The organism is Pseudomonas akapageensis (assembly GCF_011355085.1).
Taxonomy (GTDB): Bacteria; Pseudomonadota; Gammaproteobacteria; order Pseudomonadales; family Pseudomonadaceae; genus Aquipseudomonas; species Aquipseudomonas akapageensis.
On sequence record NZ_VXCP01000032.1, the window covers coordinates 1 to 51264 of the forward strand.

Sequence of the window (51264 nt, forward strand, 5' to 3'; positions counted from 1 at the left end):
CCCGTCCGTGCCAGTGGGTGTGCTGGAAGGTGCCTGGCGGTGCGCGGGTTACAACCCGAAGCGAGCGCTCAAGGTGTTGGGTGCCTCTCAAATGCGGGGCCTGATGAGCTGAGAGGCTCTGCTTTTTTTATCGCGAGGCCAAAAAACAAACGCCCCGGCAAGCCGGGGCGTTTGTTTGTGCCTTTGCAGACTGCGTTTTCACACAGTCTGCCTTGGGCGCCTTTTTCATGTGCGGAACAATCAGGCCAGGGCTTTGGACGCCAGCCAGAACAGGCCTGCTGCCAGGGCCATGGAAGCCGGCAGGGTCAGGATCCAGGCCAGCAGGATGGTCTTGATGGTACCGCCCTGCAAACCGGTCTTGTTCGCCACCATGGTGCCGGCCACGCCGGACGACAGTACGTGAGTCGTGGAAACCGGCAGGCTGAACACGTTGGCCAGGCCAATGGCGAAGGCGGCAGTGATTTGCGCCGACATGCCCTGGGCGTAGGTCATGCCCTGCTTGCCGATCTTCTCGCCGATGGTCAGGACTACACGCTTCCAGCCGACCATGGTACCGATACCCAGGGCCAGGGCCACGGCGAGGATCACCCAGAATGGGGCGTATTCGGTCGTCGCGGTGAGGTCCTTGCGCAGTTTTTCCAGGTCTGCCTTTTCACGTGCCTGCAGGGAAGGCAACTTGCCCACCTTCTTGGCGGTGTCATCGAGGCAGAGCAGGTAACGGCGCACTTCAATACGTTTTTCCGCCGGCAGCGAATGGTAGTCCGCAACCCCGGCGAGGGTGCCTTGCAGGGCAGCGATGGTTGGCTCGGTCTGCTTCGGGTTGCAGCTGAACTGTTCCGGCAGATCAGTATCCTGGGCCTTGCCCAGTGCCAGGAACTCCCCCAGCGTTTCGTTATTGCGCTGATAGAACTGGCTCAGGTGCACGGTCGCGTCTCGGGTCCGTTCGATCTGATAGGTCGTGCTGTTCAGGTCCAGTACGAACTGGGCCGGAACGATACCGATCAACACCAGCATGATCAGGCCGATGCCTTTCTGGCCGTCGTTGGAGCCATGCACGAAGCTGACGGCCATGGCCGAGATGACCAGCACCAGGCGGTTCCAGAATGGCGGGTGCTTTTTATCGTCGATCTTGCGACGTTGCTCCGGTGTCTTGTGCATCTTCGACAGCGGGCGCCACCATTTAAGTCCGATCAGGACCAGTGCGGCCACGGCAAAGCCTGCCATGGGCGAAACCACCAGCGAAGCGGCAATATCGATCGCTTTCTGCCAGTTGACGCCATCACTCAGCGGTATGTCATTGAGCAGGGCATTTGCCAGGCCGACGCCCAGGATCGAGCCGATCAAGGTATGCGAACTGGAGGCAGGAATACCGAAATACCAGGTTCCGAGGTTCCAGGTAATGGCCGCTGCGAGCAACGAGAAGACCATGGCCAGGCCATGGCCGGTGTTCACATTGATCAACAGTTCGACGGGCAGCAGGTGCACGATGGCATAAGCCACACCCACCCCACCGAGCAGCACCCCGAGAAAGTTGAACAGACCCGAAAAGAACACGGCCAGATGCGGCGGCATGGCTTTGGTATAGATGACTGTGGCAACCGCGTTAGCGGTGTCATGAAAGCCATTGATGAACTCGAAGGTGAGGACAAAGGCCAGGGCGAGCAGCAAGCTCACCAGCACCCAAGCATCAAGTCCGCTGAATAAATCGATCATGAAGGTTTTCTGACCCGGTCATAAGGGGGCGCGATTATGCCAGAAATCCCCAGTAATCGATGCACTTGCTGCTGATCGGTAATACCGGGCAATCGCGGGCTGACAGAATGGGTCGCCACGAGCCGGGTGGTAGAAAAGCATCAAAATTGCATGATTTCGGAGGTAATGGCCGCAAAAATCCCGCACTAAACAATGCAGGAAATGTTTCAAACGCTTGTTTGAAATTTGTGAGAATCAGTAACTGAACTTTTCGGCAGGCATTATTTATCCGCCTTTTCCCCGAAAAAGCAGCACCGTGCTCGCCCGCGAAAGACGGGCAATGCGTTGGCACGATTCGATCGGAACGTTTCTGTCAGATGCAAGCAGGTTGCTTAAGGCTGATCTGCCTTGAGTTCCTGTTCCATTTTCTGGAGTTCCTGGGTATACACCTGATCTTGGACGGTGGCTCTTTTACGCCACGGTTTGCGTTCCGGATCGGGTTGTGCGGCGTAGGTGGTGACTTCCCCGCCGTAGACTTCCTTGTAACGTTGCTCCTGGCGCTCAAGTTCCGCGCGCAGTTCATCTTTTGTCACGATGTTACCTAATAAAAAGTAGTGATGGATTATCGGTGATAGAGGCGATGCCTGTCTGTTCTGACAGGTATAGCCCGTGTGACGGGATCCGCTCTTGTCTGAAGCGTGTCGGTCACTCGTTTTGATTATAGCAATTGAATGCAATAAAACTATCGCCCGACTCTTACGTCCGGTCAATATTGTCTGTGAGTTTTGTTGCATGGGCAGGTCGGCAGGTTGAGACATACGTGTGCGTATACGGGGCTGTCTCATCTTGGCGCGGGGTGGGAAAGTTCACTCCACTGCGCGGGGCTAAAAAAAACGGCCTCACTTCGTGGGTAAGGCCGTGCCTGGGACTTCTTCGGTGGGTACCTGACCAAGATCTCCAAGAAGCCACATTGTGGCGGGGGAAAGGTATAAGCAACGAGGCTAATGGTCAATTGCGATTATCGATCGTTGGTTCGATAATCGGACACGTTAGCCGTGTTTCCCGAGAGGGCAGTTTGAGCCATGAGCGAAGATCTACCGCATAAAGGACCAGGAATGAACGACCAGTTGCGCAATTCATTCACCTCGCTGGCCCCCCCCATCGTGGCGTCGCCGGCCAAGCGAATCCAGGCATTCACGGGTGACCCGGACTTCATGACCTCGCTGGCCCGCGGCCTGGCGGTGGTACAGGCGTTTCAGGAGCGCAAGCGTCACCTGACCATTGCCCAGATCAGCCATCGCACCGAAATTCCGCGGGCTGCGGTACGCCGTTGCCTGCATACGCTGATCAAGCTGGGCTATGCCACGACCGATGGCCGCACCTACTCGCTGCTGCCAAAGGTGCTGACCCTGGGGCATGCCTACTTGTCCTCCACACCCTTGGCAGTCTCGGCCCAGCCCTATCTGGACCGCATGAGCGAACAACTGCACGAAGCCTGCAACATGGCCACCCTGGAGGGCGACGACATTCTGTATATCGCCCGTTCGGCGACGACTCAACGGTTGATCTCGGTCGACCTGTCGGTGGGCGGGCGGCTTCCCGCCTATTGCACCTCGATGGGCCGGATTCTGCTGGCAGCGCTGGACGATGCCACTTTGCACGAGTACCTCGAGCATGCCGACTTGCAGCCCAAGACCAGTCGAACCATCACTGAGCCCCAGGCATTGCTCGAGTGCCTGCAGCAAGTTCGGCAACAGGGTTGGTGCATCGTCGACCAGGAACTCGAGCAGGGTTTGCGCTCTATCGCAGTACCGGTTTATGACGCATCGGGCCAGGTGCTTGCGGCGCTTAATGTCAGTACCCATGCCGGACGGGTCAGCCGCAGCGAACTGGAACAGCGTTTTCTACCCATCATGCTCAGTGCCAGTGGCGATCTCAGCGCCCAATTATTCGCCTGACGCTAGTGGACGGGTGTCGTTCGATAAACGCACAGTTCCGCGTTTATCGAATTGACGCTGTTTCCCTCGGCTTATTAATGTTCCTCACATCGGTCGGCTTCGCTTGACCCTCAATAAGAAGAGCGAGAAACACCTCTGTGACTGACATTCTCCCAGTGCGCTGGCCGCAGCTTTTTTATTCTCGGTTCTGCGCAACCTGATCCCGTTTCCGCAGTTTTTACATATTCGTGCCGAAGCTGTATTGGCACTCGCGTACCTGTGTCTTTTTTCTGGATAAAAATAATGAATCGTCCGCAAACAGCTGTCGGAAACTGCCTGGATGTGCAGTCTTTCATTAATGCTCAACCCTTGTCGCGCTACCAATGGCGTGTGGTTGTGCTGTGTTTTCTTATTGTTTTTCTCGACGGCCTGGACACCGCTGCCATGGGCTTCATCGCGCCGGCCTTGTCCCAGGACTGGGGCATCGATCGCGCCAGCCTCGGCCCGGTCATGAGCGCCGCACTGATCGGAATGGTGTTTGGAGCCCTGGGTTCTGGCCCGCTGGCCGATCGCTTCGGGCGCAAAGTGGTATTGGTGGGCGCGGTTTTGCTGTTTGGTGCGTTCAGCCTGGCTTCGGCCTATGCCACCAACGTCGATCAACTGGTGGTGCTGCGCTTGCTGACCGGACTGGGTTTGGGTGCGGGCATGCCCAATGCCACCACGCTGCTTTCCGAATACACCCCGGAACGACACAAATCACTGCTGGTCACGAGCATGTTCTGCGGCTTCAACCTGGGCATGGCCGGTGGCGGCTTCATTTCAGCCAAGTTGATTCCGACATTCGGCTGGCACAGCCTGTTGCTGATCGGTGGCTTGCTGCCGTTGGTGCTGGCCGTGGTGCTGTTTGTCTGGCTGCCGGAGTCGGCGCGCTACCTGGTGGTGCGCAATCGTGGCACGGACAAGGTCCGCAAGACCCTGGCGCCGATCCAGCCCGACATCGTCAATCAGGCAGGCAGTTTCAGCGTGCCGGAGCAGCGCACCGTCAAGGCGCGCAACGTTTTCGCAGTGATTTTCTCCGGGACTTACAGCGTAGGTACCTTGCTGTTGTGGCTGACGTACTTCATGGGCCTGGTCATCGTCTATCTGCTGACCAGCTGGTTGCCGACCCTGATGCGTGACAGCGGTGCCAGCATGGAGCAGGCCGCCTTTATCGGTGCCTTGTTCCAGTTTGGCGGTGTGATGAGTGCGGTGGCCGTTGGTTGGGCCATGGACCGGTTCAATCCGCACAAGGTCATCGGCATCTTCTATCTGCTGGCTGGGGTCTTTGCCTACGCCGTCGGCCAGAGCCTGGGCAGCATCACCTTGCTGGCGACTCTGGTGCTGATTGCCGGCATGTGCGTCAACGGCGCGCAGTCGGCAATGCCGTCACTGGCCGCGCGCTTCTACCCGACCCAGGGGCGAGCCACCGGCGTGTCGTGGATGCTTGGCATTGGTCGCTTCGGCGCGATCCTGGGTGCCTGGATGGGAGCGACCTTGCTGGGCCAGGGCTGGAATTTCGAGCAGGTCCTGACCGCGCTGGTCATTCCGGCAGCACTGGCGACAGTCGGGGTGCTGATCAAGGGGTGGGTCAGTCACGCGGATGCGACCTGAAACCGGTTAACGCAATAAAAAGGCTCTGCCTCTCTCGAGACAGGGCCTTTTTATTGACACCGCAAATTCCTGTAGCCGCTGCCGCAGGCTGCGCTGGAGTCCCGTCGGGGCTCCCCGGCGATTCCGAAATCCTGCGTCCGCTCCGCGGCCGAGCGCAGCCGTGCGGCAGCGGCTACATGCGCGAATGGTTTCAGATTCCGGGTTTTTTCATGGCTGGGAATAACGGTTAGCAGCGCAACAATTTGTTCGATAATCGAACGGATACTCGATTATCGGATTGTACGCGAAGGTCGCCAAGCTTAATCTTCAACCATTCCTGGGCAACAAAAGCGCCCTTATCTCCGACCACCGGCTCAGTGAATCAAGGAGTCTCCCATGGCTGAAATTCTCTCGCTCCACGAAGCTGTGAAGCAATTCGTCCAAGATGGCGATGCCGTTGCACTCGAAGGCTTCACGCACTTGATCCCCACGGCTGCGGGTCATGAAATCATTCGTCAGGGCAAAAAGAATCTGACGCTGGTGCGCATGACGCCTGACCTGATCTATGACCAATTGATCGGTGCCGGTTGCGCCAGCAAGTTGATCTTCTCCTGGGGCGGCAACCCGGGCGTGGGTTCGTTGCACCGTCTGCGCGACGCAGTCGAGAAGCAATGGCCGCACGCGATGGAAATCGAAGAGCACAGCCATGCCGACCTCGCCAACGCCTATGTGGCGGGTGCCTCGGGCCTGCCATTCGCCGTGCTGCGTGCTTACGCCGGTTCCGACCTGCCGAAGGTCAACCCGCTGATCAAGACCGTTACTTGCCCATTTACCGGCGAAGTGCTGGCGGCAGTGCCGTCGGTGCGTCCGGATGTGACTGTGATTCACGCACAGAAGGCCGACCGCAAGGGCAACGTATTGCTCTGGGGCATCCTCGGTGTCCAGAAGGAAGCAGCATTGGCGGCCAAGCGCTGCATCGTCACGGTCGAAGAAATCGTCGATGACTTGCAGGCGCCAATGAACGCCTGCGTGCTGCCGACCTGGGCCTTGACCGCGGTCTGCCTGGTGCCAGGTGGTGCCCACCCATCCTACGCCCACGGTTACTCCGAGCGTGACAACCGTTTCTACCAGGCATGGGATCCGATCGCCCGCAACCGTGAAACCTTCACCGCGTGGATCGACGAATACATCCGCGGCACCGCTGATTTCAACGCATTCAAGGCAAAATTGGCCAGCGCATCGGAGGCTCAATAATGAATTACTCCACCAATGAAATGATGACCGTGGCTGCGGCCCGTCGCCTGAAAAACGGTTCGGTCTGCTTCGTCGGCATCGGTTTGCCTTCCAAGGCAGCCAACCTTGCCCGCCTGACTTCCTCGCCAGACGTCGTGCTGATCTACGAGTCCGGCCCGATCGGCGCCAAACCGAGCGTACTGCCGCTGTCGATCGGTGACGGTGAGCTGGCGGAAACCGCCGACACCGTGGTGCCGACCGGCGAGATCTTCCGCTACTGGCTGCAAGGTGGCCGCATCGACGTGGGCTTCCTCGGCGCTGCCCAGGTCGACCGTTTCGGCAACATCAACACCACCGTGGTCGGCGACTACCACAATCCGAAAGTTCGTCTGCCAGGTGCAGGCGGGGCGCCGGAAATCGCCGGTTCCGCAAAAACCGTGCTGATCATCCTCAAGCAGTCCAACCGTGCCTTTGTCGACAAGCTGGATTTCATCACCTCGGTCGGCCACGGCGAAGGTGGCGATTCGCGCAAGCGCCTTGGATTGCCAGGTGCAGGCCCGGTGGGGATCATCACCGATCTGTGCATCATGGAGCCGGAAGCCGGTACCAATGAATTCGTGGTCACCGCCATTCACCCGGGCGTGACCCGCGAGCAGATCATCGCCGCCACCGGCTGGGCCATCCGCTTCGCCGACAACGTAACCGAAACTGCCGAACCCACCGAAGCCGAACTGACCGCCCTGCGCGATCTGGAAGCGCGTACTGCTGCTGCCCATGGCCAAGCACCAGGAGAAGCATGATGCGTGACGTCTTTATCTGCGATGCGATCCGCACCCCGATTGGCCGCTTTGGTGGCGGCCTGTCCGGCGTTCGTGCCGATGATCTGGCTGCCGCGCCGATCAAGGCACTGATCGAGCGCAACCCTTCCGTGCATTGGGACCAGGTGGACGAGGTGTTCTTCGGCTGTGCCAATCAGGCTGGCGAAGACAACCGTAACGTGGCACGCATGGCACTGCTGCTGTCCGGTTTGCCGGAGAGCATTCCGGGCGTCACCCTGAACCGCCTTTGCGCCTCAGGCATGGACGCTGTCGGTACTGCCTTCCGCGCCATTGCCAGCGGCGAGATGGAACTGGCAATTGCCGGTGGCGTCGAGTCGATGTCCCGTGCGCCCTTTGTGATGGGCAAGGCTGATGCAGCGTTTTCGCGCAATATGAAGCTGGAAGACACCACTATCGGCTGGCGTTTCATCAACCCCTTGATGAAAGCCCAGTATGGCGTCGATGCCATGCCGCAGACCGGCGACAATGTCGCCGACGACTACAGGATCTCGCGCGCCGACCAGGACGCGTTCGCCCTGCGCAGCCAGCAGCGCACGGCAGCGGCCCAGGCCGCCGGCTTCTTCGCCGAAGAAATCGTGCCGGTACGCATTGCCCACAAGAAGGGCGAGACCGTGGTCGAGCAGGACGAACATCCACGGGCTGATACCAGCCTGGAAGTCCTGGGCAAGCTCAAACCGGTCAACGGCCCGGACAAGACCGTGACCGCCGGTAATTCCTCGGGTGTCAACGACGGCGCAGCGGCGATGATCCTGGCCTCGGCCGAAGCGGTAAAAAAACATGGCCTGACCCCCCGTGCCCGCGTGCTGGGCATGGCCAGTGCCGGTGTAGCGCCCCGCGTCATGGGCATCGGCCCGGTCCCGGCGGTGCGCAAGCTGACCGAGCGCCTGGGCCTGGCGGTGGCCGATTTCGACGTGATCGAACTCAATGAGGCCTTCGCCAGCCAGGGTCTGGCCGTATTGCGCGAACTGGGCCTGGCCGACGATGCACCGCAGGTCAACCCCAACGGCGGTGCCATCGCCCTGGGGCACCCGCTGGGCATGACCGGCACTCGCCTGATCCTGACGGCGTTGCATCAGCTGGAAAAATCCGGTGGCAAGAAAGGCCTGGCGACCATGTGCGTCGGCGTAGGTCAGGGCCTGGCACTGGCGATCGAGCGCGTTTGAGGAAAGTGGCACCGTGAAGGGTGCCACCTGTTTGAAGCACATACCCGGAACATGGCTGCCCTCCACGCAAGGTCTTCAATGTTTTGGGTATTTGTTTTGCGGAACGGGATTATTTCTGGGTGTGTCTAGACTCTAATGATCTCAACGGGGAACAGACCATGACGACAACAAGTGACTACTACACAGGTGAAGAGCGCAGCAAACGCATATTCGCCATTGTCGGCGCCTCCTCCGGTAATCTGGTGGAATGGTTCGACTTCTATGTCTATGCCTTCAGTGCCATCTACTTCGCTTCTGCCTTTTTCCCTTCAGATGACCCCACCGTGCAGCTGCTTAATACCGCGGGGGTCTTTGCTGCCGGTTTCCTGATGCGTCCTATCGGTGGCTGGCTGTTTGGCCGGGTTGCCGACAGGCATGGCCGCAAGAATTCATTGATGATTTCGGTGCTGATGATGTGCGCCGGTTCCCTGGTCATCGCCTGTCTGCCCACCTATGCCTCGATCGGCGCCTGGGCGCCGGCGCTGCTATTGATGGCGCGATTGTTCCAGGGCTTGTCGGTAGGCGGTGAGTACGGCACGACGGCCACCTACATGAGCGAAGTGGCAATGCGCGGCCAGCGCGGCTTCTTCGCCTCGTTCCAGTACGTGACCCTGATCGGCGGTCAGCTGTTGGCTGTGCTGGTCATCGTGGTTCTGCAACAGTTCCTCTCTGAAGACGAACTGCGTGCCTGGGGTTGGCGCATTCCCTTTGTGATCGGCGCCATCGCTGCGTTGGTCTCGTTGTATCTGCGTCGTTCGCTGGAAGAAACCACCAGTGCCGAAGACCGTAACGACAAGGAAGCCGGCAGCATCGCCGGCCTGTTCAAGCACCACACGGCAGCGTTTATCACCGTGCTGGGCTACACCGCCGGTGGCTCGCTGATTTTCTACACCTTCACGACTTACATGCAGAAGTACCTGGTGAACACCGCCCATATGCCGGCCAAGACCGCCAGTTACATCATGACCGGTGCGCTGTTCCTGTACATGTGCATGCAGCCGTTGTTCGGCATGCTTTCCGACAGGATCAGCCGGCGCAATTCGATGCTCCTGTTCGGCGCGCTGGGCACCATTTTCACCGTGCCCATCATGCTGACGCTGAAAACCGTGACCAATCCGTTCCTGGCATTTGTGCTGATCACGCTGGCACTGGCTATCGTCAGCTTCTACACCTCGATCAGTGGCCTGGTCAAAGCCGAGATGTTCCCGACTCAAGTGCGTGCCCTGGGGGTCGGCCTGGCCTATGCCGTGGCCAATGCCCTGTTCGGTGGTACGGCTGAGTACGTGGCCCTGGGGCTGAAGACCATGGGCATGGAAAATACTTTCTACTGGTACGTGACTGTCATGATGGCGATTGCCTTCCTGTTCAGCCTGCGCCTGCCCAGGCAGGCCGCCTATCTGCATACCGATCATTGATCTGTTCGCGCGCGCCGGTCGCGGCGCGCGCCTTAAGGATTTCCTATGAGCCAACGACCGGGCAATCAGTTGTTCGATGCCTACTTCACTGCCCGCAACATGCGCGATGTGTTCTCCGACAAGGGGCGGGTGCAGGGCATGCTCGATTTCGAGGCCGCGCTGGCGCGTGCCGAAGCCAGTGTCGGCGTGATCCCGCAAGCGGCGGTCAGTTCGATCGAAGCGGCCTGCCAGGCTGAGCGCTATGACTTTCAGGCGCTCGGCGAAGCCATTGCGATAGCCGGCAACTCGGCGATCCCGCTGGTCAAGGCATTGGGCAAGCAGATCGCCCTGGGCGATGCAGACGCTGAACGTTATGTGCATCTGGGGGCTACCAGCCAGGATGTGATGGACACGGGGCTGGTCCTGCAATTGCGCGATGCACTGGACTTGATCGAAGGTGATCTGGCCCGTCTCGGTGCAACATTGGCCCGTCAGGCCACGCTGCACCAGGCCACGCCGCTGGCGGGGCGCACCTGGTTGCAGCATGCGACGCCGGTCACCCTCGGGATGAAAATCGCCGGCTGGCTGGGCGCGGTCAGCCGCAGCCGCCAACGCCTGCATGAACTCAAGCCGCGCTTGCTGAGCCTTCAATTTGGCGGTGCCTCCGGAACCCTGGCGGCCCTGGGCGACAAAGCCTGGCCAGTGACCCAGGCGCTGGCGAATGAATTGCAACTGGTGCTGCCCGAGCAGCCCTGGCACACCCAGCGTGATCGCCTGGTCGAGTTCGCAGCGGTGCTGGGCCTGGTGGCCGGTAGCCTGGGCAAGCTGGGGCGTGACATCAGCCTGTTGATGCAAACCGAGGCGGCGGAAGTGTTCGAGCCAGCGGCGCCGGGCAAGGGCGGATCCTCCACCATGCCGCACAAGCGCAACCCGGTGGGCGCCGCCGTGCTGATCGGTGCTGCTACTCGCGTGCCCGGTTTGCTGGCGACGATGTACAGCGCCATGCCGCAAGAGCATGAACGCAGCCTCGGCCTGTGGCACGCCGAATGGGAAACATTGCCGGAAATCTGCTGCCTGGTGTCCGGGGCCTTGCAACAAGCGCTGCTGTTGGCCGAGGGCATGGAGGTAGACGCGACACGCATGGGCCGCAACCTCGACCTGACCCAGGGGCTGGTCATGGCCGAAGCCGTCAGTATTGTGCTGGCGCAACGCTTGGGGCGTGATGCCGCGCACCATTTGCTCGAGCACTGCTGCAAGCGTGCCGTGGCCGAACAACGTCATTTGCGCGCGGTGTTGGGCGATGAGCCCAGGGTCACCGCCGAACTCTCGGCAGACGAACTCGATCGTCTGCTCGATCCTGCCCATTACCTCGGCCAGGCCCAGCGCTGGGTCGAGCGTGCCGTGGCCGAACATAACGAATTGAGTGCCTGAAGGAGGCTGCTGTGGGAAGCGTACAACTGGTCGATGGCGTACTGAATTATCAACTCGATGGCCCGGCCGATGCGCCGGTGCTGGTGTTGTCCAACTCGCTGGGTACCGACCTGCACATGTGGGACACCCAGATCGAAGCCTTTACCCAACACTTTCGCGTGCTGCGCTACGACACTCGGGGCCACGGCAAGTCGCTGGTGACCGAAGGGCCGTACAGCATCGAGCAACTGGGCCGTGATGTGCTGGCATTACTGGACGCCTTGCACATCGAGCGCGCGCACTTCTGTGGTCTGTCCATGGGTGGCCTGATCGGCCAGTGGCTGGGCATCAATGCGGGCGATCGTCTGAACAGGCTGATCGTGTGCAACACCGCGGCCAAGATCGGCAACCCGGACATGTGGAATCCACGCATTGAAATGGTCCTGCGCGACGGCCAGGCCGCCATGGTCGGTTTGCGCGATGCCTCGATTGCACGCTGGTTCACGCCGGCTTACGCCGAAGCGAACCCGGCCCAGGCCAAGCGCATCACCGACATGCTGGCCGCCACTTCGCCACAAGGTTATGCCGCCAACTGCGGGGCTGTACGCGATGCCGATTTCCGTGATCAGTTGGGTGAGGTCAAGGCACCGACCCTGGTGATTTCCGGCAGCGAGGATGCGGTTACGCCACCGGCTGGCGGTCTGTTCATCCAGGAACACATCAAGGGCGCCGAGTACGCCGAGTTTCACGCGGCGCATTTGTCCAACGTAGAAGTGGGCGAACCCTTCAGCCGTCGCGTGATCGACTTTTTGCTGGCCCGTTGAGGAATTGTTCGTGGACGAGAAAGAGCGTTACGCCGAAGGCATGAAGGTGCGTCGGGCGGTACTGGGCGACGCCCATGTCGACCGCAGCCTGAACAATCTCACTGAGTTCAACAGTGAGTTCCAGGAAATGATCACCCGGCACGCCTGGGGCGATATCTGGACCCGCCCCGGTTTGCCGCGCCATACCCGCAGCCTGATTACCATCGCCATGCTGATCGGCATGAACCGCAATGATGAGCTGAAACTGCACCTGCGTGCGGCGGCCAACAATGGGGTGACCCGCGAGGAGATCAAGGAAGTGCTGATGCAGAGTGCGATTTACTGCGGGATTCCGGCGGCCAATGCGACGTTCCACCTGGCAGAGTCGGTGTGGGATGAGTTGGGGGTTGAGTCGCGTAGCTGATGTTTTTTGGCGGGGAGCGCGTTGCGCTCCAATCGCTGCGGTCTGGCGACCCGGCAAGCCAGCTCCCACAGTGTTTTGTGTCAAACCAGATATTTGTGGTTTGCAGTGGTTCCTGTGGGAGCGGGTTTGCCCGCGAAAGCGTCAGCCGGGTTTCAAAGAATCCCGATCGGGTAACTGATGATCAGCCGATTCTCATCAAACTCATTGTTGCTGAAGTCCCGGCGCATGGTCGAGTTCCGCCATTTGACATTGAGGTTCTTCAAGGTGCCGCTCTGAACGGTGTAGGCCAGCTCCGTCTCACGCGCCCACTCCTTGCCGTCGGTGATCACGCCTGTATGCACCTCATCCCCGCTGATGTAGCGGTTCATCAAGGTCAGCCCGGGAATGCCGACGCCGGCGAAATTGAAGTCGTGACGCACTTGCCACGAGCGCTCCCTGGCATTGTCGAAGCTTGAGTTGTAGCTGTCGTTGGCCAGGGTGCCACCGCTGGTGCCGTTGACGCGCATCCATGCATCGTCGCCGCTGACTTTTTGCAGGCCGACGAAGAAAGTGTTGCTGCCGTACTTGGCCGAAAGCAGGGCCGAGGCGGTTTTGTTGTCCAGATCGCCGGCCAGGGCGCTGCCGTCTTCCTTGCCCCAGAAGTAGCCGAGGTTGGCACCCAGCGTCCAGGCGCCGAGCGGCTGGCTGTGGACGATCTGCAGGTATTGCTGTTGATAGATATCCTTGAGTTCGGCATCCCACAGGCCAATCAGGGTGCGCTTTTCGTTGAAGCTGTATTCACCGCCAACGAAGTTGAAACGATCCGAGGTGAAGGCCGCCTTACCCTGCATGAACATGTCTTCCATGCTGGCGTCGTTGCGCGGACTGTTCTGGCGGAACTGGCCGCCGTAGAGCGTCAGGCCATCGATCTCCTGGGAAGTGACCTGGCCACCACGGAAGGTCTGTGGCAAAGAGCGGCCGTCGTCGGAGCGCAGGATGGGCAGCACCGGCATCCACTCGCCGACCTTCAATTCGGTTTTCGAGATTTTCCCCTTGAGCGCGACGCCTAGGCGGCCGAAGTCGTCGGCCGGGCGGCCATCAGCATGCACTGGCAGCAATTGGGTATTGGTGGTTCCGCGTCCACCGTCAAGCTTGAGCGAGTACAAGCCCAATACATCCACGCCGAATCCTACGAAGCCCTGGGTGAAGCCAGACTTGGCATCGAGGATGAAGTTCTGCGTCCATTCCTCGGCTTTGCCTTGAGGGTAGGTCGGGTTGACGAAGTTGCGGTTGATGTAGAAGTTTCGCAGGTTGAGGTTGACCTTGGCGTCTTCGACGAAGCCCGATTCGGCGGCGAAAGCGGGGAGGGTAGCGCCAGCCAATGCCAACGCCGCGAGGGGACTCAGGGTGATTTTTTTCATTATTGTTGTGGTCTCTGATCGTTTTCAGGCAGCAGCAAACCGCTGCGACGGTGAGAGGAGTCGCAGTAAGGATGCTGGGTTTCTGTGAGGGCGATGGTGCTTGCTGGCGGCTGGGTGAATCAATTCGCGCGGGACGGTATTGGGCGATAAACGAACACTAACTGGTTAGTACATTCCGTTGCACGATGTTTTAACGACGCGGACCTGGCATTGACCTGCGATGAACCAAAAAAAGCCCACCATAAAGGTGGGCTCTGGACTTCTGCCGACGCGATCAGCCTTTTGGCTGTTCGGCTGTAGCCTGTTTTGCCTGCGCCGTCTGCTCGTACCAGCCGCCACCCAGCGCCTTGTACAAATTGACCTCGCTGACCAGTTGCGAAAGTCGGTCAGTGATCAACGTCTGCTGAGAACTGAACAGCTGACGCTGGGCATCGAGGAAGGTCAGGTTGCTGTCGACGCCGATCCGGTAGCGACGCTCGGCCAGGCGGTAGTAATCCTGGTTGGCACTGACCAGATCACGCTGCGCCTGCAGCTGCTCGTTGAATGTCAGACGCGCCGCCAGGCCATCGGAAACTTCCTGGAAAGCCGTCTGGATTGCCTTCTCGTACTTGGCGATGTTGATGTCTTTCTGGATCTTCGAGTAATCCAGGCTCGCCTTCAGCGCGCCGGCATTGAAAATCGGCAGGCTGATCTGCGGCTGGAACAACCAGGTACCCGAGCCGCCCTTGAACAGGCCGTCCAGGTCCGAACTCAGCGACCCGGCGTTGGCCGTCAGGCTGATGCTGGGGAAGAATGCAGCGCGGGCGGCACCGATATTGGCATTCTGGGCCTTGAGCAGGTGCTCGGCTTCGAGAATGTCCGGGCGCCGTGTCAGCAGGTCCGACGGCAGGCCGGCGGGTACGTCGCTGAGCAGGTCGGCGTCGAGCGGCTGGCCTGCGGGCAGGTCCGGCAGGCCGGTGCCGACCAGCAGGACCAGGAAGTTCTGGTCCTGGGCGACCAGGCGCTTGTATTTGGCCACCTGGGCCTTGGCGTTCTCGACTGACGTGCGCGACTGGCTCAGGTCCAGCGCCGAAGCCACGCCGACTTCACTGCTGCGTGCGGTCAGCTTGTAGCTTTCTTCGAAGGTCTTCAGGGTTTCCTGGGCCAGCTTGTACTGGGCCTGGTCGGCCTGCCAGGTGAAGTAGGCATTGGCGACGCTGGCCACCAGACTGATCTGCGTGGAGCGACGGGCTTCTTCGCTGGAGAAGTAGGTTTCCAACGCCTGCTCGCTCAGGCTGCGAACGCGACCGAACAGGTCCAGTTCGTAGGCACTGACGCCCAGGGTCGCCGAATACTGGCTGCTGATTGTCGAGCCACTGCCCCCGGTCTGCGAAAGTCCCGCCGGGATCCGCTGACGAGTGCCGCCGACATCGGCCGATACGGCCGGGTACAGGTCCGCACGCTGGATGCGGTACTGCGCCTGGAAGGCATCGATGTTCAGCGCCGCGACCCGCAGGTCGCGGTTGTTGACCAGGGATGTCTCGATCAGTTTTTGCAGGGCCGGGTCATGGAAGAACTCGCGCCAGCCTTGCTCGGCCGCCGCTACACCGGCGGCCTGGGCCGGCTCGTAGGCAGGCCCCGTCGGCCATTGCGAGGCTACCGGCGCTTCCGGCCGCTGGTAGTCAGGTATCAGCGAGCAGCCGCCCAGTACAAACGCGGCTACCGCCAGGGACAACAAGGACTTACTCATTTCCCAGCCTCATAGCTTGGAGTTTCAGGAGTGTCAGTGGCTTCGTCAGTCTCGACTTTTTTGCTGCCGAACAGCGACGACACGCTCACAAAGAACAGGGGTACCCAGAAGATCGCCAGCACCGTGGCGGTCAGCATACCGCCGATCACGCCGGTACCGATGGCATGCTGGCTGCCGGAACCTGCGCCCGTGGAAATCGCCAGGGGCACCACGCCGAGAATGAACGCCAGCGAGGTCATGATGATCGGGCGCAGACGCATGCGGCAAGCCTCGATGGCCGCGTCGATCAGGCTACGACCCTGTTCGTGCAGTTCCTTGGCGAATTCCACGATCAGAATGGCGTTCTTTGCCGCCAGACCGATGGTGGTCAACAGACCGACCTGGAAGTACACGTCGTTGGACAAGCCGCGCAGGCTGGTGGCCAACAGCGCACCGATGATCCCCAGCGGCACAACCAGCATTACCGCGATCGGGATCGACCAGCTCTCGTACAGCGCTGCCAGACAGAGGAAAACCATCAGCAACGACAGCGCATACAAGGCAGGCGCCTGGGAGCCGGACAGGCGTTCTTCATACGACAGGCCGGTCCAGGAGAAACCGACGCCGGCCGGCAGTTTCGCGGCAATGGCCTCGACTTCCGCCATGGCTTCACCGGTACTGTAGCCAGGGGCTGGAGAACCGAGGATCTCCATGGCTTCGACACCGTTGTAACGCGACAGTTTCGGTGCACCGTAGATCCACTGGCCGGTTGCGAAGGAGGCGAACGGGACCATCTGGCCGGCGCTGTTGCGTACATACCACTGTTTCAGGTCTTCAGGGTTCATCCGTGAGCCGGGCTGGCCCTGGATGTAGACCTTCTTCACGCGGCCGCGGTCGATGAAGTCGTTGACGTAGCTCGCACCCAAGGCAATCGACAGGGTGGCGTTGACGTCGGCGATGGTCACGCCCAGGGCGCTGGCACGTTCGTCGTCGACGGTCAGTTGGTATTGCGGTTCATCGTTCAGGCCGTTCGGACGTACGGCGCTGAGGACCTTGCTCTGGGCAGCCATGCCGAGGAACTGGTTGCGCGCTTCCATCAGCTTGTCGTGGCCGATCCCGGCGCGGTCCTGCAGGAATACGTCGAAACCTGTAGCGTTACCCAACTCCAGTACGGCCGGTGGCGCGAAGGCGAAGACCATGGCGTCGCGGAAGGAGGAGAAGTGCTGCTGGGCGCGGTGGGCCAGGTTGAACACGTTGTTCTCTGCCGAACGCTGGTCCCATGGCTTGAGCATGATGAACGCAAGGCCCGAGCTCTGGCCGCGGCCGGCGAAGTTGAAGCCGTTTACGGTGAACACGGACGCAACGGTGTCGCCTTCCTGTTCGAGCAGGTAGCTGCGCATTTCGTCGACCACGACCTGAGTGCGCTCGGCGGTGGAGCCGGCCGGCGTCTGTACCTGGGCAAAGAGTACGCCCTGGTCTTCCTCAGGCAGGAACGCCGTAGGAATGCGCGCGAACAGCCAGACCATGCCAACCACGATGATGACGTAGGCCAGCAGATACGGAGCCTTGTTGCGCAGGATGGTACCGACGGACCGCTCGTAGCTTTTCACGCTGCGATCGAAGCTGCGGTTGAACCAGCCGAAGAAGCCGCGCTTGGGCGTGTGGTGTTCACCCTTGGGAATGGCCTTGAGCATGGTCGCGCACAGGGCCGGGGTGAAGATCAGAGCAACCAGTACCGACAGGGCCATGGCCGAGACGATGGTGATCGAGAACTGCTTGTAGATCACACCCGTCGAGCCGCCGAAGAACGCCATGGGCAGCAGTACCGCCGACAGCACCAGCGCGATACCGACCAGTGCGCCCTGGATCTGGCCCATGGATTTCTTGGTTGCTTCCTTCGGTGGCAGACCTTCTTCGGCCATGACCCGCTCGACGTTTTCCACCACAACGATGGCGTCGTCCACCAGCAAGCCGATTGCCAGCACCATGCCGAACATGGTCAGGGTGTTGATGCTGAAGCCGAAGGCCGCAAGGATGCCGAAGGTCCCGAGCAATACCACCGGCACGGTCATGGTGGTAATCACCGTGGCGCGAAAGTTCTGCAGGAACAGGTACATCACCAGGAACACCAGCACGATGGCTTCGACCAGCGTATGGATCACGCCGGAAATCGATTCGCTCACCACGGGGGTGGTGTCGTACGGGAAGACCGCTTTCATGCCTGGCGGGAAGAAGGGTTCCAGGTCGGAAATGGTTTTACGCAGCGCCTTGGCGGTGTCCAGGGCGTTGGCGCCGGTTGCCAGCTTGATCGCCAGGCCCGAGGCCGGCTTGCCGTTGAACTGCGCGGTAATGCTGTAGTTCTCGCCACCCAGGGCAACCTTGGCGACATCCTTGAGACGAACCTGCGAGCCGTCGCGGTTGACCTTGAGCAGAATCTTCTCGAATTGCTCGGCAGTCTGCAGGCGGGTCTTGCCGATGATGGTGGCGTTCAGTTGCTGGCCGGGCAGGGCGGGCAGGCCACCCAACTGGCCGGAAGAAACCTGGACGTTCTGCGCCGCCACGGCGGCTCGCACATCGACCGGGGTCAACTGGTACTTGTTCAACTGTGCCGGGTCGAGCCAGATACGCATGGCGTACTGGGCGCCGAACACCTGGAAGTCACCGACGCCGGCAGTTCGCGAAATCGGGTCCTGCATGTTCGAAACGATGTAGTTGGCCAGGTCGTCCCGGTTCATGCTGCCGTCTTCGGACACCAGGCCGATCACCATCAGGAAGTTCTTTACTGCCTTGGTGACGCGGATGCCCTGCTGCTGCACTTCCTGTGGCAGCAGCGGGGTGGCCAGGTTTAGCTTGTTCTGCACCTGGACCTGGGCGGTGTCAGGGTTGGTGCCCTGTTCGAAGGTTGCGGTAATGGTCATGCTGCCATCGGAGTTGCTTTCCGAAGACACATAACGCAGGTTGTCGATACCGTTGAGCTGCTGCTCGATGACCTGCACCACGGTGTCCTGCACCGTCTGCGCGGAGGCGCCCGGGTAGGTCACGGCAATGGCGATGGCCGGCGGGGCGATGCTCGGGTACTGGTTGATCGGCAGTTTCAGGATCGACAGTGCCCCGACCAGCATGATCACCAGGGCAATTACCCAGGCAAAGATCGGACGGTCGATAAAAAATTTCGACATTGCTTACTCCCCTTTGCCGCCAGCGACTTTTGCAGTTGCCTGGGCAGGCGCCGCAGCCGGGGCCGGGATGGCAGGTTTGACGTTGGTTGCTTCGCTGACGGTAACCTCGACGCCTGGCTTGACGAATTGCAGCCCTTCGGTGATCAGGCGATCGCCGGCGTTGAGGCCTTCATCGACCAGCCACATGTTGCCGACGGTGCGGCTGGCCTTGAGCTGGCGCAACTCCACCTTGTTGTCCTGGTTCACCACCAGGGCGGTCGGGCTGCCCTTGAGGTCGCGGGTCACGCCTTGTTGCGGGGCCAGGATCGCCGCGCTGTTGACGCCGGCCTTGAGCTGGGCGTGGACGAACATGCCTGGCAGCAGGTTGTGATCGGGGTTGGGGAAAATCGCCCGCAGGGTCACGGAGCCCGTGGTTTCGTCCACCGACACTTCGCTGAACTCCAGCTTGCCTTCGTGGGGGTAAGTGCTGCCATCTTCCAGGGTCAGTTTGACCTTGGCCGCGTTGTTACCCACCTTTTGCAGCTGGCCACTTTCCAGTTCGTGACGAAGTTTCAGCAGTTCGGCCGAAGATTGCGTGACATCGACGTAGATAGGGTCGAGTTGCTGGATCACCGCCATGGCGTTGGTCTGGCCGTTGTTCACCAGGGCGCCTTCGGTGACTGCCGAACGACCGATACGGCCGCTCAGCGGTGCCAGGACCTTGGTATAGCGCAGGTCGATCTGGGCGGATTTCAGCGTTGCTTCAGCTTGCAAACGTTTGGCTTGCGCGTCGTCGTATTCCTGGCGGCTTACAGCGCGCTCGTCGACGAGCTGCTTGTAGCGCTCGGACAACGACTTGGTCGATTGCAGGTTGGCCTGGGCGCTGGCCAGGGTCGCTTCATAGACCGCAGGGTCGATCTGATAGAGCTGCTGGCCGGCCTTGACCTCGCCACCTTCGGTGAACAGGCGCTTGAGGATGATGCCGTTGACCTGGGGACGCACTTCGGCGATGCGATAGGGCGCGGTCCGGCCGGGCAGGTCGGAGGTCAGGGTATAGGCCTGGGTTTGCAGGGTTACGACGCCGACCTGAGGAGTGTGCGGGACAGGTGCCGCTTCTTCCTTCTTGCAGCCGCTGAGCAGAGTTGCCAGGGCGACGGCGGAAACCAGGGCAGTAACAGCTGGCTTGAATTGCATGAAAATCCTCGGTCGAGAGCACGCAAGACGCTCAAGAATAATGGAAAAATTGTTTCGAGTTGATGATGAGCTTGCTAACGAATATACTTACATTCATGGTTGTTTGTAAACACCTTGCCTGCATGCAATCGTTGCGGCAAGGCCTAGACTGAAAAACCCGGGACAAGGCATGACAAACGCCGACCGGGCCCGTGCTCAATGGATTCAGCCATTCCTTCGAGCCATCTGATCGAGGTTGTACCGCCATGGTCCGTCGCACCAAAGAGGAAGCCCAGGAAACCAGAAGCCAGATTCTCGAGGCGGCGCAAAAAGCCTTCCATGAGCGAGGCGTGGCGCGCACGACGCTGGCCGACATCGCCGCCATGGCGGGTGTGACACGTGGCGCCATCTATTGGCATTTCAGTAACAAGGCGGATTTGTTCCAGGCCATGCTCGACAGCTTGAGCGAGCCGCTGGATGCCCTGGCACAGGCCAGCGAGAATCGGGACGAGATCGACCCGCTGGGCTGCATGCGCAACCTGCTGATCCAGCTGCTGCACCAGGTAGCGCAAGATCCGAAGATTCGGCGGGTCAATGAAATTCTGTTTCATAAGTGCGAATTCACCGATGAAATGTGTGATCTGAGGCGACAGCGCCAGTCCGCCGCACTGGACTGCAATGTGCGCATCGGAGTGTCCTTGACCAACGCGGTGAACCGCGGGCAATTGCCCGAGAATCTGGATACCGAACGTGCGGCAATCACCCTGCATGCTTATATAGACGGCATGCTGGCGCAATGGTTGCTGATCCCGGACAGTTACTCATTGCATGAGCAAGCAGAAACCTGGGTCGATGCTGGGCTGGATATGCTGCGCCTGAGCCCCAGCTTGCGCAAATGAGTGTTTGAGTCCAGTTGTGTCAAAATGCCTGGCGAGTGAGAATCTCGCCGCTGGCTACCCTCGATTATCTGCCTATTTGCTTTGCTTGAATAGTTAGGTTGCTAAGCTTATTTTTCGTACTTCCTTCCGAGCGTGTGCATGACTGTGCGCAATCCCTTGTTGCAAAAGACCGAGCAGCCGATCAAGGGCATCGCGCTGATCTGTCTGGCGGTGTTGATGTTTTCCAGTCATGACACCTTGTCCAAATACCTGTCGGCGTTCTACCCCATTGTCATGGTGGTCTGGGCCCGCTATGTGGTGCATACCCTGCTCATGCTGGTGGTGTTCGTGCCGCAGACGGGCTTGTCGGCGGTGGTTCGCACACGTCGCCCCGGGCTGCAACTGGCCCGGGCGCTGTGCCTGATCGGGACCAGTCTGTTCTTCACCACGGGCTTGCGCTACATCCCTTTGGCCGAGGCCACGGCGGTCAACTTCCTCGCGCCGTTGCTGGTCACAGCGCTGTCGGTGCCGCTGCTGGGTGAACGGGTCACCCGCAATCAGTGGCTGGCAGTGCTGGCCGGATTTGTCGGCGTGTTGATCGTGGTGCGTCCAGGCGGCGCTCTGTTTACCCCGGCGATTCTGTTGCCGCTGTGTTCGGCATTGTGTTTCGGCTTTTATCAACTGCTCACGCGCAAACTCAGCAGCGTCGACAGCCCCACCACCAGTAACTTCCTGACCGGCATACTCAATAGCTTGATCATGTCGGCAATGTTGCCGTTCTTCTGGGAGACGCCCACCGGCATCCACGCCTTGCTCATGGTGGGCGTGGGGACCTGCGGCATGCTCGGGCACATGCTGCTGACACAAGCCTTTCGCTATGCCGCACCGGCCATGCTGGCCCCGTTCAGCTACGGGCAGATTCTGTTTGCCTTGATGTTCGGCTATCTGGTGTTCAATCACACGCCGGACATTTTCGGCATTGTCGGTATCGCTGTTATCTGTCTGAGCGGTCTTGCCGTGGCCTGGGGTCAGCGTCGCCGCTGACCTGCATTTAGAGCGCCTTGTCTTCGCGCCCGCGCAAGATCTTGTCCGGCAGTGCCAGCGCGGCGCACAGGCCGAGCAGCGAGATAGCCGCACTGGCCAGCAACAGGTGACGGAAGGTGATCGTCAGTTCGATGCTGCCGCTGGCTGCATTGAGCCCCTGCAAAAGCGCATTGCCCGAAGTGCCTTCGACGCCCAGGCCGGCCACGCTGGCCTGTGCCAGGCTCGCGTCCTGCAACATCGCCAGCAGCAGGGCCGACATGCAGGCAACCCCCATGGCGCCGCCCAGCGCGCGGAACAGGTTGGTGGTGCTGGTGGCGACGCCGATATCCCTTGGCTCGACGGCGTTCTGCGTGCCCACCAGCGAAGTGGGGAACTGCACGCCCGAAGCGATCCCCGTCAGCAACATGAACAGCGCGCTGAGCAACATCGACTGAGGTGGCGTGAAGGCCATGCCTGCAATGAAAAACGGCATCAGCAGGGCACCGGTGAGGATCTGCGGCTTGTACCGGCCCGTCAGCGAGGTCAGGCGCCCGGCGAAATACGCGCCGATCGGCAGCCCCATCGCCAGTGGCAACAAGTGCAGCGCGGCACTGTCAGAGCCCGCGCCCGTGATGCTCTGGTAGCGCAGCGGCATGATCACGCTGAGGGAAATGGCCTGGAAACTGGTGAAAAACACCGTACACCAGCACAGGGTGGCGGTGCGATTGGCGAACAGTTTCATCGGCAGCAGCGGTTCCCGCACCCGGCGTTCGTACCAGGCGAACAGGCCCAGGGTGAGCAGGGCGGTGAACACCAGTGTCGACACTGTGGGGTCATGCCAGGACTTGCCCTGGCCGATTTCGGTGATCCCCAGCAACAGAGAGCTCAGGCCCAGGATTAACAGTACCGTGCCGAAGTAATCGATTATCGGTTTGCGATGGGGGATCGGCAGGCCGCGCAGGCTGTGCCTTGCCACCCACCAGGAGACCAGCCCCAGCGGCAGGTTGATCCAGAATACCCAGCGCCAGGACAGGTATTCGGTCAGGTAGCCACCCAGCACCGGGCCGGCGACGCTGGCCAGTGCATACATGCCGCTGAAGTAACCTTGATAGCGACCACGCTCGCGTGGCGGGATGATGTCGCCAATGATCGCCTGGCTGACCGAAATCATGCCGCCGGCACCGATGCCCTGGAAAATCCGCGCCAGCACCAGTTGTTCCATGCTCTGGGCCATGGCACAGAAGACCGAGGCCAGGGTGAACAGGCCCAGGCCGAACAGCATCATGCGCCGGCGGCCGTAGAGATCGCCCAGCTTGCCGTAGATTGGCACGGCCACGGTCATGGCCACCATATAACCGGAGATCACCCAGGCCAGCAGGCCGACATCCTTGAACTGGGCCGAGATGGCCGGCAGCGATACGGCGACGATGGTCTGGTCCAGTGCGCCGAGGAAAATCGCCAGCATCAGGGCGACGAGGACACTGCGCACGGCAGGTTTGGTTTGGCTCAGATCAGTCACGGGCAGGCCTGATGGGCATGGCGTCGCGCGAGCGGATGCTTGCGCGAGAAGATGCCCGTCAGTGTACTCGATAGCTAGCTAAGAGTTCTATTCTATTGCTTGATGTTTCCAAGCGTGGCCGTTTGCGGCGGGCAATGGGCCAGGCTGCAGGTGGCGTTCTCGCGTGGGGTATTGCGTGCCAGTTCGACACGGTAGGCCGCCGCCGCGTACAGGCCTATGACAGCCGCCACGGCGAAGATGAAGGCACATTTTCTTGTTTTGATGACCATGGTCTGACCTCCGCGTGCGAGTTGAGGCTTCTACCTCAAGCATAGGCCAGAAAGCTGACGCAAGCGGGTCAGGGCAGCCCGCTGTCCCAGCTCGGCGGCACGGTGAAACGCTCGGCAAGAAAATCGAGCATGCTGCGCAGGGTGGCCGGCATGTGCTTGCGCGAGGCATAGACCGCATGCAGGTTCAGATCACGGGGGCGAGCCTGGGGCAGCAGGCGTACCAGATCGCCATTGCGCAAGGGTTCGGCCGCCAGGTAAGTGGGCAGCATGGCGATGCCGACGCCGGCCAGTGCGGCCCGTTGCAATGACAATGCTTCGTTGGCGCTGATATTGCCGTGGACCGGCACCGAGACCTGCTCGCCATCCTGCTCGAAGTGCCACAGGCTCTTGCCGAAATAGGAGTGGGTCAGGCAATTGTGCTGGCTGAGGTCCTGTACCCGTTGCGGCGCCGGATGGTCGCGCAGGTAGTGGGGGGAGGCACAGATCACCGAGCGGCAAACGGTCAGGCGCCGGGCGATCAGGTTCGGGTCCAGGTCGTTGCTGGTGCGGATGGCCAGGTCGATGCGCTCATCCACCAGGTTGACCGTGCGATCGAGCATCTGCAGATCGACGTTCACCAGCGGGTAGCGTTTGACGTAATCGGCCACGGCGTCCATCAGTTGCGCCTGGCCGAACGAGGTGCTGACACTGATGCGCAATTCACCCCGAGGCGCATCCGCCGGCGTACTGACCGCTGCCTGCAGGTCCTCCGACAGCTCCAGCATTTGCCGACAGCGGGGCAGTGTTTCCTGGCCGGCCGCCGTGAGGCTGAGTTTGCGCGTAGTGCGGTGCATCAGGCGCGCGCCGACCCAGTCTTCAAGTTCGGCCAGGTAGCGTGACACCACGGGGCGCGATAACTGCAAATGGTCGGCTGCAGCCGACTGGCTACCCAAGTCTACCACGCTGACAAACACGCGCATTGCCGTAAGACGATCCATGATTTGACCGATTTCAGAAACAAACTATGGCCAATAATCGCATTTTTTGTGACGGTTCGTGCAACTAAGCTCTCCCCATTGCCCACGTCGGGCTCCCCGAAACTGGAGTGCTTAATGTCTGTCTTGTTTTCCCTGCGTCGATTGCTGCTGGTGGGTGCCGCCCTTGGTTTCGCGAGCCATGTTGCTGCCAGCGAGCCGGCTTTGCAGTTGACGGTCTACAACCCTGGAACCAACGCCCTGTTTCCGGTCAGTTCCGTGATTGTCAGTGGCCAGAAGGAGGCCATCCTGGTCGATGCCCAGTTCGGCAAAGGGCAAGCTGAACAGGTAGTGGAAAAATTGCGCGCCAGCGGCAAACAACTCACCACCATCTACATCAGCCATGGCGATCCGGACTACTACTTCGGTCTCGAAACCCTGACTGAAGCCTTCCCGCAAGCCAAGGTGCTCGCTTCGGCACCGACCGTGGCGCATATCAAGGAGACCATGGCTGGCAAGCTGGCCTACTGGGGGCCGAAGATGGGCGCGGACAAGCCGCAAAACGTCATCGTGCCCCAGGTGCTGCAGGGCGACAGCCTGAGCCTGGAAGGGCAGGCCTTGAAGGTCATCGGCCTGGACAGCAAGCAGCCTGATCGCAGTTTTGTCTGGATTCCATCGATCAAGGCGGTCGTGGGCGGCGTGGTGGTGGCCGAGAACCTGCACGTGTGGATGGCCGACACGCAATCGGCGCAATCCCATCAGGATTGGCTGGCAACCTTGCAACGCATCGAGCAGTTGCAACCGCAGACCGTCGTACCCGGTCATTACCTGGGCGAGCGTAGCGGAACGCTCGATGCGGTGCATTTCACCGCCGACTACATCAAGGCCTTCGATGAAGAGACCGCCCAGGCCACGAATTCGGCCGAGCTGATCGCCGCCATGGAAAAGCGCTACCCACAGGCGGGCGAAGCGTCTTCACTGGAACTCAGTGCCAGAGTGGCCAAAGGCGAAATGAAATGGTGACGTTTATTCGATCCAGAGTGGAGGTTTGACCCATGAGCAAGATCGCAATCATCGGCGCTACCGGACGTGCCGGCAGCCAGCTGCTGGAAGAAGCTCGGCGTCGTGGCCACAGTGTCACGGCCATTGCCCGCAAGGCTTCGACCCTGGGCCACCGCGACGGTGTGACGACCCGGGATGTGGATGTGCATGATGGCTTTGCCTTGCAGCAGGTTCTGGTTGGCCATGACGTGGTGTTGAGCGCTGCGCACTTTTCCGGCATTCCGGCGGCTTTGATCATCGAGCCGGCGAAGACGGCCGGGGTCAAGCGCCTGCTGGTGGTGGGTGGGGCAGGGAGCCTGTTGCTGCCGTCGGGGCAGAGGGTCATCGACAGCCCGGACTTTCCTCCGGAGTACAAGGCTGAAGCGGGTGCGGGGGCGGTTTTCCTGGATGCGCTGCGGCAGGAAAAGGAGCTGGACTGGACGTTTTTATCGCCCTCGGCGTTGTTTTTTGAGGGCGAGCGCACTGGCAAGTTTCGCCTGGGCAAGGATCAGTTGCTGATGGATGGCGATGGCAAGAGCGCGATCAGTTTTGCGGACTTTGCCATTGCCATGCTTGATGAAGTGGAGAAGCCGAGCCATTCGCGGCAGCGGTTTACCGTGGGCTACTGAGCTACACAATACTCGTTCCCACGCTCCGCGTGGGAATGCCTCAGGAGACGCTCTGCGTCGCCCTCACAAGGCTCGACGCAGAGCGTCTATCACTGCATTCCCACGCGGAGCGTGGGAACGAGTAAACGCATTTGCGTCAGACCTGCCGATCGGCGGCCTGCCCACACAACCAATCCAGCAACTCGCGCAACTCCGGCGACGGCACGGCGCGTTGCGGTTGGACAAGGTAGTAAGCCTGCCCCGTCGGCACCTTCAAATCGAACGGCATCACCAGTCGCCCGTTCGCCAGGTCCTCGGCGATCAATGCCCAGTCGCCGATCGCCACCCCGGTGCCCTGGGAGGCCACCGACATGGCCAGGTCCAGCGTCTCGAAATGCTGGCCCTTGCTGATGTTGGCTAGCGAAACCCCGGCAACTTTCAACCAGGTTTCCCAGTCACGCTGATCGCGGGTCGGGTGCAGGAGCATGTGTCGGTCCAGATCGGCGAGATTTTGCAGCGGCACTGTCCCGGCCAACAGTTGCGGTGAGCAGACCGGCGTCAGTTGCTCGTCGAACAGGTGCTGGTAGGTCACCCCGTGATTGGGCGGTGGGCCATAGACCACAGCGGCATCGAATTCCTCTCGTCGGAAATCCACGCTGTGCTGCACGGTGGTGGTCAGCTCTACCGGCACATCAGGCCGCTGCGCCTGCCATTGCATCAGCCGTGGCAACAGCCAGCGCATCACGCAGGTCGGCGCCTTGAGTTGCAGGGCTTCGCGTTTGGCGCCCACTTGCTCGACGGCCTCGTCGATCAGTGCAAATACCTGCTGGATACGCGGAAACAGATCGCGCCCTTGGGATGTCAGGCTCAGGCCGCGCGCCTGGCGCACGAACAACGTATAGCCCAGGTGATCTTCCAGGCCGGCGATCTGCCGGCTCACCGCGCCTTGAGTGATGTGCAGCTGCTGCGCCGCCTTGGTGAAGTTGCAGCATTGGGCGGTGACGAGAAAGGTGTGCAGGGCAGGCAAGGGGGGCAATCGCTTCATGGCGGCGCACTTATGACTTTTGGACATGGCTAGTATGACAATTTTTGCATTGTGAGTGTAGCCCTCGGGGGGTTCAATTAAGGCTCATCTGTAATGTTCTCCGGCCCGTGCAGCCGGCGGGGGAACCAGCAGTTCCAGCATAAAAGACAGGCAATTGAACATGGCTACTTGCGGCGAAGTACTGGTAAAACTCCTCGAGCGTTATGGTGTCGACCAAGTGTTTGGCATTCCTGGCGTGCATACCGTCGAGCTGTATCGCGGGCTTGCCCGTTCGACCATCGAGCATGTCACGCCACGTCACGAGCAAGGCGCCGGGTTCATGGCTGACGGCTATGCGCGCACCAGTGGCAAGCCAGGCGTGTGCTTCATCATCACCGGTCCAGGCATGACCAACATCACCACGGCGATGGGTCAGGCGTATGCCGATTCGATCCCGATGCTGGTGATTTCCAGCGTGCAATCGCGCAGCCAACTGGGCGGCGGTCGCGGCAAGCTGCATGAGCTGCCTAACCAGGGCGCACTGGTTGCCGGCGTCGCGGCTTTCTCCCACACCCTGATGAGCGCCGATGACCTGCCGACCGTGCTGGCCCGCGCCTTTGCGGTGTTCCAGGGCGCACGCCCACGTCCTGTGCATATCGAGATCCCGCTGGACGTGATTGTCGAGGAAGCCGATCACCTGCTGACCAGCGAGCCGGTTGAAGTGGCCCGCGCCGGTGCGGCACCTGCAACAGTCGCCAAAATGGCAAGTCTGTTGGCAAACGCACAGCGGCCATTGATCCTGGCCGGTGGTGGCTCGATCGATGCCGCTGCTGCCGTGACTCGCCTGGCCGAACAACTGCAGGCTCCGGTGGCCCTGACCATCAATGCCAAAGGCATGCTGCCTGCCGCGCACCCATTGCTGATCGGCTCGACCCAGTCGATGGTGGCCACCCGTGAGCTGGTACGTGAAGCCGACGTGGTGCTGGCAATCGGTACCGAGCTTGCCGAAACCGACTATGACGTGACCTTCGCCGGTGGTTTCGAGATCCCTGGCGCCTTGCTGCGCATCGATATCGACCCGGACCAGACCGTACGCAACTACCCGCCGAAAGTCGCCCTGGTGGCCGACGCCGAAGTCGCCACCGAGGCATTGCTGGCCGCATTGGCCGGCCTGACGCTGCCAGCGCGCCGCGCCGATTGGGGGCCTGCGCGTGCAGCAGCCCTGCGTGAAGCACTGCTGGCCACCTGGGACGCCAACATGCATGGCCAGACCCTGTTCCTGAACACCATCCTGCAAGAACTGCCGGATGCGGTGCTGGTTGGCGATTCGACCCAACCGGTCTACACCGGCAACGTGACCGTGGACTTCGATCACACTCGCCGCTGGTTCAACGCTTCGACCGGTTACGGCACCCTCGGTTATGCCCTGCCTGCCGCCATCGGCGCCTGGCTCGGTGGCAGCCCGAAACGCGAAGAGCGTCGTCCGGTGGTCTGCTTGATCGGCGACGGCGGCCTGCAGTTCACCCTGCCTGAGCTGGCCAGTGCGGTAGAAGCACAGATTCCGGTCATCGTCCTGCTGTGGAACAACCAGGGCTACGAAGAAATCAAGAAATACATGGTCAACCGCGCCATCGAACCGGTGGGCGTGGATATCTACACCCCGGACTTCATAGGCGTCGCCAAGGCCCTGGGTTGCGCGGCGCAATCGGCCAATGGCGTTGAAGAACTGCGCGCGGCCTTGCGCCTGGCCAACGATCGCTCGGTACCGACCCTGATCGAAATCGACCAGACCACCTGGATGAAGGGGATGCCAGCATGCTGAGCTTTCCACAGACCTTGCCCGGCATTTATATCGACGGCGCCTGGCAGCAAGGCAATCAGCCGCTGACCGTGATCAACCCGAGCACCGAACAAGTGCTGGCTTTGGTCGCCGGCGCTGATAGCGAAGCGGTCGAGCAAGCCGTCGGGGCTGCACAGCAGGCATTCGCCGGCTGGTCGGCAACTTCCGGTGCGCAGCGTGCGGTCTACCTGCGCGCCATCGCCAGCGGCGTTGAAGCGCGCCGCGAGCGGTTGATCCAGTTGCAGTCGAGCAACAACGGCAAGCCGCTGTTCGAAGCAGCCATTGATGTCGACGATGTGATCGCCACCTTTGGCTACTACGCCGAGCTGGCCGAAGGGCTGGACGCCAAACAGGATTCGTCCGTGGCCCTGCCAAGCGAAGACTTTACCGCGCGCCTGCGTCGCGAACCCGTTGGCGTGGTCGGCCTGATCGTGCCGTGGAACTTCCCCATGGTCACCACGGCCTGGAAACTGGCGCCTGCGCTGGCCGCCGGTTGCTGTGTGGTCCTGAAACCTTCGGAAGTCACGCCGCTGCCTGAGCTGGAACTGGCGGCAATCATCGCTGAGTGCGGTTTGCCCAACGGCGTGTTCAACCTGGTCTGCGGTACGGGCCTGGCGGTTGGCGCACCGATGTCTGCCGACCCACGGATCGCCAAGATCTCCTTCACCGGCAGCAATGCGGTCGGTGTCCAGGTCATGCAGCGCGCGGCGGAAACCGTGAAGGGCGTGAGCCTGGAGCTGGGCGGCAAGTCTTCCTTGCTGGTACTCGAAGACGCGGACCTCGACCTTGCGGTTGAACTGGCCAGCGGTGGTGGCTTCTTCAATGCCGGGCAAATGTGCTCGGCCACCAGCCGCGTATTGGTTGCCGATGCACTGTACGAACCTTTCATGGAGCGTATCAAGGCACGCGCCGAAGCCATCAAGGTCGGCGACCCGTTTGTCGAAGGCACCGAGATGGGCGCACTGGTCAACCTGGCCCAATACCAGCGCGTGCTGGGCCATATCGAGCGTGGTGTGAGCGCTGGTGCGCGCCTGGTCTGTGGTGGTCAGCGTCCGGTTGATAGCCCGTCCGGCTATTTCTTGCAGCCGACCGTCTTCACCGACGTGCCCCTGGACAGTGCACTGTGGTGTGAAGAGATTTTTGGTCCGGTGCTGTGCGTACGTCGTTTCGCTGACGAAGCCGAGGCGATTGCCCTGGCCAACGACAGCGAATTCGGCCTGGTGGCCAGTGTGGTCAGCAGCAATGCACAGACCGCCGAGCGTGTCGCCAACGCGCTGCAGGCCGGGATGGTATGGATCAACGCCCCGCAAGTGATCTTCCCGCAGGCGTCCTGGGGTGGTTACAAGAAGAGCAGTATCGGGCGCGAACTGGGTCCGTGGGGCCTGCAGGCTTTCCAGGAAATAAAACACGTCATCCGGGCCGTCTAGGACGGGCTGCAATGGGTCACGCATGCCTCATGACGAGGCATGCGTCTGACGCATGGCTTCGATGAAAAACTTTCGATTGTTGCGCTGAAATACCCGCCTCAGGATGCATGCACCGAGCAGCGAATGCTGCTGGTCTCGGCGCATGCATTGGGCCTGAGGCAAAAAAGCGATCCCCCAATACTTACAACAATTAAGCAGGAGTCCGTTATGGGCCAGCATGATCTGAACAGAAGGCAGTTCATTAAAACGGTGGGTGTGGCTTCGGTCGCCGCCGCTTCCATGGGCATGCCTTTCATCCACGCCAAGGCCAGTGACACCAAATTCCAGGGCAAGACCCTGCGTTTGCTGACCTGGTCCGATGACACCGGGCTGGCTGCACTGCGCAATATCGCCGCGACCTTCGAAGCCAAGACCGGCGCCAAGGTCATCGCCGACCGTACCGGCAGTACCTCGGAAATGGTTGCCAAGCTCAAGGCCGGTGGCGATCGTCCGCAGTACGACATCATCACCCTCGCCGGTGTCGGTGCAGAAGGCCTGGCCGCTGCCGGCCTGCTGGAAAAGCCTGACCTCAACCGCATCCCCAACATCGTCGATGTTCCGAAACAGTACCAAACTGGCGCCAATGGCCACGGTATCGGCTACCTGCTGTGGTGCAACAGTCTGATCTACAGCACCCGCACCGTTCAGGAAGTGCCGAACAGCTACGCTGCGCTGTGGGACAAGGACCAGGCGCCGAACATCTTCCTGCCGCCGCCGAACTGGACCGAGGCCATGGACCTGATCATCATCGCCGCCAAACTGGCCGGTGGTGACGAGCACAACATCGAGCCGGGCTTCAAGAAGCTGGCCGAGCTCAAGGATCGCGTCGTGACCCTGGGCGAGAACCCGAACCAGATCGCCGAACTGTTCCGCACCGGTTCCCTGGACATGGGCGGCCTGTACGCACCGGCCTTCTTCCCGAAACAGATCCGCGACCCGAACTACGGCCTGGGCGCCACCTTCGGCATGAAGGAAGGTTTCTACACCGACCTGATGCTCTCGGTGATGCCGAAGAACCGTCCAGGCGACACCGACCTGGCCTATGCCTTCCTCGACCACTCCCTCGACCCGCTGGTCCAGGGCAAGATGGCCGAAGACATCTTCAACGGCCCGGTCAACGCCAAGGCGATCATCTCGGCCGAAGCACGCAAGAGCCCGTACATCCTCACGCCCGAGCAGATTGCCGACAAGGCGATCATGCACGACAACGCCTTCCTGGCGACCGTCCACGACCAGTGGATCCGTCGCTACACGGAAATCTTCTCTTCCTGACGTAGCGCCGTTCGCGGCCATGGAGTCCCGTGCAGCGCCAAGTGGCGCTGCACGGGGCTGGTAACTTCAGTTTTACCGAGATAACCGATATGCAGCATCCCAATCTGACCCGTTCGGTCGGTGAGGCGCCCGTGCGCCCGCCCCGAGCGATTTCGCCGACGGCGCGCGCCTGGTTTTTCCTGACGCCGTCGATGTTGTTTCTTGCCGTACTGATTGCGGCCAGCTTGCTGGTGCTGCGCATGAGCGTGGGCACCAAGGGCGCGGAATGGACAGGCTTCAGCCTGGCCAGCTACGCGCAGCTGCTCGAACCCTATTACCTGAAGTCCCTGCTGCTGACCTTGCGCCTGGCCTTGATCAGCGCTGTGATTGCCGTGGTGCTGGCCATTCCGGTGGCGTACACCATGTCGCGCCTGCAGTCGCCGCTGGTGCGGCGGATCTTCCTGGCCGCGGTGCTGCTGCCGCTGCTGGTCAACCTGCTGCTGCAAAGCTATGGCTGGCTGGTCATCCTCGGGCCGGCAGGGATGCTCAACAAGGCGTTGCTGGGCCTTGGCCTGATCAAGCGCCCGATCATGATGCTGTACAACCAGAACGGCGTACTGATGGGCCTGGTTCAGACCGCCTTCCCATTGGCGGTGCTGCCAATCGCCAGCGCCATGCGCGGCGTATCGCGCAGCTTTGAAGAGGCCGCCGCGACCCTGGGCGCCAGCCGCCTGCAGGTGTTCCGCCAGGTGGTCCTGCCGATGAGCATGCCGGGCATCATCACCGGCGCCACCCTGGTGTTCGCCTACAACGCCAGCAGCTTTGTCGTGCCATTGTTGCTGGGCGGCCGCCGCGTGCCGATGCTCGCGGTGATGGTCCATGACCAGATCGCGCCGTTGATGAACTGGCCCGCCGCGTCGGCTGCCGGTGTGGTGCTGATCGTCACCACCCTGATCATCATGACCCTCTCCGAATACTTGAGTGGCCGTCGCCGCCGCATGCTGGAGGCTTCGCAATGAGTAGCCCCTTGAAAGGCCTGATCCGTTTCCAGCCGACCTTGCCCGGTGACACCGGACGCTTTGCAGGCATCCTGTCGGGGTTCATTCTGCTGTTGGCGGTTATGCCGATCCTGACCATGATCGTCATGTCCTTCAGTGGCGCCTCGAACCTGGACTTTCCACCGAGCAGCTACAGCCTGCAGTGGTACCAGGCAGCCTGGAAAACCTTCGTTTCTCCCGACTCCAGTGATGTCCTGAGCCTGGGCCAGGCGCTGGGTACCAGCCTGCTGGTGTCCTGCCTGACCATGGTGCTGGCAACGCTGATCGCGGTCCCGGCCGCCTATGCGCTGACCCGCTGCGAGTTTCGTGGCAAGGCCGTGGCCCTGCAGCTGATGTCGCTGCCGCTGGTGTTCCCGATGGTGGTACTGGGCCTGGCGATGCTGCTGGTGTTCGACAGCCTGCCGTTCCACCTGACGACTTCGCGGCTGGTGATTGCTCACGTCATCCTGGCACTGCCTTTCGTGGTGAAAAACTGCACCGCGGCGATGCTCTCCATCGGCACCGAAGTCGAAGAGGCGGCGCAGATGCTCGGCGCTTCGCCCATGCGCGCCATCATCGATGTGGTAGTGCCGCTGATGAAGTCCGGGATTCTGGCCGGGATGCTGTTGGCGTTCATCGTCTCGTTCAACGAGTTCACCGTGACCTATTTCCTCTACACCATCGATGTGATGACCGTGCCGATCTGGATGTACAGCCGCACCGTTTCCTCGCTGGACCCGACCGTGTTCTCGTTTGCCGTGCTGATCGTGCTGATCGACTTCGTCCTGATCTGGGCGTTGGAGAAGCTGGTCGGTGAAGGTGGCGTTTCGTTCTGATTTTTGAGGTTAAGTAAAATGACCGGACTTATTCTGGAAAATGTCGAGAAACGCTACGGCTCGGCTTGCGCGGTAAAAGACGTCAACCTGCACCTGCCCGAAGGCAAGCTGGTGTGTTTCCTCGGCCCTTCGGGGTGTGGCAAGACCACTCTGCTGCGCATGATCGCGGGGCTGGAAACCTTGACCGCAGGCGAAATCCGCCTGGACGGCGAAAACATCGGCCATACGCCGGCGCACGAGCGCAATTTCGGCATGGTGTTCCAGTCGCTGGCGCTGTTCCCGCACATGACGGTGGGCGAGAACATCGCCTATCCGTTGAAGCTGCGCGGTGTCAGCAAGGCGGACCAGAAGGCGCGGGTCACTGAATTGCTGCAAATGATCCAGCTGTCGCAGATGGTCGATCGCCCGGTCGCCAAGCTCTCCGGTGGCCAGCGCCAGCGTGTGGCCATCGCCCGTGCGATCGCGTCGCATCCGAAGATTCTCTTGCTCGACGAACCGCTGTCGGCGCTCGATGCCAAGTTGCGTGAGTCCATGCAGGTGGAAATTCGCCAGCTGCAACAGCGCCTCAACATCACCACCATCCTGGTGACCCACGACCAGCGCGAAGCCATGACCATGGCCGATATCGTGGTCGTACTGGGCGAGCACAAGATCCAGCAGGTCGGCACGCCGATCGAGATCTACCGCAACCCGGCCAACGAGTTCGTTGCAGACTTTATCGGCACCGGCAATATCTTCCCGGCCACCGCGCTGGGCAACGGCCGGGTCAGCCTGCCGGGCGGTGATGCGCTCGAGGTGCCGATCTGCAGCAGTATTCAGGCCGGTTCCCGGATCAAGATGCTGGTGCGCCCCGAAGACTTGCAGCTATCCTCGGCGCAGGCATCGGCGGGCAATCGCCTGTTGGGCAAGGTGACCTTCGTACGTGATATCGGTGCGACCATCGAAACCACCATTGATTGCTCCGGGGTTTCGCTGACGGCACTGAGCACGCCTAACCAGGATATCGGCCTGAGCGTCGGTCATCCGGTTTCGATCACAATTCCGGCTGAGGCATGCCGGGTTCTGACGGCTTGAAATGACACTGGCTTGTCCGCCAGCTGTGCGGGCAAGCCATTGCATGAAAGGGAGCGCTGATGAATCTTTCTCTGGAAAATCGCACTGCGTTGATTTGTGCGGGCAGCTCGGGCCTGGGCTTCGGCGTGGCTCAGGCGTTGGCTCGCGAGGGCGTGCGGGTTTGTCTGCTGGCGCGTAATCCGGCACGACTGGAGCAGGCGGTAGAGCGTATTCGTGGGGAAGGTGGCCAGGCCCATGCCGTGGTTGCCGACCTGAGTGACATTGCGGCATTGGACGGGGTGATCGAGCAAGTCCGCGCCTGCATCGGCGAGCCGGACATCCTGCTGGGCAACAACGGTGGCCCGCCACCCGGTCAGGCCAGCGGCGACTTCGCACCGGAGCTATGGCACAAGCAGCTGGACGCCATGCTGCTGTACACCTTGAAACTGACTGAAGCCTTCCTGCCCGGTATGCGCGCACGGGGTTTTGGCCGGATTCTGATGATTTCCTCGACCAGCGTGGTCGAGCCGATTCCCGGCCTGGTGCTGTCCAGTGCCTTGCGCGCGGCGCTGGCGAACTGGGGCAAGACCCTGGCCACTGAAGTCGCCGCCGATGGGGTCACCGTCAACACCTTGATGCCGGGCAGTTTCTGGACCGAGCGCACCCAGAGCCTGATTCAGGCGGATGCGCAAAGTACAGGGATTGCCCTGTCGACGCTTGTCGATCAGGAGCAGGCGCAGATTCCCGTGGGGCGCTACGGTAATCCCGAAGAATTCGGCGCGGTCGCGGCGTTCCTGGCCAGCCCTCTGGCGAGTTACGTCACTGGCGCGATGATTCCGGTCGATGGCGGCTTGTTGAAGCACTGACCGGCCGTTGCATCACAAGGTCTGGCGCAATCGCGCCAGATCCCGCAGCGGCGGCGCACCATATAACCGACTGTACTCGCGGCTGAATTGCGACGGGCTTTCATAGCCGACGCGATACCCGGCCGCCGACGCTTCCAGACCCTCGTTGAGCATCAGCCTTCTGGCTTCCTGCAGGCGCAGCTGTTTCTGATACTGCAAGGGGCTCATGGACGTCACGGCCTTGAAGCGATGATGCAGGGTCGAGACGCTCAGGTTGACCTCGCGGGCCAGGTCGTCGATGCGCAGGGGCATATGGAAATTGCCGTTGAGCCACTGGACCGCCTGGCTCACCCGATGGGTCTGGCTGTTGCTGACAGCAATTTCATACAGGCGATGGCCCTGCTGGCTGCGCAGCAAACGGTAGAGAATCTCCCGGCGAACCAGTGGCGCCAGCATGGCGATGTCCTTCGGCGTATCGAGCAAGCGCACCAGGCGCACGACCGCATCGAGCAATGTCGTATCCAGTGTGTCCACATACAGACCGCGCCCGGCGGGACGGCTCGGCACGCCCATGGGCCCGGCTTCGGCGATCAATGCGTTGATCTCGGCGGGGTCAATGTCCAGCCGAATGGCCAGGCTCGGATAGTCGGGGCGCGCTTCGAGCAGGCGTCCGCTGATCGGCATGGAGACCGAAACCACCATGTAGTTCAGCGCATCGTAGCGGTACGTCTCTTCGCCCAGGCGAACCTCCTTGCTGCCCTGGGCCATGATGCACAGGGCCGGTTGCGCGAGGGTCGGGAAGGACTGAATGCATTCGTCATAGCGCGACAGGAACAGGGCCTGCACGGCCGTGTCGAAAATACCGGATGTGACGGTATGGCGGCTGATCAGCCCGGCAAGTTCGGCGCGCTGCTGCTCCAGCAGCGGGTCGAGCGGGGCGTGCGCGGCTTCGAGGTGAGACATGCCATGTACCCTGGGGGAATGTGGATTCAGCATACGATCGGGCAAGCGCTGGCGGTAGGTGGATTCTGCGCGATTCTTGCCTGATTCTGCAGCCCGTGCAGGATCAGGCAAGCCGGGTGCAGGAATCGCCTAACGGCATGCGCAGTGGGCGGCTTAACCTTGGTTCCGTGGCAGATGCCTGCTTCGATCATCACGGGAGACCCGCTCATGACTTCACCTCAACCGGTTAGTCACCTCGCCTTTATCCGCGCCAATGTCGGCAGTTCCGCCGCTTTGGGCGAGCGCCTGGATCGTTTGCTCGAACCTTCACGCCAAGCGCCGGGCTGCCTGCACTTCGCCTTGCAGCGTTCGCAATGCGATGACCATTTGTGGCTGGTCAGCGGATTCTGGACCGATGAGGGCGCCATGACCGCCTACCTGGGTTCGCCGGCCATGCAAGTCTTCAGCGAGGTGGTGCAGGAACTGATGGTCAGCAGCCTTGACCTGCATACCTTCAGCGATGTTTCAGGCCAGCGCCGAGGTTAGAATAGCGGCCATTGATCAATTGGCCGGGACAAGCGACATGGCACGTAGAGAATTCGAACAGTACGAAGCGGTTTCCGCAGTGGTTCCATGGGAGGGCGGCTACAGCGCGGCGATTGCCGTCAAGGCCCTAAATGCAGGGGGCGCGCCGCGCTTTCACAAGGTGCTTGAAGGCCAGACCTTCGCCAAGGCATTCGAGGCAGACGACGCTGCGACCCTGGAACTGGCCAAATTGGTCAGTGTCACTGAAGACGGTGAGCTGGTCTGGTAATTATTTTTGGGGGGCTATTGGTCAGCGCCGAGCCCGCTCCTACAGAGTCCGCATTGCTCAGGCATTCTCACGTTAACCTGCGATGAGCCAATTATTTGTCCACTTTCGGGCGGTACATCCTGAACAGTTGGCCCAGTTGGAAAAAGTCGGCCGGGCCACCGCCACGCAGGATCGGCTCGGCAGCAGCCGTGTCATAGATACCTTCCTTGAGCAAGGAGGTGGCAATGTGCACCGCGACCACTTCGCCCAACACCAGCCAGCTCGGCACCTTTTCCTGGTCGGCGCGTTGCAGCTGAATGATCTGCGTCACCTTGCACTCGAAGGAGACGGGGCTTTCCAGTACGCGGGGCACCGAGATGATCTTCGAGTCGACGGGTGTGAGGCCGCTGAAGGCGAACTCGTCGACTTCCGGGGCTACGGCGGCGCTGCTCTGGTTCATGGCTTCGGCCAGCGGCCGGGTCGCCAGGCTCCAGGCGAACTCGCCGGTTTGCTCGATGTTGTTCAGGCTGTCCTTGCGCCCGACGCTGCAGAACCCAACGATCGGCGGAATGTAGTTGAACGCATTGAAGAAGCTGTAGGGCGCCAGGTTCAGGCGGCCTTCACGGTCATGTGAAGAGATCCAGCCGATTGGCCGCGGGCCAACGATGGCGTTGAAGGGGTCATGGGGCAATCCATGGCCCTGGGCGGGTTCGTAGTAGTACATCTCGTCAGCCATTGCCGTATTCCTTGTCGCCCCACCGGGCCTTTGCCTAAACAGGTCCACAGTGTGCAAGGCATTGGCGGGGGGTGCCACTGTGAGGGTTGAAAAAAACGCTTTTCCAAATCAACTAAGCCCGCCAAGCCGGGCTATTAAGCCGTGTTCAACCGTTAGTTGATGCGCCCAACGCCGGTGCGGTCGTACACCTGTAGCCGCTGCCGAAGGCTGCGCTCGGGCGCGTAGCGGACGCAGGCACTCAAGATCGCTGAGGGAGTCCCTGCGGGACTCCAGCGCAGCCTAACGGCAGTGGCTACGCCGATTTGGTACACCGCCGCCGAAGGCTGCGTCCGGCATAGTTTTCAGAAATTTCCGATTTATCTCCAGTGATCATGACTTTAGGGTCCAGCCTGCTGACTTTGAATTTACCCCGCTGTCGCCACGATGACGGGGGAAAGCAACCCAAGGCCACCAAGGATCAGGATCATAGAAATGAACGCACCTTTGCCCCAGCGCTTCACCAACGAAATCTCCCCTGAATTTCTTCGCACTCTGGACAAGTCCCCTTTCACAGATCAGCAGATCGTCGAGTTCCGCGAAGAGGCCATAGCCGCTATTCGTCAAAATCAAGTTTATCTCCAGGCCCATCCCCCTTGCGCCATCTACCGGTTCGCATCCGCCGGCAGCCGTACCCGTGACGGCGGGGAGATCCAGCAAGCGACATCGCCCATGGAGATCATTCTGGATAACGGACAGCAAGTCTGCGTAGCACAGGTAGGCGATTACGTTGTGTACGACGATGGCCGCAAGGCTCAGATCGTCACTGGCGCAGGATTCGAATATGAACACTTGGCGTTGGTCGGGAGCCTTTTGAGCAATGGCGACGAGATCATCGATACGCTGCAAGGCCTTGCCTTGATCGCGGTGCGGGACGGCGTGCCGATGGCAGACGATTTCCTGCCAGTAGTGGAGGGCTGAGCCATGGCACGTGGAGCGGTCAATGGAATAGGGCAAGGGCTGGACGGCGACCTGACGACCACCGGAGCCGTGTGCATCAGCAGTCTTCCCAATGCGGCGCACGGCGGACGGGGGGTATTGCGACTGGGGGATACGACCACCCCGTGCAAAAAGTGCGGAAAAGCTGGCGTCATTGTCGACAGTCTTCCCGCCATGAAATGGAATGGGATTCCGACTGTGCTGCACGGAGCGCGAGTCCACTGCGGCTGCCCTCCGGGCACTAACCAGTTGATTGCTCCACTTGAGCAACCGCAACAACCAAGCGCTCGTAGCAATATGCCCGGTACCGCGCCCTCAACGAACAATGCTGCGCCGACAATGGCCAACGCCGCTGCCACGAAGAGCAGCGCAGCACCGGTCATGCCCGCACCCGTGCCTGCGTCCGCACTGGAGCCCGGTTTCTATATTGTGCCCCACAGCATGTCCGGTGAGCAGGTCCTGCGCGAACTCAATCCCTACCCAGCGGCGCAATTGATCAATCGACTCAAGCAGCTCAACCCCTCCTTTGGCCACGGCTTCAAGGCCGGCGAACTTTTTGTCCTCGGCGATCCGTACAACCCAACAGCCTGCACCCGCGAGGATGCCGCCATGATGGCCGCGGCCGTCCAAGTTCGCGAAGCCCTGGCGCCGCTGAGCGAAGAAGAGGCCAACTTCATGGCGCGCCATCTCGGCGAAATTGCCCTCCTCACCGGCGGGGCGAGCGAAGCGATGGGCGTCGGAAAGGACATGCTAGACAAGGGGCTCAAGCAGGTAGAGGGTACCCTGCGCAGTCTCGAGCTTTTGCATCAACGGGAACTCACGGCCCATGGTCACCTGCGAAGCAAGACGTTCTTTGATACGCGCCGTCAGCTCTACAGCCAGCTCGATGCCCAATTGAAAACCACCTTCCTCAACAAGCAAATCGACCTTGGCAGTTACGACAGCCTGCGTCGCGACCTGGGTATGGCCAGCAGTAGCCCGGTGCATCACTGGAGCCGTTCCGGCGCTTCTGGGTACATATTCGGCTATGCCACGTATATGGAACAGATCGCCAAGGCGGCCAAGTATCTGAAGTATGGGGGCTATATTGGCGTCGGATTTGGGGGGTATCTCTTCCTATGCCAAAGTTCAGGAGGTTTGCCGTGCTGGCGAAACGGAGGAGTGCCAAAAGATTCGGTTTACCGAGGCCGGCAGCTTCATTGGTGGCTTGGGCGGCGGAGCGGTGGTAGGCCACTTGGGAGGTCTGGCAGCACCCAAGCTATGCGCAGTCATCGGTCTTGGCTCGGCGGGAGTTGGTGCAGCACTTTGCGTCTTGGTGGTGGTCGGAGGCGCATCTTATGCTGGAGGATTGGGAGGTGAATGGGGGGGTGAACAGATAGGAGAGAAAATTTTTGAGAGGGGCTTGGAGTGATCAACTTCAATACATGGTATGAAAGCTGGCCATTGGATCTACAGATATCATTCCTTCTAGCCCCTTTTGTGATTGGTTTATCTGGCATGGCGGTTCTTGCCTATACGACTTACCAACACTACGAACGGATAATCACAGCTTTTCCCAATAGTCCTGGCGTGCAGAACTATACGAGGCGTTGTGCAGGATTCGATTTCCATTCGCGCTGCATGCAGGTCTCCTTCACTGCAGGCTTCGTGCTTTGGCCAAAGATTCAAATTCGACGCGGTGAGCTCGATCCCGAGGAAGTACGCAAATTTCCCGCCGAGATAAAGCGGCTAATGGGTATCTCAGCCAGCTTACTCTTCAGTGGCGCGGCATGGCTGCTTCTAGCTGTTGGATTGCTCAAACTTTCTGAAAGCTAACGGTCTCGATCCACGTCGAGATAACCGACATACACATACCTCACTGGGACCGAAAAGGGACAGATTTATTTTTGCCACTCTAATTTTGTCCAGATAGTCAGCTTTAGAGTAGAAAATAAATTTGTCCCCTTTTCCTAATTTTCGAAACGAGACAATGTCGCTGTCATGTCATCGATAATCGCCTTGGCCATTTCTCCGAGATAGAAAGTCGACCACGCTGTTTGTGCGCAGCCTTCGCCCATGGCCAGCTGCACTGCCAGCTTGTTCGCGCAGTCCTGCAAGTTGGAGGCGTATTCCAGGGCTTGGATGGCGGGGATGTCAGGGGTGATGCGGAAGAGTTTGTTGGCGCCTTGGCCGCAACGGCCGAAGGAGGTGGTGCCGAAGGTTTTTAAGTCCGTTAGATCGGTCATTGATGAAGCTCCTTACTGTTGAGGAACCATCACCACCTGCCGCCAAGCAGGAAAGGGTGACGGATTGCACAAGGTTGGCGGACCGGGACAGTAGAACCCAGCACTTCCGAAGAAGTCCCTGCGCAACCCGTCATAACGCAATCTCGCAGGTACGACAAAGCGCCTGCGAAGAAGGTTGGGGAATTGCGATTACTGTCGAACGGACCGCCAAGCCCGTATCGCTGATGTGCAGCGACGGGCGTAGGTTAGCGTGGTGGGTAGGTGGCGACAAGGCGGAAAAGAGGCAAGTTGTAGCCTGAAAATTCCTGTAGCCATGCTTTTTTGATGATCGATTGACTCATTTTTGACTGGGCAACATTCACCCTGCGCGCCGTATTGCAAATGAGGTTGGTTCGCCTTCTGACCGGACAGCCACATCAATCATTTCTGGAGCGTTGCACCGAATGAACAAACTTCCACAGATAACCCTGGCCTTCTGGGTCATGAAAATCTGCGCGACAACCTTGGGCGAGACAGCCGGCGATCTGCTGTCCATGACCCTGAACGTGGGCTATGCAATCAGCTCGTTGATTCTGATCAGCGTGTTTCTGCTGACCCTGGTAACGCAGTTGTTCTCCAGGGCTTATCACCCTGTGCTGTACTGGCTCGTCATTCTGTCGACCAGCACCGCCGGCACGACGATGTCCGATTTCATGGACCGCACCCTCGGGCTGGGCTATGCCACCGGCTCCATGATCCTGATCGGTATCCTGCTGGCCATCTTTGCCCTTTGGCGCATGAGCGGCGATTCGCTGAACGTGAACAAGATCCAGAGCTTCCGGGGCGAGATGTTCTACTGGATGGCGATTTTGTTTTCCAACACCCTGGGTACGGCGCTGGGGGATTTTCTGGCGGACGATTCCGGGCTTGGCTTTGCCGGGGGTGCCTTGTTGATCGGGTCGACCATCGCCTTGGTGGTGCTGGCTCGCTACTTCACCAAACTGTCTCCCGTGCTGCTGTTCTGGGCCGCCTTCGTCCTGACCCGGCCGTTTGGTGCAACCCTTGGCGATTTCCTGACCAAGCCCCATGAGAAGGGTGGGCTGGATTTCGGAACCATTGGTTCTTCGTTGGTGCTGGGCGGGGTTCTGCTGGCGATGATTGGCCTGGCTTCGTTCTATAAGGGGCGAAGCGCGCGCGAGGTTGCGCCGCAGCTTTCTTGATCGAGCGCAGTAGAAGAAAGGGGCAGGCCAGTACTGGCGCTGCCCCTTTTTTTTGGTTCATCTCCGACCTTCCTCGTTCCCACGCTCCGCGTGGGAATGCCTCCGGCGACGCTCCACGTTGCGCTCTTGAAGGTCGACGCAGAGCGTCTGGCATGGCATTCCCACGCGGAGCGTGGGAACGAGGAGTTTGTGCTGTAGCTGGAGGATCAGTCGGTCTCGATCCGCGAGTGCTTCTGGGTATCCTTCATGAACACATACACCAGCAACGAACAGGCGATACAGGCAGTGACATACCAGTAGTAGCCGGACTCCATGCCGATGCTCTTGAACCACAGGGCGATGTATTCGGCGGTACCACCGAAGATCGATACGGTCAGGGCATACGGCAGGCCAACGCCCAGCGCGCGGATTTCGGTCGGGAACAGCTCGGCCTTGACCACCGCGTTGATCGAGGTATAGCCGCTGACGATGATCAGCGCGGCCATGATCAGGAAGAACGCGCCCCACCAGGTTTCGATGGTGTGCAGGGTGGTCAGGATCGGCACGGTGCAGATCGTGCCGAGCACGCCGAAGGCGATCAGGATCGGGCGTCGGCCGATCTTGTCCGAAAGCGAACCGATCACCGGCTGCAGGCACATGTACAGGAACAGGGTGGCTGCCGAGATGCTGGTCGAGTCGGAGATGCTCATGCCGACCGTGTTCACCAGGTATTTCTGCATGTAGGTGGTGTAGGTGTAGAAGGCCAGGCAGCCGCCCATGGTCAGGCCGACCACGGTCAGCAGCTCCTTGGGATGACGCATCAGGGTGCGCATCAGGGGTTCTTTCGGTTTTTCCTGCTTCTTGGTGAAGGACTCGGTTTCCTCCATGCCACGACGCAGGTACAGCGCGACCACGGCACACAGGGCGCCGATGACGAACGGCACGCGCCAGCCCCAGGAATACAGCTGCTCGGTGGTCAGGGTCTGCTGCAGGACAATCAGCACGCCCAGGGCGATGAGCTGGCCGGAGATCAGCGTCACGTACTGGAAGCTCGCGAAGAAGCCGCGACGTTCCTTGGTCGCCATCTCGCTGAGGTAGGTGGCGGAAGTGCCGTATTCGCCACCTACGGACAAGCCTTGCAGCAAGCGTGCGACGATCAGCAGGATCGGGGCAGCGACACCGATGGTCTCGTAACTCGGGGTCAGGGCGATGATCAGCGAGCCAAAGCACATCATCAGTACCGAGACCATCAGTGCGGCCTTGCGGCCCTTGCGGTCAGCGTACAGGCCCATAAGCCAGCCACCGATCGGGCGCATCAGAAAGCCTACGGCGAAGATCGCGGCGGTATTGAGCAGTTGTGCGGTGGTATCGCCCGAAGGGAAAAAGGCTTTGGCGAAGTACAGGGAGAATGCCGCGTAGACGTACCAGTCGTACCATTCGACCATGTTGCCGACCGAGCCGCTGAAGATCGCTTTGAGGCGGCTTCGGGTGGTTTTTTCAACGGCAGGCGAAGCTATCGCCCCAGCAGGCAAGGTAGTGGAATTATCCATGGTGGATCCTTCTAGTTGTTTTTGTGTAGACGCGTCGAAACGCAACCTGACAGGGCTATAGCAGGACCTGTGCCAGGATTGAAACGCCCGTGCTAGAAGGGTCGCGGAGAAAGCGTGAGCGGAAAATCGCTTATCGCCAGGGTGTCAATAAGCGGAAAATTGCCGATCAGGCGTCTTTCAGGAAGTCTTCGCGCAGCAAGCCATGGCGCTGCATCTTTTCGTTCAGGGTGCGCCTGGGCAGCTGCAGCTCATTGAGCACCGCCTTGATGTCGCCGTTGTGCCGGCTCAACGCCGAGCGCAGGCACTGGGCTTCGAAGGCTTCCTGCTGGGCTGCCAGCGACTGGCCGGCTTCAGCCAGCTCCGGCGCAGGTTCGCCCAGGCCCAGGGCATGGCGTTCGGCGGCATTGGCCAGCTCGCGTACGTTACCGGGCCAGTCGTGGCTGAGCAGGCGACCCAGTTGGGCGCCGGACAGCGGCGGGGCAGTCCGGCCCAAGCGCTCAGCGGCAGTGCGGGCAAAGTATTCGAACAGCTGCGCGATGTCTTCGCGGCGCTCGCGCAGGGGCGGCAGGCGCAATTCGGCCACGTTCAGGCGATAGGCAAGGTCCTCGCGAAAGCCACCAGCGCGCGCCAGCTCCAGTAGATCGGGCTTGGTTGCCGCGATGATCCGCAGGTCGACCGAGATGCTCTGATTGGCGCCCAGGCGTTCGAGTTTCTTTTCCTGCAGTACACGCAGCAGCTTGGCTTGCTGGGCCAGTGGCATGCTTTCGATTTCGTCGAAGAACACCGTGCCGCCATCGGCGTACTCCAGCTTGCCGATGCGCTTGCCCTGGGCACCGGTGAAGGCGCCGCTTTCATGGCCGAACAGCTCGGCCTCGAACAAATGCTCCGGAATGGCCGCGCAGTTGAGGGCGACGAAAGGCTTGTCTGCCCGAGGCCCGAAATCATGCAGGCAGCGGGCGACCCGCTCCTTGCCACTGCCGGTTTCGCCGCGAATCAGCACATTGACCGGCAGCGGCGCCAGTTCTTGCACTTGCCGGCGCAGGGTCTGCAGGCTCGGCGAGACGCCGAGCAAGGTCGAATCGAGCCTGGCCTTGATGTCGGCCTGCTCATGCAGGCTGCGGTTCTCCAGCACCAAACGGCGTTTTTCCAGGGCTCGGCGCAGGCTGCTGAGCAGGCTTTGCGGGCTGAAGGGTTTTTCCAGGAAATCGTAGGCACCGATGCGCATGGCCTCCACGGCCATCGGTACGTCGCCATGACCGGTAAGCAAAATGACCGGTAGGTCGGGGTCCTCGTTCTGCAGTTTTTGCAGCAGCTCCAGGCCGTCCATGCCAGGCATGCGTACGTCGCTGATCACCACCCCGGGGAAATGCCGGGGCAGTTGCGCCAGGCAGTCTTCGGCACGGCTGAACAACTGCACCTCGAACCCTGACAGGCTCAGCCATTGCTCCACGGCGCTGCGGATACTGGCTTCATCATCGACGACAATTACCGAGTTCAACATAAGGGCTCCGAGTCGGCGGGCAGGATCAGGGTAAAGAGGGCGCCTTCGGCACAGTTGCCGACCTGCAGATGGCCGCCCAGTTCATGGACGATGGCATAGGATACCGCCAGCCCCAGACCCAGGCCTTCACCGACGGGTTTGGTGGTAAAGAACGGATCGAAGACATTGCCCAGGTGTTCGGTAGCAATGCCGCCACCGGTATCGGCAACGCTCAGGCGCCAGTGTCCGTGATCGGCCTCAATGCGGATGACCAGACGCTTGAGCGGTTTGTCGCCCATGGCATCCAGGGCATTGCGCAGCAGGTTGATCAGCACCTGCTCCAGGCGAATGGCGTCGCCACGGACCCAGGCTGGCCGGACCAGGTGCAGGGCAGTGCTGACGTTCTCGCTGCGGATGCGCGGGTCGAGCAGGTGCAGGGCCTGATCGACCACCAGGGCCAGGTCCAGGCGCTCGCGCAGGCCGCCGGGGCTCTTGCGGGCGAACGTCTTGAGGTGGCTGGTCAGGGCGGCCATGCGTGTCAGCATCTGCTCCAGGGGCATCAGTGCCTGACAGGCCTCTTCGACCCGGCCATGATCGAGCAGCAGGCGCAGGGTTGCCAATTGCATGCGCTGGGTGGTCAGGGGTTGATTGATTTCATGGGCCAGCGCGGCGGACATCTGCCCCAGCGCGGCGAGCTTTGCTGACTGCACCAGTCCATCCTGGGCGGTGCGCAGGTCGCGGGTGCGCTCTTCGACCAGGCGTTCCAGTTCCTCGCGGCTGCGCTGGCGCAGACGGGCCAGGCGCCAGCGCTGGTTGAGGAACAGAATCAGGAACACCAGGCTGAGCCAGACGGCGGCCGCTGCCAATGCGGCATTGCGACCATCTTCGGCGGCCGTCAATGGGCGGCGCAGCAGGTGCAGTGTCCAGCCTTCTGTCGGCAAAGGCAGCGACTCCCACAGGTAGTTGGCCTCGCCTCCGGGGGCTTGTACACGGGTCAGATGGCTGTTGTCGGCGAAACTTTCCAGAATGTCATGTTGCAAGGGTGTTAGCGGTTGCTTGTCGTATTGCCGGGTGGTTGCCAGTTCGCTGCGGTCGCTGGCCGACAGTGGCTGCAACTCACGGTAGCGCCAGCCATCCCGGTTGGCGATGAAGACAATCCCGCGCGCATCGCTGACCAGCAACACGTCGTTGCCCTGTCGCCATTCACGTTCCAGCTCCGGGAATTCTAGTTTGACCACCATGGCGCCAAGAAACGCGCCATTCTGAGCGGTCACGGCGCTCGATAGAAAGTATCCCGGAATGCCACTGGTGACGCCCACAGCGTAGAAGCGACCCGCCCCCTGGCTTTGGGTTTGCTTGAAATAGGGGCGAAAACTATAGTTCTGGCCGATGTAGCTGCTGGGAAGGCGCCAGTTACTGGCAGCCACCGCCAGGCCGGTGCGATCGAGCAGCTCCAGGCTCGAGGTGTTGGCCGCGCCGTTGATGCGCTCGAGCTTGTTGTTCAACACATCCTGGGTTGCCTTGCCGACCGGGCCGCTCAAGGCGCCGATCAACTCCGGGTCCAGTGCCAGTACGGCGGGCAGGGCGCGGTAGCGTTCGATCAGGGTATTCAGTGAATTGGCATACAGGCCCAATTGCTCGTTGGCGCGCGCCGCATCTTCGATCAGCGCCCGGTGCTCGGCCTGGCGCATCGCCCAGCCGGCCGCGACCAGGGTGCCGGCGAGGATCAGCAGAACGATCAGGGAAAGGCGCAGGGCGCGGGTGGGGAGGTGCATGAGGATGGAGTCGAGGAAGTTCGGAGGAGGGCACCATAGCATTTTGTGTGCGCCTCCCCTCACCCCAGCCCTCTCCCCGGAGGGAGAGGGAGCCGATATTTGTCGGCCACAAAACTCGAGTACACCCCAAAATAGCTCCCTCTCCCCCCAGGGGAGAGGGTTGGGGTGAGGGGTGGCTTTAAAGCAATTCGAAACTTTGCTGCTTCACCGCCTGCGAATCCAACCCAACCTGCACATTGAACTCACCCGGCTCGGCAGCGAACTTGAGCTGGCTGTTGTAGAACTTCAAATCTTCCTCATTGATGGTGAAGTGAACGATCTTCTCTTCACCCGGCTTGAGCATGATTTTCTGGAAGTTCTTCAATTCCTTGACCGGGCGGCTCATGGAAGCCGTCACGTCCTGGATGTACAACTGCACTACGGTTTCGCCTGCACGCTTGCCGGTGTTCTTCACAAAGATGCTGGCGTCGAGCGGGTCACCCTTTTTCAGCGAACGGTTCGACAGGGTCAGTTCGGACAGGCTGAAATCGGTGTAGCTCAGGCCATAGCCGAACGGAAACAGCGGGCCGTTTTCTTCCTCGAAGTATTGCGAGGTGTAGTTGCCCGGTTTGCCAGGCGTGAATGGCCGCCCGATGCTCAAGTGGTTGTAGTACGACGGAATCTGTCCAACCGAGCGTGGGAAGGTGATGGCCAGTTTGCCGGACGGGTTGTAGTCGCCGAACAGCACGTCGGCAATGGCATTGCCGCCTTCGGTACCACTGAACCAGGTTTCCAGCATGGCGTCGGCCTGTTCCTGCTCCCAGCTCAGCGACAGCGGACGGCCGTTCATCAGCACGATCACCAGCGGCTTGCCAGTGGCCTTGAGCGCCGTGATCAGCTCGCGCTGGCTGGCGGGGATTTCCAGCGTGGTGCGGCTCGACGATTCATGGGACATGCCGCGTGACTCGCCAACCGCGGCGATGATGACATCCGCCTGTTTGGCCGCTGCAACGGCTTCGTCGATCATGACCTTGGCCGGTCGCGGATCGATCACCACTTCCGGACGATCGAAGTTGAGGAAGTTCAGGTAATCGATGATCTTCTTGTCATGGGTCAGGTTGGCACCCTTGGCGTAGATCACCCGTGCCCGTTCGCCAACCGCGCGGCGAACGCCGTCGTTCAGGGTGACCGACTGGGCCGGCACGCCAGCGGCGGCCCAGCTGCCCATCATGTCGATCTGCGCATCGGCCAGCGGGCCGACCACGGCGATGGTGCCCTGCTTCTTCAGCGGCAGGGTCTGGTTCTCGTTCTTCAGCAACACCAGGCTCTTGCGCGCTACGGCACGTGCGGCGTCGCGGTGCAGACGGCCTTCGGCGTTGGTGTCGGCCGGGTCTTCGCTGGCGATACCGATGCGCCGGTAGGGGTTCTCGAACAGGCCCATGTCGTACTTGGCGCCCAGCACCTCACGTACGGCATTGTCGATGTCGCTCTGGCTGATTTCGCCGGACTTCAGCAGGCCTGGCAGTTCCTGGCCATACAGCGAGTCGTTCATGCTCAGGTCGATACCGGCCTTGATCGCCAGCTTCGCTGCCTCGCGGCCATCGCGGGCTACGCCATGGCGCACCAGTTCGGTGATCGCACCGTGGTCGCTGACGGTCACGCCCTTGAAGCCCCATTCCTTGCGCAGCAGGTCCTGCATCAGCCAGGTATTGGACGTGGCCGGCACCCCATTGACCGAGTTCAGCGCCACCATCACCCCGCCGGCACCGGCGTCGATGGCGGCGCGGTAGGGTGGCAGGTAGACCTGGTACATGCGTGTGGGGCTCATGTCGACCGTGTTGTAGTCGCGGCCGCCTTCGACGCCGCCGTACAGGGCGAAGTGCTTGACGCTGGCCATCAGGCTGGTCGGCGAGCTGGCGCTCTGGTCCTGGAAGGCATTGACCATGACCTTGGCAATGCGCGAGACCATATAGGTGTCTTCGCCAAAGCCTTCGCTGGTGCGGCCCCAACGGGGGTCGCGGGAAATGTCGACCATCGGCGCAAAGGTCATGTCGATGCCGTCGGCACTGGCTTCGATCGCCGAGGTGCGACCGGTCAGGGCAATGGCGTCCATGTCCCAGCTCGAGGCCAGGGCCAGCGGAATCGGGAAGATGGTCCTGTGGCCGTGAATCACGTCATAGGCGAAGAACATCGGAATCTTCAGGCGACTGTTCTTGATCGCGGCGTCCTGCAACGGACGGTTTTCGCCTCGGGTAATCGAGTTGAAGGTACCGCCAATGCGGCCAGCGGCAATTTCCTTGAGAATCTGCGGCTGGGGCATTTCCGGGCCGATACTGATCAAGCGCAGCTGCCCGATCTTTTCATCGAGGGTCATCTGTTTCATCAGGTCGCCGATGAACGCTTCCTTGTTCTTCAGCAGTTCCGAGGGCGTGTCGGCCAGGGCCGAATGACTGGCCAGGCTGACGAGCAGGCCCAGCAAACACAGCTTATTCATGAATTCGATTCTCAAGGCTGCAACAGTACCTACGGTCAATACTGTTCGGCCGAAGTTGGGAGAGCGGCTATTGTTGTAATTTGCTGGGGCAGTCTTTTAGCCGATTAGGCCGACATGGTCCAGCAGCGGCCACGGATTATGCCTCAAGTGCCGGGGTTTTAGGCCTGTTCACCACATTTGCACCGTGAATCGAAGGAGCGTATCGAGCATGCGAGTACATTCGGGTTATGCCTGGCGTTGGAAAGTCATGGCGCTGCTGGCACTGACCACGCTGTTGGCAGGCTGCGGCATCAACAACATCCCGACCTATGACGAGCAGGTCAAGGCAGCCTGGGGGCAGGTCGAAAACCAGTACCAGCGCCGTGCCGACCTGATCCCCAACCTGGTCGAAACCGTCAAGGGCTACGCCCAGCATGAACAGGACACCCTGACGGCCGTGATCGAAGCCAGGGCCAAGGCGACGTCCATCCAGGTGGATGCCAAAACCCTGGACAACCCTGAGAAGCTCAAACAGTTCCAGCAGGCTCAGGATCAATTGAGCGGCGCCCTCAGCCGTCTGATGGTGGTATCCGAGCGTTACCCGGACCTCAAGGCCAACCAGAACTTCCTGGCCTTGCAGTCGCAACTCGAAGGCACGGAAAACCGCATCGCCGTTGCCCGCAAGGACTTCATCGCGGCAGTTGCACGCTACAACACCGAAATACGTACTTTCCCAGGTCGCATCTGGCACACCTTGATGTACAGCAGCCTGCCGGTGCGCGAAAGCTTCGAAGCGACTTCGCCTGAGGCCGATAAAGCGCCGCAAGTGAAGTTCTGATGCGCAGGTTCAAGCTGGGGCTGGCGCTAATGCTGCTATTGGCTGCGGCCCTGGTGCAGGCGGCGTTGATCTTTCCGGCGCTGACTGGCCGTGTCGTCGACACGGCCGGGATGCTCGACGCACGCAGCGTCGCGCAATTGACTCAGATGCTTCAGGCCCATGAGCAAGGTACGGGCGAGCAGATCGTGGTGGTGACGCTGCCTGACTTGCAAGGCACCAATATCGAAGACTATGGCTACCAGCTCGGGCGCCATTGGGGTATCGGGCAGAAGGGCAAGGACAACGGCGCCTTGTTGATAGTCGCCCGCGACGAGCGCAAGCTGCGCATCGAAGTCGGCTACGGCCTGGAAGATCGTCTGACCGATGCGCAATCGTCGGTCATCATCAACCAATTGATTACGCCGGCGTTCAAGCAAGGGAATTTCAGCCAGGGCATCAGTGCCGGTGTCGCAGCAATGATCCAGGTGCTCGGCGGTAATCCGCTGGCCGAGCCGGAGCAGGTGGCGGGCAGTGAGGGTGAGCTGCCGCGCAACTGGGTCGTTACGCTGATCATCCTGCTCTTCGTCATTTTCTATGTCCTGCAAGCGATGGGAATCACCGGCAGAGGCGGGGGTGGTGGTCGTTCCGGTGGGGTCGGCGGTGGCCTGGGTGGTGGCTTCGGCGGCGGCTTTGGTG

At 60.8% G+C, this 51264-nt stretch carries 45 protein-coding genes; 28 read left to right on the forward strand and 17 right to left on the reverse strand.

Annotation, left to right across the window (positions count from 1 at the left end):
• Positions 1–240: 240 nt before the first annotated feature.
• Complete coding sequence (locus tag F2S13_RS19415) at positions 241–1713, reverse strand: inorganic phosphate transporter (RefSeq protein ID WP_166363746.1); 1473 nt, start codon at positions 1711–1713, stop codon at positions 241–243.
• Positions 1714–2084: 371 nt separating this feature from the next.
• Positions 2085–2285: a hypothetical protein gene (locus tag F2S13_RS19420; protein ID WP_166363748.1), complete on the reverse strand. Its 201-nt coding sequence runs from the start codon at positions 2283–2285 to the stop codon at positions 2085–2087.
• A 522-nt stretch (positions 2286–2807) separates the two neighbouring features.
• On the opposite strand from F2S13_RS19420, the gene pcaR reads away from it, so the two are divergent.
• The 9 genes from pcaR to pcaC all read left to right on the forward strand — a co-directional run bounded on the left by pcaR (position 2808) and on the right by pcaC (position 12563).
• Complete coding sequence (gene pcaR / locus F2S13_RS19425) at positions 2808–3650, forward strand: pca regulon transcriptional regulator PcaR (RefSeq protein ID WP_166363750.1); 843 nt, start codon at positions 2808–2810, stop codon at positions 3648–3650.
• Between the two features lie 282 nt (positions 3651–3932).
• Positions 3933–5279 carry a 4-hydroxybenzoate transporter PcaK gene (pcaK, locus tag F2S13_RS19430; protein WP_166363752.1) on the forward strand — a complete coding sequence of 449 codons (1347 nt, stop codon included), beginning with the start codon at positions 3933–3935 and terminating at the stop codon, positions 5277–5279.
• Between the two features lie 375 nt (positions 5280–5654).
• Complete coding sequence (locus F2S13_RS19435; RefSeq protein WP_166363754.1) at positions 5655–6512, forward strand: CoA transferase subunit A; 858 nt, start codon at positions 5655–5657, stop codon at positions 6510–6512.
• Positions 6509–7291: a CoA-transferase gene (locus tag F2S13_RS19440; protein ID WP_178119029.1), complete on the forward strand. Its 783-nt coding sequence runs from the start codon at positions 6509–6511 to the stop codon at positions 7289–7291. Before F2S13_RS19435 ends, F2S13_RS19440 begins: the two co-directional genes overlap by 4 nt.
• Positions 7288–8493 (forward strand): 3-oxoadipyl-CoA thiolase, encoded by a 1206-nt coding sequence (pcaF, locus tag F2S13_RS19445; protein WP_178119028.1) that lies wholly within the window; start codon positions 7288–7290, stop codon positions 8491–8493. The genes F2S13_RS19440 and pcaF overlap by 4 nt, the downstream gene beginning before the upstream one ends.
• Positions 8494–8651: 158 nt before the next feature.
• The gene (locus F2S13_RS19450; RefSeq protein WP_166363760.1) at positions 8652–9947 is read left to right on the forward strand and encodes an MFS family transporter; all 1296 of its coding nucleotides are present in this window, start codon (positions 8652–8654) and stop codon (positions 9945–9947) included.
• Between the two features lie 45 nt (positions 9948–9992).
• Complete coding sequence (locus F2S13_RS19455; RefSeq protein ID WP_166363762.1) at positions 9993–11357, forward strand: 3-carboxy-cis,cis-muconate cycloisomerase; 1365 nt, start codon at positions 9993–9995, stop codon at positions 11355–11357.
• A gap of 11 nt (positions 11358–11368) precedes the next feature.
• Entirely contained in the window at positions 11369–12160 is a 792-nt protein-coding gene (pcaD, locus tag F2S13_RS19460; RefSeq protein ID WP_166363764.1) for a 3-oxoadipate enol-lactonase, read from the forward strand.
• A 10-nt stretch (positions 12161–12170) separates the two neighbouring features.
• Positions 12171–12563 carry a 4-carboxymuconolactone decarboxylase gene (pcaC, locus tag F2S13_RS19465; RefSeq protein ID WP_166363766.1) on the forward strand — a complete coding sequence of 131 codons (393 nt, stop codon included), beginning with the start codon at positions 12171–12173 and terminating at the stop codon, positions 12561–12563.
• A 152-nt stretch (positions 12564–12715) separates the two neighbouring features.
• Here the strand turns inward: pcaC and F2S13_RS19470 are convergent, their stop codons facing one another.
• From F2S13_RS19470 to F2S13_RS19485, 4 genes are all read right to left on the reverse strand, one after another.
• A complete protein-coding gene (locus tag F2S13_RS19470; RefSeq protein ID WP_166363768.1) occupies positions 12716–13963 on the reverse strand; it encodes an OprD family porin in 1248 nt (415 codons plus the stop codon).
• 274 nt (positions 13964–14237) lie between these two features.
• Entirely contained in the window at positions 14238–15692 is a 1455-nt protein-coding gene (adeC, locus tag F2S13_RS19475) for an AdeC/AdeK/OprM family multidrug efflux complex outer membrane factor (protein ID WP_166363770.1), read from the reverse strand.
• Complete coding sequence (locus F2S13_RS19480; protein WP_166363772.1) at positions 15689–18850, reverse strand: efflux RND transporter permease subunit; 3162 nt, start codon at positions 18848–18850, stop codon at positions 15689–15691. The genes adeC and F2S13_RS19480 overlap by 4 nt, the downstream gene beginning before the upstream one ends.
• Positions 18851–18853: 3 nt before the next feature.
• Positions 18854–20023 carry an efflux RND transporter periplasmic adaptor subunit gene (locus F2S13_RS19485; RefSeq protein ID WP_166363774.1) on the reverse strand — a complete coding sequence of 390 codons (1170 nt, stop codon included), beginning with the start codon at positions 20021–20023 and terminating at the stop codon, positions 18854–18856.
• A 245-nt stretch (positions 20024–20268) separates the two neighbouring features.
• Here F2S13_RS19485 and F2S13_RS19490 point away from each other — a divergent pair, with 245 nt between their 5' ends.
• Positions 20269–20901, forward strand: a complete 633-nt coding sequence (locus F2S13_RS19490; RefSeq protein WP_166363776.1) for a TetR family transcriptional regulator — start codon at positions 20269–20271, stop codon at positions 20899–20901.
• 138 nt (positions 20902–21039) lie between these two features.
• Positions 21040–21924, forward strand: coding sequence for a DMT family transporter (locus F2S13_RS19495; protein ID WP_166363778.1), 885 nt, complete (start codon positions 21040–21042; stop codon positions 21922–21924).
• 7 nt (positions 21925–21931) lie between these two features.
• Here F2S13_RS19495 and F2S13_RS19500 read toward each other — a convergent pair whose 3' ends face one another.
• The 3 genes from F2S13_RS19500 to F2S13_RS19510 all read right to left on the reverse strand — a co-directional run bounded on the left by F2S13_RS19500 (position 21932) and on the right by F2S13_RS19510 (position 24668).
• Complete coding sequence (locus tag F2S13_RS19500; protein ID WP_166363780.1) at positions 21932–23422, reverse strand: DHA2 family efflux MFS transporter permease subunit; 1491 nt, start codon at positions 23420–23422, stop codon at positions 21932–21934.
• A gap of 92 nt (positions 23423–23514) precedes the next feature.
• The gene (locus tag F2S13_RS19505; RefSeq protein WP_166363782.1) at positions 23515–23691 is read right to left on the reverse strand and encodes a hypothetical protein; all 177 of its coding nucleotides are present in this window, start codon (positions 23689–23691) and stop codon (positions 23515–23517) included.
• Between the two features lie 68 nt (positions 23692–23759).
• Entirely contained in the window at positions 23760–24668 is a 909-nt protein-coding gene (locus F2S13_RS19510) for a LysR family transcriptional regulator (RefSeq protein WP_166363784.1), read from the reverse strand.
• A gap of 114 nt (positions 24669–24782) precedes the next feature.
• On the opposite strand from F2S13_RS19510, the gene F2S13_RS19515 reads away from it, so the two are divergent.
• Positions 24783–25667: an MBL fold metallo-hydrolase gene (locus tag F2S13_RS19515; RefSeq protein WP_166363786.1), complete on the forward strand. Its 885-nt coding sequence runs from the start codon at positions 24783–24785 to the stop codon at positions 25665–25667.
• Between the two features lie 32 nt (positions 25668–25699).
• Positions 25700–26314, forward strand: coding sequence for an NAD(P)-dependent oxidoreductase (locus F2S13_RS19520; protein ID WP_166363788.1), 615 nt, complete (start codon positions 25700–25702; stop codon positions 26312–26314).
• A gap of 136 nt (positions 26315–26450) precedes the next feature.
• Here F2S13_RS19520 and F2S13_RS19525 read toward each other — a convergent pair whose 3' ends face one another.
• Positions 26451–27338, reverse strand: coding sequence for a LysR substrate-binding domain-containing protein (locus F2S13_RS19525; protein ID WP_166363790.1), 888 nt, complete (start codon positions 27336–27338; stop codon positions 26451–26453).
• 160 nt (positions 27339–27498) lie between these two features.
• Here F2S13_RS19525 and F2S13_RS19530 point away from each other — a divergent pair, with 160 nt between their 5' ends.
• The 7 genes from F2S13_RS19530 to F2S13_RS19560 all read left to right on the forward strand — a co-directional run bounded on the left by F2S13_RS19530 (position 27499) and on the right by F2S13_RS19560 (position 35666).
• Complete coding sequence (locus F2S13_RS19530) at positions 27499–29139, forward strand: 5-guanidino-2-oxopentanoate decarboxylase (protein WP_166363792.1); 1641 nt, start codon at positions 27499–27501, stop codon at positions 29137–29139.
• Positions 29136–30584, forward strand: a complete 1449-nt coding sequence (locus F2S13_RS19535; RefSeq protein WP_178119030.1) for an aldehyde dehydrogenase family protein — start codon at positions 29136–29138, stop codon at positions 30582–30584. Before F2S13_RS19530 ends, F2S13_RS19535 begins: the two co-directional genes overlap by 4 nt.
• Positions 30585–30791: 207 nt before the next feature.
• Positions 30792–31895 (forward strand): ABC transporter substrate-binding protein, encoded by a 1104-nt coding sequence (locus tag F2S13_RS19540; protein ID WP_166363796.1) that lies wholly within the window; start codon positions 30792–30794, stop codon positions 31893–31895.
• 89 nt (positions 31896–31984) lie between these two features.
• On the forward strand, positions 31985–32893 hold the full coding sequence (locus tag F2S13_RS19545) for an ABC transporter permease (protein ID WP_166363832.1): 909 nt from the start codon (positions 31985–31987) through the stop codon (positions 32891–32893).
• Complete coding sequence (locus tag F2S13_RS19550) at positions 32890–33747, forward strand: ABC transporter permease (protein ID WP_166363798.1); 858 nt, start codon at positions 32890–32892, stop codon at positions 33745–33747. Before F2S13_RS19545 ends, F2S13_RS19550 begins: the two co-directional genes overlap by 4 nt.
• Positions 33748–33765: 18 nt before the next feature.
• Complete coding sequence (locus F2S13_RS19555; RefSeq protein ID WP_166363800.1) at positions 33766–34821, forward strand: ABC transporter ATP-binding protein; 1056 nt, start codon at positions 33766–33768, stop codon at positions 34819–34821.
• Positions 34822–34880: 59 nt separating this feature from the next.
• A complete protein-coding gene (locus tag F2S13_RS19560) occupies positions 34881–35666 on the forward strand; it encodes an SDR family oxidoreductase (protein ID WP_166363802.1) in 786 nt (261 codons plus the stop codon).
• Positions 35667–35678: 12 nt separating this feature from the next.
• Here F2S13_RS19560 and F2S13_RS19565 read toward each other — a convergent pair whose 3' ends face one another.
• Positions 35679–36608, reverse strand: coding sequence for an AraC family transcriptional regulator (locus F2S13_RS19565; RefSeq protein ID WP_166363804.1), 930 nt, complete (start codon positions 36606–36608; stop codon positions 35679–35681).
• 207 nt (positions 36609–36815) lie between these two features.
• On the opposite strand from F2S13_RS19565, the gene F2S13_RS19570 reads away from it, so the two are divergent.
• The gene (locus F2S13_RS19570) at positions 36816–37133 is read left to right on the forward strand and encodes a putative quinol monooxygenase (protein ID WP_166363806.1); all 318 of its coding nucleotides are present in this window, start codon (positions 36816–36818) and stop codon (positions 37131–37133) included.
• A 37-nt stretch (positions 37134–37170) separates the two neighbouring features.
• Positions 37171–37401, forward strand: a complete 231-nt coding sequence (locus F2S13_RS19575; protein ID WP_246237948.1) for a hypothetical protein — start codon at positions 37171–37173, stop codon at positions 37399–37401.
• Positions 37402–37492: 91 nt separating this feature from the next.
• On the opposite strand, the gene F2S13_RS19580 is transcribed toward F2S13_RS19575, so the two are convergent.
• The gene (locus tag F2S13_RS19580) at positions 37493–38116 is read right to left on the reverse strand and encodes a flavin reductase family protein (RefSeq protein ID WP_166363810.1); all 624 of its coding nucleotides are present in this window, start codon (positions 38114–38116) and stop codon (positions 37493–37495) included.
• A gap of 471 nt (positions 38117–38587) precedes the next feature.
• Between F2S13_RS19580 and F2S13_RS19585 the strand changes: the two genes are divergently transcribed.
• The 3 genes from F2S13_RS19585 to F2S13_RS19595 are packed head-to-tail and all read left to right on the forward strand — an operon-like array spanning position 38588 to position 40906.
• The gene (locus tag F2S13_RS19585; RefSeq protein WP_166363812.1) at positions 38588–39073 is read left to right on the forward strand and encodes a PAAR domain-containing protein; all 486 of its coding nucleotides are present in this window, start codon (positions 38588–38590) and stop codon (positions 39071–39073) included.
• A 3-nt stretch (positions 39074–39076) separates the two neighbouring features.
• On the forward strand, positions 39077–40450 hold the full coding sequence (locus F2S13_RS19590) for a PAAR domain-containing protein (RefSeq protein WP_246237949.1): 1374 nt from the start codon (positions 39077–39079) through the stop codon (positions 40448–40450).
• A gap of 48 nt (positions 40451–40498) precedes the next feature.
• On the forward strand, positions 40499–40906 hold the full coding sequence (locus F2S13_RS19595) for a hypothetical protein (protein WP_166363814.1): 408 nt from the start codon (positions 40499–40501) through the stop codon (positions 40904–40906).
• 134 nt (positions 40907–41040) lie between these two features.
• Here the strand turns inward: F2S13_RS19595 and F2S13_RS19600 are convergent, their stop codons facing one another.
• Positions 41041–41316, reverse strand: coding sequence for a DUF3077 domain-containing protein (locus F2S13_RS19600; RefSeq protein WP_166363816.1), 276 nt, complete (start codon positions 41314–41316; stop codon positions 41041–41043).
• Positions 41317–41759: 443 nt separating this feature from the next.
• Here F2S13_RS19600 and F2S13_RS19605 point away from each other — a divergent pair, with 443 nt between their 5' ends.
• Positions 41760–42515, forward strand: a complete 756-nt coding sequence (locus F2S13_RS19605; protein WP_166363818.1) for a COG4705 family protein — start codon at positions 41760–41762, stop codon at positions 42513–42515.
• Positions 42516–42721: 206 nt separating this feature from the next.
• Here the strand turns inward: F2S13_RS19605 and F2S13_RS19610 are convergent, their stop codons facing one another.
• From F2S13_RS19610 to bglX, 4 genes are all read right to left on the reverse strand, one after another.
• Complete coding sequence (locus F2S13_RS19610; RefSeq protein ID WP_166363820.1) at positions 42722–44044, reverse strand: MFS transporter; 1323 nt, start codon at positions 44042–44044, stop codon at positions 42722–42724.
• A gap of 166 nt (positions 44045–44210) precedes the next feature.
• On the reverse strand, positions 44211–45545 hold the full coding sequence (locus F2S13_RS19615; RefSeq protein WP_166363822.1) for a sigma-54-dependent transcriptional regulator: 1335 nt from the start codon (positions 45543–45545) through the stop codon (positions 44211–44213).
• Positions 45539–47299: an ATP-binding protein gene (locus tag F2S13_RS19620; RefSeq protein ID WP_166363824.1), complete on the reverse strand. Its 1761-nt coding sequence runs from the start codon at positions 47297–47299 to the stop codon at positions 45539–45541. The genes F2S13_RS19615 and F2S13_RS19620 overlap by 7 nt, the downstream gene beginning before the upstream one ends.
• Before the next feature lie 178 nt (positions 47300–47477).
• Positions 47478–49772, reverse strand: a complete 2295-nt coding sequence (bglX, locus tag F2S13_RS19625) for a beta-glucosidase BglX (RefSeq protein WP_166363826.1) — start codon at positions 49770–49772, stop codon at positions 47478–47480.
• 208 nt (positions 49773–49980) lie between these two features.
• Between bglX and F2S13_RS19630 the strand changes: the two genes are divergently transcribed.
• Both F2S13_RS19630 and F2S13_RS19635 read left to right on the forward strand, forming a co-directional pair.
• Positions 49981–50589, forward strand: a complete 609-nt coding sequence (locus tag F2S13_RS19630; protein ID WP_166363828.1) for a LemA family protein — start codon at positions 49981–49983, stop codon at positions 50587–50589.
• The coding region (locus F2S13_RS19635; RefSeq protein ID WP_166363830.1) for a TPM domain-containing protein at positions 50589–51264 on the forward strand (676 nt) is incomplete at its 3' end. The genes F2S13_RS19630 and F2S13_RS19635, both read left to right, overlap by 1 nt.

Bases quoted from the DNA above. Each gene is read 5' to 3' on its own strand.
- pcaF (WP_178119028.1), top strand. From the start codon at position 7,288: ATGATGCGTGACGTCTTTATCTGCGATGCGATCCGCACCCCGATTGGC.
- F2S13_RS19630 (WP_166363828.1), top strand. From the start codon at position 49,981: ATGCGAGTACATTCGGGTTATGCCTGGCGTTGGAAAGTCATGGCGCTG.
- F2S13_RS19480 (WP_166363772.1), bottom strand. From the start codon at position 18,850: ATGTCGAAATTTTTTATCGACCGTCCGATCTTTGCCTGGGTAATTGCC.
- F2S13_RS19435 (WP_166363754.1), top strand. From the start codon at position 5,655: ATGGCTGAAATTCTCTCGCTCCACGAAGCTGTGAAGCAATTCGTCCAA.
- pcaK (WP_166363752.1), top strand. From the start codon at position 3,933: ATGAATCGTCCGCAAACAGCTGTCGGAAACTGCCTGGATGTGCAGTCT.
- F2S13_RS19570 (WP_166363806.1), top strand. From the start codon at position 36,816: ATGACTTCACCTCAACCGGTTAGTCACCTCGCCTTTATCCGCGCCAAT.
- F2S13_RS19525 (WP_166363790.1), bottom strand. From the start codon at position 27,338: ATGAAGCGATTGCCCCCCTTGCCTGCCCTGCACACCTTTCTCGTCACC.
- F2S13_RS19580 (WP_166363810.1), bottom strand. From the start codon at position 38,116: ATGGCTGACGAGATGTACTACTACGAACCCGCCCAGGGCCATGGATTG.
- F2S13_RS19515 (WP_166363786.1), top strand. From the start codon at position 24,783: ATGTCTGTCTTGTTTTCCCTGCGTCGATTGCTGCTGGTGGGTGCCGCC.
- pcaR (WP_166363750.1), top strand. From the start codon at position 2,808: ATGAACGACCAGTTGCGCAATTCATTCACCTCGCTGGCCCCCCCCATC.
- F2S13_RS19550 (WP_166363798.1), top strand. From the start codon at position 32,890: ATGAGTAGCCCCTTGAAAGGCCTGATCCGTTTCCAGCCGACCTTGCCC.
- F2S13_RS19585 (WP_166363812.1), top strand. From the start codon at position 38,588: ATGAACGCACCTTTGCCCCAGCGCTTCACCAACGAAATCTCCCCTGAA.
- F2S13_RS19615 (WP_166363822.1), bottom strand. From the start codon at position 45,545: ATGTTGAACTCGGTAATTGTCGTCGATGATGAAGCCAGTATCCGCAGC.
- F2S13_RS19470 (WP_166363768.1), bottom strand. From the start codon at position 13,963: ATGAAAAAAATCACCCTGAGTCCCCTCGCGGCGTTGGCATTGGCTGGC.
- adeC (WP_166363770.1), bottom strand. From the start codon at position 15,692: ATGAGTAAGTCCTTGTTGTCCCTGGCGGTAGCCGCGTTTGTACTGGGC.
- F2S13_RS19485 (WP_166363774.1), bottom strand. From the start codon at position 20,023: ATGCAATTCAAGCCAGCTGTTACTGCCCTGGTTTCCGCCGTCGCCCTG.
- F2S13_RS19510 (WP_166363784.1), bottom strand. From the start codon at position 24,668: ATGGATCGTCTTACGGCAATGCGCGTGTTTGTCAGCGTGGTAGACTTG.
- F2S13_RS19590 (WP_246237949.1), top strand. From the start codon at position 39,077: ATGGCACGTGGAGCGGTCAATGGAATAGGGCAAGGGCTGGACGGCGAC.
- F2S13_RS19565 (WP_166363804.1), bottom strand. From the start codon at position 36,608: ATGTCTCACCTCGAAGCCGCGCACGCCCCGCTCGACCCGCTGCTGGAG.
- F2S13_RS19495 (WP_166363778.1), top strand. From the start codon at position 21,040: ATGACTGTGCGCAATCCCTTGTTGCAAAAGACCGAGCAGCCGATCAAG.
- F2S13_RS19505 (WP_166363782.1), bottom strand. From the start codon at position 23,691: ATGGTCATCAAAACAAGAAAATGTGCCTTCATCTTCGCCGTGGCGGCT.
- F2S13_RS19415 (WP_166363746.1), bottom strand. From the start codon at position 1,713: ATGATCGATTTATTCAGCGGACTTGATGCTTGGGTGCTGGTGAGCTTG.
- F2S13_RS19455 (WP_166363762.1), top strand. From the start codon at position 9,993: ATGAGCCAACGACCGGGCAATCAGTTGTTCGATGCCTACTTCACTGCC.
- F2S13_RS19605 (WP_166363818.1), top strand. From the start codon at position 41,760: ATGAACAAACTTCCACAGATAACCCTGGCCTTCTGGGTCATGAAAATC.
- F2S13_RS19600 (WP_166363816.1), bottom strand. From the start codon at position 41,316: ATGACCGATCTAACGGACTTAAAAACCTTCGGCACCACCTCCTTCGGC.
- F2S13_RS19540 (WP_166363796.1), top strand. From the start codon at position 30,792: ATGGGCCAGCATGATCTGAACAGAAGGCAGTTCATTAAAACGGTGGGT.
- F2S13_RS19520 (WP_166363788.1), top strand. From the start codon at position 25,700: ATGAGCAAGATCGCAATCATCGGCGCTACCGGACGTGCCGGCAGCCAG.
- F2S13_RS19560 (WP_166363802.1), top strand. From the start codon at position 34,881: ATGAATCTTTCTCTGGAAAATCGCACTGCGTTGATTTGTGCGGGCAGC.
- bglX (WP_166363826.1), bottom strand. From the start codon at position 49,772: ATGAATAAGCTGTGTTTGCTGGGCCTGCTCGTCAGCCTGGCCAGTCAT.
- F2S13_RS19490 (WP_166363776.1), top strand. From the start codon at position 20,269: ATGGTCCGTCGCACCAAAGAGGAAGCCCAGGAAACCAGAAGCCAGATT.
- F2S13_RS19530 (WP_166363792.1), top strand. From the start codon at position 27,499: ATGGCTACTTGCGGCGAAGTACTGGTAAAACTCCTCGAGCGTTATGGT.
- F2S13_RS19610 (WP_166363820.1), bottom strand. From the start codon at position 44,044: ATGGATAATTCCACTACCTTGCCTGCTGGGGCGATAGCTTCGCCTGCC.
- F2S13_RS19545 (WP_166363832.1), top strand. From the start codon at position 31,985: ATGCAGCATCCCAATCTGACCCGTTCGGTCGGTGAGGCGCCCGTGCGC.
- F2S13_RS19450 (WP_166363760.1), top strand. From the start codon at position 8,652: ATGACGACAACAAGTGACTACTACACAGGTGAAGAGCGCAGCAAACGC.
- F2S13_RS19575 (WP_246237948.1), top strand. From the start codon at position 37,171: ATGGCACGTAGAGAATTCGAACAGTACGAAGCGGTTTCCGCAGTGGTT.
- F2S13_RS19620 (WP_166363824.1), bottom strand. From the start codon at position 47,299: ATGCACCTCCCCACCCGCGCCCTGCGCCTTTCCCTGATCGTTCTGCTG.
- F2S13_RS19555 (WP_166363800.1), top strand. From the start codon at position 33,766: ATGACCGGACTTATTCTGGAAAATGTCGAGAAACGCTACGGCTCGGCT.